The organism is Flavobacterium covae, assembly GCF_001534645.1.
Classification (GTDB): Bacteria; Bacteroidota; Bacteroidia; order Flavobacteriales; family Flavobacteriaceae; genus Flavobacterium; species Flavobacterium covae.
The window spans coordinates 2,876,853-2,934,523 of sequence record NZ_CP013992.1; the positions used below are offsets into that span (position 1 = coordinate 2,876,853).

52 protein-coding genes, 2 tRNA genes and 1 pseudogene (2 of these 55 cut by a window edge) are annotated in these 57,671 nt (G+C 32.4%); 15 read left to right on the plus strand and 40 right to left on the minus strand.

What is annotated here, in order from left to right:
* The 7 genes from AWN65_RS12595 to AWN65_RS12625 form a co-directional block, all read right to left on the minus strand.
* Positions 1 to 141: the 5' end (the start) of a hypothetical protein gene (locus AWN65_RS12595; RefSeq protein WP_060383486.1), read on the minus strand. It extends 402 nt beyond the left edge of the window; only the first 141 of its 543 coding nucleotides appear in the window; it begins with the start codon at positions 139 to 141; the stop codon falls past the left edge of the window.
* A 96-nt stretch (positions 142 to 237) separates the two neighbouring features.
* Positions 238 to 1,989, minus strand: a complete 1,752-nt coding sequence (gene aspS / locus AWN65_RS12600; protein WP_060383487.1) for an aspartate--tRNA ligase — start codon at positions 1,987 to 1,989, stop codon at positions 238 to 240.
* Positions 1,990 to 2,311: 322 nt separating this feature from the next.
* Positions 2,312 to 2,385 (minus strand) — tRNA-Asp (locus AWN65_RS12605).
* Positions 2,386 to 2,471: 86 nt separating this feature from the next.
* Positions 2,472 to 3,398: a DUF58 domain-containing protein gene (locus AWN65_RS12610; RefSeq protein WP_060383488.1), complete on the minus strand. Its 927-nt coding sequence runs from the start codon at positions 3,396 to 3,398 to the stop codon at positions 2,472 to 2,474.
* Positions 3,399 to 3,473: 75 nt separating this feature from the next.
* Complete coding sequence (gene trxA / locus AWN65_RS12615; RefSeq protein ID WP_014166118.1) at positions 3,474 to 3,791, minus strand: thioredoxin; 318 nt, start codon at positions 3,789 to 3,791, stop codon at positions 3,474 to 3,476.
* 287 nt (positions 3,792 to 4,078) lie between these two features.
* Positions 4,079 to 5,014, minus strand: coding sequence for an outer membrane beta-barrel protein (locus tag AWN65_RS12620; RefSeq protein ID WP_235588320.1), 936 nt, complete (start codon positions 5,012 to 5,014; stop codon positions 4,079 to 4,081).
* 246 nt (positions 5,015 to 5,260) lie between these two features.
* Positions 5,261 to 5,950: a DUF6252 family protein gene (locus AWN65_RS12625; protein ID WP_060383489.1), complete on the minus strand. Its 690-nt coding sequence runs from the start codon at positions 5,948 to 5,950 to the stop codon at positions 5,261 to 5,263.
* Positions 5,951 to 6,116: 166 nt separating this feature from the next.
* Here AWN65_RS12625 and AWN65_RS12630 point away from each other — a divergent pair, with 166 nt between their 5' ends.
* The 3 genes from AWN65_RS12630 to AWN65_RS12640 all read left to right on the plus strand — a co-directional run bounded on the left by AWN65_RS12630 (position 6,117) and on the right by AWN65_RS12640 (position 8,045).
* Entirely contained in the window at positions 6,117 to 6,638 is a 522-nt protein-coding gene (locus AWN65_RS12630; protein WP_060383490.1) for a 30S ribosomal protein S16, read from the plus strand.
* A 16-nt stretch (positions 6,639 to 6,654) separates the two neighbouring features.
* Complete coding sequence (gene rimM / locus AWN65_RS12635) at positions 6,655 to 7,182, plus strand: ribosome maturation factor RimM (RefSeq protein ID WP_060383491.1); 528 nt, start codon at positions 6,655 to 6,657, stop codon at positions 7,180 to 7,182.
* 158 nt (positions 7,183 to 7,340) lie between these two features.
* Complete coding sequence (locus AWN65_RS12640) at positions 7,341 to 8,045, plus strand: tRNA1(Val) (adenine(37)-N6)-methyltransferase (protein WP_060383492.1); 705 nt, start codon at positions 7,341 to 7,343, stop codon at positions 8,043 to 8,045.
* Positions 8,046 to 8,295: 250 nt separating this feature from the next.
* On the opposite strand, the gene AWN65_RS15290 is transcribed toward AWN65_RS12640, so the two are convergent.
* The 4 genes from AWN65_RS15290 to AWN65_RS12660 all read right to left on the minus strand — a co-directional run bounded on the left by AWN65_RS15290 (position 8,296) and on the right by AWN65_RS12660 (position 12,893).
* Positions 8,296 to 9,657 (minus strand): transposase, encoded by a 1,362-nt coding sequence (locus AWN65_RS15290; RefSeq protein ID WP_235588321.1) that lies wholly within the window; start codon positions 9,655 to 9,657, stop codon positions 8,296 to 8,298.
* A gap of 212 nt (positions 9,658 to 9,869) precedes the next feature.
* Entirely contained in the window at positions 9,870 to 11,033 is a 1,164-nt protein-coding gene (hppD, locus tag AWN65_RS12650; RefSeq protein WP_060383493.1) for a 4-hydroxyphenylpyruvate dioxygenase, read from the minus strand.
* Positions 11,034 to 11,115: 82 nt separating this feature from the next.
* Positions 11,116 to 12,273, minus strand: coding sequence for a homogentisate 1,2-dioxygenase (locus AWN65_RS12655; RefSeq protein WP_060383494.1), 1,158 nt, complete (start codon positions 12,271 to 12,273; stop codon positions 11,116 to 11,118).
* 194 nt (positions 12,274 to 12,467) lie between these two features.
* Complete coding sequence (locus tag AWN65_RS12660) at positions 12,468 to 12,893, minus strand: Rieske (2Fe-2S) protein (protein ID WP_060383495.1); 426 nt, start codon at positions 12,891 to 12,893, stop codon at positions 12,468 to 12,470.
* A 156-nt stretch (positions 12,894 to 13,049) separates the two neighbouring features.
* Between AWN65_RS12660 and greA the strand changes: the two genes are divergently transcribed.
* The 4 genes from greA to AWN65_RS12680 are packed head-to-tail and all read left to right on the plus strand — an operon-like array spanning position 13,050 to position 15,242.
* On the plus strand, positions 13,050 to 13,526 hold the full coding sequence (gene greA / locus AWN65_RS12665) for a transcription elongation factor GreA (protein WP_060383901.1): 477 nt from the start codon (positions 13,050 to 13,052) through the stop codon (positions 13,524 to 13,526).
* A 16-nt stretch (positions 13,527 to 13,542) separates the two neighbouring features.
* Complete coding sequence (locus tag AWN65_RS12670; protein ID WP_060383496.1) at positions 13,543 to 13,932, plus strand: HIT family protein; 390 nt, start codon at positions 13,543 to 13,545, stop codon at positions 13,930 to 13,932.
* Between the two features lie 26 nt (positions 13,933 to 13,958).
* Complete coding sequence (recA, locus tag AWN65_RS12675) at positions 13,959 to 14,963, plus strand: recombinase RecA (RefSeq protein ID WP_014166107.1); 1,005 nt, start codon at positions 13,959 to 13,961, stop codon at positions 14,961 to 14,963.
* Between the two features lie 60 nt (positions 14,964 to 15,023).
* Positions 15,024 to 15,242, plus strand: coding sequence for a hypothetical protein (locus AWN65_RS12680; protein WP_060383497.1), 219 nt, complete (start codon positions 15,024 to 15,026; stop codon positions 15,240 to 15,242).
* A gap of 15 nt (positions 15,243 to 15,257) precedes the next feature.
* On the opposite strand, the gene bioB is transcribed toward AWN65_RS12680, so the two are convergent.
* The 8 genes from bioB to mce form a co-directional block, all read right to left on the minus strand.
* A complete protein-coding gene (gene bioB, locus AWN65_RS12685; RefSeq protein ID WP_060383498.1) occupies positions 15,258 to 16,340 on the minus strand; it encodes a biotin synthase BioB in 1,083 nt (360 codons plus the stop codon).
* Positions 16,341 to 16,445: 105 nt separating this feature from the next.
* Positions 16,446 to 17,426, minus strand: a complete 981-nt coding sequence (locus AWN65_RS12690; RefSeq protein ID WP_235588322.1) for an outer membrane beta-barrel protein — start codon at positions 17,424 to 17,426, stop codon at positions 16,446 to 16,448.
* Between the two features lie 313 nt (positions 17,427 to 17,739).
* On the minus strand, positions 17,740 to 18,417 hold the full coding sequence (aqpZ, locus tag AWN65_RS12695; protein WP_060383500.1) for an aquaporin Z: 678 nt from the start codon (positions 18,415 to 18,417) through the stop codon (positions 17,740 to 17,742).
* A gap of 242 nt (positions 18,418 to 18,659) precedes the next feature.
* A complete protein-coding gene (locus AWN65_RS12700) occupies positions 18,660 to 19,574 on the minus strand; it encodes a bifunctional riboflavin kinase/FAD synthetase (RefSeq protein WP_060383501.1) in 915 nt (304 codons plus the stop codon).
* 59 nt (positions 19,575 to 19,633) lie between these two features.
* Positions 19,634 to 21,586 carry a M43 family zinc metalloprotease gene (locus AWN65_RS12705; protein WP_060383502.1) on the minus strand — a complete coding sequence of 651 codons (1,953 nt, stop codon included), beginning with the start codon at positions 21,584 to 21,586 and terminating at the stop codon, positions 19,634 to 19,636.
* A gap of 48 nt (positions 21,587 to 21,634) precedes the next feature.
* A complete protein-coding gene (gene dnaE / locus AWN65_RS12710) occupies positions 21,635 to 26,167 on the minus strand; it encodes a DNA polymerase III subunit alpha (RefSeq protein WP_060383503.1) in 4,533 nt (1,510 codons plus the stop codon).
* A gap of 215 nt (positions 26,168 to 26,382) precedes the next feature.
* Positions 26,383 to 26,456: transfer RNA gene (locus AWN65_RS12715), tRNA-Ile, on the minus strand.
* A gap of 84 nt (positions 26,457 to 26,540) precedes the next feature.
* Positions 26,541 to 26,945, minus strand: a complete 405-nt coding sequence (gene mce, locus AWN65_RS12720; protein ID WP_060383504.1) for a methylmalonyl-CoA epimerase — start codon at positions 26,943 to 26,945, stop codon at positions 26,541 to 26,543.
* A gap of 80 nt (positions 26,946 to 27,025) precedes the next feature.
* Here mce and rbfA point away from each other — a divergent pair, with 80 nt between their 5' ends.
* The 3 genes and pseudogenes from rbfA (at position 27,026) to AWN65_RS12735 (ending at position 29,600) form a co-directional block, all read left to right on the plus strand.
* Complete coding sequence (gene rbfA, locus AWN65_RS12725; RefSeq protein ID WP_060383505.1) at positions 27,026 to 27,418, plus strand: 30S ribosome-binding factor RbfA; 393 nt, start codon at positions 27,026 to 27,028, stop codon at positions 27,416 to 27,418.
* Positions 27,419 to 27,423: 5 nt separating this feature from the next.
* Complete coding sequence (locus tag AWN65_RS12730) at positions 27,424 to 28,638, plus strand: ABC transporter permease (protein WP_060383506.1); 1,215 nt, start codon at positions 27,424 to 27,426, stop codon at positions 28,636 to 28,638.
* A gap of 82 nt (positions 28,639 to 28,720) precedes the next feature.
* Positions 28,721 to 29,600: pseudogene (locus AWN65_RS12735) on the plus strand (IS1595 family transposase).
* Positions 29,601 to 29,719: 119 nt separating this feature from the next.
* On the opposite strand, the gene AWN65_RS12740 reads toward AWN65_RS12735, so the two are convergent.
* Positions 29,720 to 30,043, minus strand: a complete 324-nt coding sequence (locus AWN65_RS12740; RefSeq protein WP_060383507.1) for a type II toxin-antitoxin system PemK/MazF family toxin — start codon at positions 30,041 to 30,043, stop codon at positions 29,720 to 29,722.
* Positions 30,043 to 30,279, minus strand: a complete 237-nt coding sequence (locus AWN65_RS12745) for an AbrB/MazE/SpoVT family DNA-binding domain-containing protein (RefSeq protein WP_060383508.1) — start codon at positions 30,277 to 30,279, stop codon at positions 30,043 to 30,045. Before AWN65_RS12745 ends, AWN65_RS12740 begins: the two co-directional genes overlap by 1 nt.
* 87 nt (positions 30,280 to 30,366) lie before the next feature.
* On the opposite strand from AWN65_RS12745, the gene AWN65_RS15360 reads away from it, so the two are divergent.
* Positions 30,367 to 30,498, plus strand: a complete 132-nt coding sequence (locus tag AWN65_RS15360; protein ID WP_256366358.1) for a hypothetical protein — start codon at positions 30,367 to 30,369, stop codon at positions 30,496 to 30,498.
* Positions 30,499 to 30,652: 154 nt separating this feature from the next.
* On the plus strand, positions 30,653 to 30,814 hold the full coding sequence (locus AWN65_RS14935) for a hypothetical protein (protein ID WP_158447618.1): 162 nt from the start codon (positions 30,653 to 30,655) through the stop codon (positions 30,812 to 30,814).
* 589 nt (positions 30,815 to 31,403) lie between these two features.
* Here the strand turns inward: AWN65_RS14935 and AWN65_RS12760 are convergent.
* From AWN65_RS12760 to AWN65_RS12785, 4 genes are all read right to left on the minus strand, one after another.
* A complete protein-coding gene (locus tag AWN65_RS12760) occupies positions 31,404 to 32,369 on the minus strand; it encodes an RHS repeat-associated core domain-containing protein (protein WP_081078446.1) in 966 nt (321 codons plus the stop codon).
* 931 nt (positions 32,370 to 33,300) lie between these two features.
* Complete coding sequence (locus AWN65_RS12775) at positions 33,301 to 34,077, minus strand: tyrosine-type recombinase/integrase (RefSeq protein ID WP_060383514.1); 777 nt, start codon at positions 34,075 to 34,077, stop codon at positions 33,301 to 33,303.
* Positions 34,070 to 35,116 carry a tyrosine-type recombinase/integrase gene (locus AWN65_RS12780; protein ID WP_060383515.1) on the minus strand — a complete coding sequence of 349 codons (1,047 nt, stop codon included), beginning with the start codon at positions 35,114 to 35,116 and terminating at the stop codon, positions 34,070 to 34,072. Before AWN65_RS12780 ends, AWN65_RS12775 begins: the two co-directional genes overlap by 8 nt.
* 60 nt (positions 35,117 to 35,176) lie before the next feature.
* The gene (locus AWN65_RS12785; RefSeq protein WP_060383516.1) at positions 35,177 to 36,760 is read right to left on the minus strand and encodes a hypothetical protein; all 1,584 of its coding nucleotides are present in this window, start codon (positions 36,758 to 36,760) and stop codon (positions 35,177 to 35,179) included.
* A gap of 152 nt (positions 36,761 to 36,912) precedes the next feature.
* Between AWN65_RS12785 and AWN65_RS12790 the strand changes: the two genes are divergently transcribed.
* Positions 36,913 to 37,266: a helix-turn-helix domain-containing protein gene (locus AWN65_RS12790; RefSeq protein ID WP_060383517.1), complete on the plus strand. Its 354-nt coding sequence runs from the start codon at positions 36,913 to 36,915 to the stop codon at positions 37,264 to 37,266.
* A gap of 362 nt (positions 37,267 to 37,628) precedes the next feature.
* On the opposite strand, the gene AWN65_RS12795 is transcribed toward AWN65_RS12790, so the two are convergent.
* From AWN65_RS12795 to AWN65_RS12835, 6 genes are all read right to left on the minus strand, one after another.
* The gene (locus tag AWN65_RS12795) at positions 37,629 to 37,895 is read right to left on the minus strand and encodes a hypothetical protein (protein ID WP_014166054.1); all 267 of its coding nucleotides are present in this window, start codon (positions 37,893 to 37,895) and stop codon (positions 37,629 to 37,631) included.
* Positions 37,896 to 38,268: 373 nt separating this feature from the next.
* Positions 38,269 to 38,778, minus strand: a complete 510-nt coding sequence (locus AWN65_RS12800; protein WP_060383518.1) for a toxin-antitoxin system YwqK family antitoxin — start codon at positions 38,776 to 38,778, stop codon at positions 38,269 to 38,271.
* Entirely contained in the window at positions 38,753 to 39,778 is a 1,026-nt protein-coding gene (locus tag AWN65_RS12805; RefSeq protein WP_081078448.1) for an RHS repeat domain-containing protein, read from the minus strand. Before AWN65_RS12805 ends, AWN65_RS12800 begins: the two co-directional genes overlap by 26 nt.
* A gap of 931 nt (positions 39,779 to 40,709) precedes the next feature.
* On the minus strand, positions 40,710 to 41,486 hold the full coding sequence (locus AWN65_RS12825) for a tyrosine-type recombinase/integrase (RefSeq protein WP_060383514.1): 777 nt from the start codon (positions 41,484 to 41,486) through the stop codon (positions 40,710 to 40,712).
* Positions 41,479 to 42,525: a tyrosine-type recombinase/integrase gene (locus AWN65_RS12830; protein ID WP_060383515.1), complete on the minus strand. Its 1,047-nt coding sequence runs from the start codon at positions 42,523 to 42,525 to the stop codon at positions 41,479 to 41,481. The genes AWN65_RS12825 and AWN65_RS12830 overlap by 8 nt, the downstream gene beginning before the upstream one ends.
* A 60-nt stretch (positions 42,526 to 42,585) precedes the next feature.
* Positions 42,586 to 44,169: a hypothetical protein gene (locus AWN65_RS12835; protein ID WP_060383516.1), complete on the minus strand. Its 1,584-nt coding sequence runs from the start codon at positions 44,167 to 44,169 to the stop codon at positions 42,586 to 42,588.
* 152 nt (positions 44,170 to 44,321) lie between these two features.
* Between AWN65_RS12835 and AWN65_RS12840 the strand changes: the two genes are divergently transcribed.
* Complete coding sequence (locus AWN65_RS12840) at positions 44,322 to 44,675, plus strand: helix-turn-helix domain-containing protein (protein WP_060383517.1); 354 nt, start codon at positions 44,322 to 44,324, stop codon at positions 44,673 to 44,675.
* A 362-nt stretch (positions 44,676 to 45,037) separates the two neighbouring features.
* On the opposite strand, the gene AWN65_RS12845 is transcribed toward AWN65_RS12840, so the two are convergent.
* From AWN65_RS12845 to AWN65_RS12885, 6 genes are all read right to left on the minus strand, one after another.
* The gene (locus tag AWN65_RS12845) at positions 45,038 to 45,304 is read right to left on the minus strand and encodes a hypothetical protein (protein ID WP_014166054.1); all 267 of its coding nucleotides are present in this window, start codon (positions 45,302 to 45,304) and stop codon (positions 45,038 to 45,040) included.
* A gap of 373 nt (positions 45,305 to 45,677) precedes the next feature.
* Positions 45,678 to 46,187, minus strand: a complete 510-nt coding sequence (locus AWN65_RS12850; protein WP_060383518.1) for a toxin-antitoxin system YwqK family antitoxin — start codon at positions 46,185 to 46,187, stop codon at positions 45,678 to 45,680.
* The gene (locus AWN65_RS12855) at positions 46,162 to 47,187 is read right to left on the minus strand and encodes an RHS repeat domain-containing protein (RefSeq protein ID WP_081078448.1); all 1,026 of its coding nucleotides are present in this window, start codon (positions 47,185 to 47,187) and stop codon (positions 46,162 to 46,164) included. The genes AWN65_RS12850 and AWN65_RS12855 overlap by 26 nt, the downstream gene beginning before the upstream one ends.
* Positions 47,188 to 48,118: 931 nt before the next feature.
* Complete coding sequence (locus AWN65_RS12875; RefSeq protein ID WP_060383514.1) at positions 48,119 to 48,895, minus strand: tyrosine-type recombinase/integrase; 777 nt, start codon at positions 48,893 to 48,895, stop codon at positions 48,119 to 48,121.
* The gene (locus AWN65_RS12880) at positions 48,888 to 49,934 is read right to left on the minus strand and encodes a tyrosine-type recombinase/integrase (RefSeq protein ID WP_060383515.1); all 1,047 of its coding nucleotides are present in this window, start codon (positions 49,932 to 49,934) and stop codon (positions 48,888 to 48,890) included. Before AWN65_RS12880 ends, AWN65_RS12875 begins: the two co-directional genes overlap by 8 nt.
* A 60-nt stretch (positions 49,935 to 49,994) precedes the next feature.
* Positions 49,995 to 51,578 (minus strand): hypothetical protein, encoded by a 1,584-nt coding sequence (locus tag AWN65_RS12885; RefSeq protein WP_060383516.1) that lies wholly within the window; start codon positions 51,576 to 51,578, stop codon positions 49,995 to 49,997.
* A gap of 152 nt (positions 51,579 to 51,730) precedes the next feature.
* Here AWN65_RS12885 and AWN65_RS12890 point away from each other — a divergent pair, with 152 nt between their 5' ends.
* Positions 51,731 to 52,084 carry a helix-turn-helix domain-containing protein gene (locus AWN65_RS12890; protein WP_060383517.1) on the plus strand — a complete coding sequence of 118 codons (354 nt, stop codon included), beginning with the start codon at positions 51,731 to 51,733 and terminating at the stop codon, positions 52,082 to 52,084.
* 362 nt (positions 52,085 to 52,446) lie between these two features.
* Here the strand turns inward: AWN65_RS12890 and AWN65_RS12895 are convergent, their stop codons facing one another.
* From AWN65_RS12895 to AWN65_RS12905, 3 genes are all read right to left on the minus strand, one after another.
* Positions 52,447 to 52,713 carry a hypothetical protein gene (locus AWN65_RS12895; RefSeq protein WP_014166054.1) on the minus strand — a complete coding sequence of 89 codons (267 nt, stop codon included), beginning with the start codon at positions 52,711 to 52,713 and terminating at the stop codon, positions 52,447 to 52,449.
* Positions 52,714 to 53,086: 373 nt separating this feature from the next.
* Positions 53,087 to 53,596, minus strand: coding sequence for a toxin-antitoxin system YwqK family antitoxin (locus AWN65_RS12900; protein ID WP_060383518.1), 510 nt, complete (start codon positions 53,594 to 53,596; stop codon positions 53,087 to 53,089).
* Positions 53,571 to 57,671, minus strand: partial view of a DUF6443 domain-containing protein gene (locus tag AWN65_RS12905; protein WP_060383521.1) — the end only. It continues 7,491 nt past the right edge of the window; only the last 4,101 of its 11,592 coding nucleotides appear in the window; the start codon falls outside the window, past its right edge — the gene reads right to left on this strand; the stop codon is at positions 53,571 to 53,573. Before AWN65_RS12905 ends, AWN65_RS12900 begins: the two co-directional genes overlap by 26 nt.

Sequence of the window (57,671 nt, forward strand, 5' to 3'; positions counted from 1 at the left end):
ACTTGAACCATATTTTTTCACTAATTCAATTTCTCGTTTTTTTAGAAATTCAGTGATTTTAGTTATTGTTTTTTTATCTTGAGCAAAAGAATTTGCAGTACATAATAAAACTACCACTAGGGAGGTTATTCTCATTTTCATCTTTTAAAAATTAAAAAAGGGCTGCCCAAAAAGGTCATTATATCATCTCAACCTTTTCAGACACCCTCTTGCATCAAATTTATAAAAATTATATGATTATTCAGTTATCGAAGCAATAAACAGTTCGTTTAATTGTTTCAAATCTAAAACTGAAGGGGCATCAATCATAACATCTCTACCTGAATTATTTTTAGGAAAAGCAATAAAGTCACGAATAATTTCTTGACCTCCTAAAATAGCCACTAAGCGATCCAATCCAAAAGCCAACCCTCCGTGTGGTGGTGCGCCATATTGAAAGGCATTCATTAAGAATCCAAATTGATTTTCTGCTTCTTCTTTTGAAAACCCAAGAAGTTCAAACATTTTTGCTTGCAAATCTTTATCATGAATACGTATTGAACCTCCTCCGATTTCATTTCCGTTTAATACCATATCATAGGCATTCGCTCTAATTTTTCCTGGTTCTATTCCTATTAAATGAACATCCTCTGGTTTTGGTGATGTAAACGGATGGTGCATTGCATGATAACGACCACTTTCTTCATCCCATTCTAACAAAGGAAAATCAACTACCCATAATGGAGCAAACTCATTGGGTTTACGTAATCCCATTTGGCTAGCTAACTCCATACGCAAAGCACTTAATTGTGTACGTGTTTTATTAGCTGGTCCAGATAAAACAAAGATAATATCTCCTGCATTAGCATTAGTTATCTCTGCCCATTTATTTAAGTCTTCTTGATCGTAAAATTTATCTACTGATGATTTGAAAGAACCATCTGTTTCGCATTTACAGTATACCATTCCCGAAGCTCCTACTTGTGGGCGTTTTATCCACTCAATCCAAGCATCAATTTCCTTACGTGTAAAGGAAGCACCACCTGGTACAGCAATACCTACTACTAACTCAGCTGAATTAAAAACACCAAATTCTTTATGTTGCGCCACCGTATTTAACTCTCCAAACTTCATCCCAAAACGAATATCTGGTTTATCATTACCATAGGTTTTCATCGCATAATCATAAGTAATTCTAGGGAATTTATCTACTTCTATTCCTTTTACTTCTTTTAACAAATGACGTGTTAAGCCCTCGAACATATTTAAAATATCTTCTTGTTCAACAAACGCCATTTCACAATCAATTTGAGTAAACTCAGGTTGACGATCAGCACGCAAATCCTCATCACGGAAACATTTTACAATTTGAAAGTATTTATCCATACCTCCTACCATCAACAATTGTTTGAATGTTTGTGGTGATTGTGGCAACGCATAAAATTGCCCAGGATTCATACGTGAAGGCACCACAAAGTCTCTAGCTCCTTCTGGAGTTGACTTTATTAGATAAGGTGTTTCTACTTCACAAAAGCCTTGATTGGAAAGATAATTTCTTACTTCCATAGCCACACGATGACGGAATAATAAACTATTTTTTACTGGATTACGACGAATATCTAGATAACGATATTTCATACGTAATTCTTCTCCTCCGTCTGTCTCGTCCTCAATAGTAAAAGGCGGCAATTGTGCTTGATTTAAAACAATTAATTCTTTTACTAAAATCTCTATATCACCCGTAGCTATATTTGAATTTTTTGACTCGCGTTCTATTACAGTTCCTTTTACTTGAACTACAAATTCACGACCTAAAGTTTTAGCTAATTCCATTACTTTTTTATCAGTACGACTTTCGTCAAAAATCAACTGAGTAATTCCGTAACGATCACGCAAATCAACCCATATCATAAAACCTTTATCACGTGATTTCTGAACCCATCCTGCAAGGGTAACTTCTGTATTGATATGTGACGTATTTAATTCGCCGCAAGTATGACTTCTAAACATTTCTATAAAATTTGAATACAAAAATACTATTTTAAAAGATAATTTGTTTTTTACTTTACTTACAAATTAACATTATTTTGAATTGAGACGAAAAGTTGCGAAGAAATTTAAAAAGTTTTCAAAACGCCACAACGTTTTCTTAACTTCTTAACCAAAGACATTGAAAATAAAAAAAGCTCCCCTAAACGGAAAGCTTTTCATTGGTCTAACTACTAAACCATTCCGATTTTACTCGGAACTAAACAACACAACTAATTTTAAAATCTTTTTTTGGGCAAAAAAGCGCTCCGAAGAGCGCTTCTAATAATTTTCCCAATTTTCGCGGTCTGGACGGGACTCGAACCCGCGACCCCATGCGTGACAGGCATGTATTCTAACCAACTGAACTACCAAACCTTGTGCGTTATTGCGGTGCAAATATACGACTGTTTTTTTGTTTTGCAAGGAAAAAAAATATTTTTTTTTATTTTTTTTAAACAAAATCAAATAAAACCTTGTTTTTCAATGAGATAAGATGTCATTATTTTTTCAAATTTTCCTTCAATTGAAACGGGCACATATTTAATTTTATACAATGAACAAGTATTGGCTATCCTTTCAAAATAAGAAGTCATCATTTCCTGATATCGACTACTTAATCCGTCTCCAAACAAATTTACTTCTTCATTAGTTTCTAAATCCACAAATTTGCGTGGTTGATTATCAAAATGTAAATTAAATTCTGTTTTATAATCTACTACATGAAAAACCACTACTTTATGTTTATTATATTTTAAATGTTGCAATGCTTTAAACAAACGCTCTTCATCTTCTAACTGAAACATATCTGTAAAAAGTATTACCATAGAACGCTTATGCAACTTTTCGGCTATCTGATGTAAGTATATGATAGTGTCTGTTTTTTTATAAGCAGGTTTATCCTTCAAAAGCTTATCTAATTGATTCAACAACATCCTGTGATGACGTTCACTTCCTTTTTCTGGCGCATAATATTCGTAATGATCTGAATAAATACTTAAACCCACGGCATCTCGTTGTCTTTTTAACAAATTCATTAAAACAGCTGATGCCAAAACAGAAAAACCGATCTTATTTTCATAAAACATTTGTTCTTTTTTAAGCAATGGATAATACATGGAAGAAGAATTATCAACAATCAGATGACAACGCAAATTGGTTTCTTCTTCATATCGCTTAGTATATAAACGATCTGTTTTAGCATATAATTTCCAATCAATATGTTTTGTACTTTCTCCCGAATTATATATTTTGTGTTCAGCAAATTCAGCTGAAAAACCATGAAAGGGTGACTTATGCATCCCTGAAATAAAGCCTTCTACAATTTGATTAGCCAAAAGTTCTAGATGTTGAAAGCTAGAAATAGTTTTAATTTGAGATTCTAAATTCATAACTCAAATATACAGAATATGACATAAAAAAAGGCCTAACAAATGTTAGACCTTTTAAGTTTTTCTTATATTTTATTACAATAAGGCATCAATTGCTTTAGCATAAGTATCTTTAGGAGCTACACCTACCTGACGTCCCACTACTTCCCCATTTTGAAAAATCAAAACAGTAGGAATATTGCGAACACCGTACTTTGCAGCAAATTCTTGATTGGCATCGACATCTACCTTACCTATTACTGCTTTTCCTTCATATTCTGTTGCAATTTCATCAATAACGGGACCTACCATACGACAAGGTCCACACCAAGCCGCCCAAAAATCCACTAAAACAGGTTTGTCTGATTGTAATACTACCTCATCAAATGTAGCATCTGTAATTGCTAATGCCATGTTATATCTTTTTAATTGTTAGACAAATTTACTACTTTATTTCAATTACAAATACACTTCAATATTAATAATTAAAATAGCTCTATAACTAAAACAAATAGAGAATAAAGTGGGTATATAAAAAGCAATCTATTAACATCTAATTTAGCACTTTTCCTTTCATCAAAAGGATAGATATATTGTATGTGCTATTTTACTTTAACTGTTATAATTCACTCGAATTTCCTTTTGATCAAAACAAGTTCTCAAACTTTTATCCCTCTTTAAGCATCTAACATATAAGATTACTAGAAATTATAACGCATTCCTAATGACAAACCAATACCACTAATACCTACATACGAACTTAGTTCATCTTTAGGTTTTGAGGAATCAAAGCCAGTTTGATTTGTTTCTAAACTATTAGAAGTTGTATTTAACTGATTAACGTAATTTGTATGAGATTCCGAATAAGATAAATTAGGCAATTGATTTACCCCTTCTACTCTATATTCTGTAGTTTCTTTTGTTTTTCCATGTACAGTAAAATTTCTGTATTCAATTTCAGCATAAGCAGATAATTTTGGAGCTATTTTATATGAAGTTCCAAGAGAAGCCATAAAACCAAGCGTAGGATTAGGCTTTACCACATCTGTTCTTTCTGAATTTCTATATTTAGAGAAAGCTGGATTTGAAGCATAAAGTGGCGATATAGTAGACTTTGTAGTAGATTTTATTGTTAAATCACCAAATACAGGAATGATAACCCCTACTTTAGTATAAGGTTCAAACTTATTTACTTCTCCTAAGTACAACACAACCGAAGGTGATAAATCTAACGCTCTAATTTTACCACTTACAACAGCATCAAAATCACCAATAGATGAAACAGGTGTTTTAATCGACACATGTCTTTCAGCCATAGTTTTAGAAGCACTCATATAGTAATGTACTCCCATTTCAACTCCAAAACGTTCTGAAAAGCGAAATCCTCCAATAAGATTAGTTCTTGAACCCTCACCAAAAGAACCTGTTATAGATTCTTTAGAAACTAAACTTGATGAAACACCAGTACCTCCAACAGTTATTAACATTGTTTCATTTGTTGCAGCCAAACCGCTTACAACAGGAAATTCAGTTCCAACAGTTTGAAGAAAATAAGAACCTCCCGCTTTTAAATAAAACCCTCTTTTTGAATCCTGAGCATTAGTTGCTAATGAAAGAGCTACTGCTCCTAGTAACATAAATTTTTTAATCATTTCTTTAATAATTAGGTTAATTATATATTTTGGAAAACCCAAAACAATCAGTTGTGATATTACAAAAAAAATCACTAACAAATGTTATTTATCAGCAAATATATTCTAAAAAACGATTTATAAAAACAATTCATTAAAAAAACACTAAACAAAAATATATTTTTGTTTTAAAACACTAACTATCAAATACATTACAAATCAAACCAACAGTCCATCTATTTATTTAGCTTTTTATTTTGAAATAGGTATTTTATAAAAAACACCTTCTCTCCCACCTATAACGATTCCTGAATCAGAATTAAATGCTGTAAACACAAAAGTTCCAGAAACAGTTGTACCTGTATTTTCAGTAATAACAACTTGACCTCCGGTATTAGCCGTGCGAGTAATTTTAAGTTGAGCATCATTATTACCTCCATTTACGACAACTAAATCACCTCCCTTATAATCTTTACCTGAATTAGCCAAAGTAACTTCAGAAATCATTCCTTGTGGATCAACATTAACATTCACCTTTAGTCCTGTACCTGATCCACCCGAAACACTTACTATTTTAGCATTAAGATAGCCAGTCCCTCGTTTTATAATTTCCATTTCACTAACGGGTCCTCTAGCCGTTACTGTTGAAAAACTTTCTGAATTTTGATTAATTCCTCTATAAGTAAGAACTCCGCTTCCGTTAATTATTCCTAGTGGGTAAGTCCCCACTTGACTATCATTAAGTTGAATCTTTAAACTATGAGTAGATGAACTCCCTTCTAGAATTAACCCTCCTGAAGCATTTATTTTAGCACTTTTACTATTAGCTTTCCATAAACTATTGCCAATAACAACCTGAAATGCTTCATTATTAAATGTAACATCATTTTGACAAGAAACGCCTAACAATGAGACCAAAAAAAGACATGTAATATTTCTCATTTTCAATTTTATAAAACACAAAAATAACAGATATTGCCCCAATATACATTATTCCTATTTGAAAAAGAAAACAAAATATCATTTAGATCATTAAAAATCAAAATAATCTGTATATTTGCACCCTCAAATAACCGAGGTCGGGAACCTCAATTTAATCCAATTAATTATGCCAGTTAGAATTAGATTACAAAGACATGGTAAAAAAGGAAAACCTTTTTACTGGATTGTAGCGGCGGATTCACGCTCAAAAAGAGATGGTAAATTCTTAGATAAAATAGGAACTTACAATCCAAACACTAACCCTGCAACTATTGACTTAAATGTTGAAAAAGCAGTAACGTGGTTATTCAATGGTGCTCAGCCTACTGACACTGCTAGAGCAATTCTTTCTTACAAAGGTGCTTTATTAAAACACCATTTAGAAGGTGGTGTTCGTAAAGGTGCTTTAACTCCTGAACAAGCGGAAGCTAAATTCACAGCTTGGATAGAAGAAAAAGCAGCTAAAGTAAATGCTAAAAAAGATGGCTTAGCTAAATCTAAAGCTGATGCTAAAGCTGATGCTTTAAAAGCTGAAAAAGAGGCTAACGAAAAACGTATAGCAGCACAAGCTGAGGCAGCTAAAGAAACAGCGGCAGCTGAAGAAGCACCAGTTGTAGAAGAAACTAACAACGAAGAAACAGAAGCTTAATTATAATTGGCGATATATGCGTAAAGATGATTGTTTCTATTTGGGTAAAATCGCTAAAAAATTTAGTTTCAAGGGAGAAGTCTTGATCTATTTAGATACGGATGAACCCGAAATGTATGAAGAATTGGAGTCAGTCTTTGTTGCAAACAACAAAGACTTGGTTCCTTTTTTTATAGAAAAAACACAACTCCACAAAAGTACTTTTTTAAAGGTAAAATTTGAAGATGTAAATTCAGAAGAGGAAGCTGACGAAATAATAGGAAAAGAAGTTTATCTCCCTTTATCCATGCTCCCTCCTTTAGAAGGTAATAAATTTTACTATCATGAGGTAATAGGATATCAAGTTCTAGATCAACGTCTTGGCTACATTGGCAATATAGTAGCTATTAATGATAGTGCTGCTCAGCCTCTTTTTGAAATAGAAAAAGAAGGGATTGAAATTTTGATACCTATGATTGATGAATTCATAGTAACACTAAACCGAAATGAAAAAAGCATCACTTTAAACACCCCAGAGGGTTTGGTTGATCTCTATTTAAAGTAATTTTACTCAAAAGACACCTTATTAAAAGAAAAAAACTTGCTCCTTAATTTACACTTTAGTAATAAGAAAATTAAGTTATTGTATTACAAAATCTGTTTCTAATCGAAATAACAAGACTGCAATTTTTCCAAGCAAGCACTTTTACACTATATTTAGTTATGTTTCAGTTTAAAAAATTCAGCATTCAACAGGATCGCTGTGCTATGAAAGTAGGCACAGATGGCGTTTTATTAGGTGCTTGGACACCTCTTTTCAACAATCCCTATTCTATTTTAGACATAGGAACTGGCACAGGACTAATAGCTCTTATGCTCGCACAAAGATCAAAAGCGGAACAGATAGATGCTATAGAAATTGATGACAACGCTTATGAACAATGCGTTGATAATTTTGAACAATCACCTTGGTATGATCGTCTATATTGTTACCATGCTGGGCTAGATGAATTTGTAGACGAAATAGATGAGGAATACGATTTAATCGTATCAAATCCTCCTTTTTACACTACTGATTATAAAAGCAATAAAGACGCACGCGATCGAGCTCGTTTTGAAGATTCTCTACCATTTGAAGAATTAATTGAAGCTGCTGATTTTTTTCTTTCAGACCAAGGTATATTTGCTCTTATAGTTCCTTTTTCAGAAGAAAATAAAATAAAAAGTTTATGCCAAGAACGCTCATTATATCCTTTACGAATTACAAGGGTAAAGGGAACTCCAAAATCTGAAGTAAAAAGGAGCTTGATAGCTTTCACACGTATTAAACAAGATCCTTTAATAGACGAATTAATAATCGAAAATTCAAGACATAATTACACTGAGGATTATATTCGATTGACTGAAGATTTTTATTTAAAGATGTAATTAATTTAACATTTTAAACAATCTAAAAAACAGAGAAGGTGTCCTAAAATCTGAACTCACTTTCTAATAATCGAATATATAAAGGCACATTCAGAAGTAACCTCACTTTTGTAAAAAAATAAAACAATGACCCATTTTGATTTACAAATTTGGGTCATTTTTGTTTTTTAAAGGATTCAAATGTTTAAAAATAGGTTTTTGGGTCGCAACACGACGCACGTTCCCCTATGATGCTGGTCTTACATTTTTTTTATGCTACTAAAGTTTGCTGTTGTAGATAAATCCGTCTCCCTATTTCTAATGCATTGGCTGTGTGAATGCCAAAGAAAATCCAAAGGATCTCACTTTTTTGGGTTTTGGCTTTGATTTTCTTGAGATGGTAATGTTCCTTCTCCTTGCCAAAACTTCCTTCTAGTCGAGTAGCTCGTTCTTTCTTGATGTGTTGCGCTAAAATTTTGCGTTGTTCTTCATTTTTTCCAGCTTTTCCTTTACGTACAAAATCGGTTTGGATAGTATTGGTAGACGTGAAGGTTCGATTTTTATTGGTAGCATAAATGGCATCGGCTCCAAGTATTTTTACTTTTGTTTTAGTTAAATTCTGAGCGCAAAAAACACTGCTTTGCAGACGAGTTCCTTCGTTGAAAGCTCGATATTGAATGTGTTCGATGAAGTTAATGCCATCGATTTGAATTTTGTTTACTTTGGCTCCAAATTCAACTTGCTTTACTTCTTTCCCGCGAACAATTGGGCGGATATAACTTTTGCTAATACTTACAATCCTGTCTGGAACACTTTTACCAGTTTTAAATATCTGAATTTGTTGTTTGTATACTTGTTTGATAATCAGGCGCTGTTTGCTATATTTTGTAGTGGCTTCAAACGGATTTTGTGCTTCAATACGGCTAAGTTCGCCATTGAGTTTGTATAATAATTTAAGTAAACCTCGGGTAACTTTTGTGCGATGTTTTGATTGTTTTTTTCTCTTTTTTGAATATTGATTGTATCGCTTACACCAATCTAAACATTTAGTTCTTGGTAGTTTTATTTTAAACAAATGACACAAAGCTTCCATTTGCTTATAATTCCACTGTACACACTCCCAAAGCAATTTCTGGTTCGTAGGAAAGCGCACTTCACTCTCGTAACAAGTAGCATCCGTAAGCATTTTATCTAAATCTCCCATATAAGGAATCCAGTTCTTAGCTAGTACTTCTTGAGCTTTGCCAATGGTTAAAGTCTTGGATAGCTCCATTCTGATTTGACTCACGATTTTAAAGTTTTTCAAAGGTTTATCAATCGGAATCAGAATATCACAAAAAAATTGCATAAAGATATTTCCATTGAGAAGTTCAATCAACTTTTTATCCGAACAACCGTAGTAGTTTTTAAGCATCATCAGAGCAATTTTGCCTTTAGGACTAAAATAACAATGAGTCCCTTTTTGAGAATCTTTCAGTTTGAAGGCTTGAGCAAGCTCTGAAAAAGGCATCGAAAGATAAATTTTACCCAAATCTGTTTTTAAAAATTGGGCGTAAAAACCATCAAAATCTTTATTGATAGTAAAAAATGGAATTTGGTATTGAAATTCGCTTAAACGTATTATTTTTGGCATAGCATTTAAAGAAAAACCCCGTTTTTGACTCTTTTTGAGCAATTTCGGGGTTTGTTTCTTCTAAAATAACACTTATTTTGTTGATATGCAAGTGTTTGGGTAATTATGAATGTGCCTATAAAAACCATCTCCGATAGGTATTCTATAATATTTTTAATAATAATAGAGGCTGCCAAAAAAAACTAGACAGCCTCTATTATATTTTATTTTTTTTACAAAGTTCCTCTCAGCATTTGTTCTCTTTCAATAGATTCAAATAAGGCTTTAAAATTACCTGCACCAAATCCTTTTGCCCCCATTCTTTGAATAATTTCAAAAAATAATGTTGGACGATCTTCAACTGGTCTAGTAAATATTTGCAATAAATACCCTTCTTCATCTGCATCAATCATAATTCCTAATTTTTGAAGCTCATTAATATCTTCTTTAAACTTAGTCATGTGATCTTTTAAACGTTCTGGTATTGCATCATAATAAGCTTGTGGCGGTGTGGTTAGAAACTCTACTCCTCTTGCACGCATATCCGCCACTGTTTTAATTATATCATCCGTTGCCACCGCAATATGTTGCACTCCTTCACCTTCATAAAAATCTAAATATTCCTCAATTTGGGAACGTTTTTTACCATTAGCTGGCTCGTTGATAGGAAATTTTATTCGTCCATTTCCATTTGACATAACTTTAGACATTAATGCGGAATACTCAGTCGTAATTTGTTTATCATCAAAAGAAAGGAAATTCACAAATCCCATTACATCCTCAAACCATTTTACTGCCTCATTCATGCGATTCCAACCTGTATTTCCAACCATGTGATCAATATACTTTAAGCCTACAGATTCTGGGTTGTAATCTGATTTCCACTCATTATATCCTGGCATAAATACTCCGTTGTAATTTTTTCTTTCTACAAAAACAAAAACTGTTTCCCCATAAGCGCCATAAATTCCTGCTCTTACAACTTCTCCATTTTCATCTTTTTCAACAATTGGTTCAAAATAAACCTTTGCTCCTCTTTTTGTAGTTTCTTCGAAAGCAGAATGGGCATCTTCTACCCAAAGAGCAATTACTTTAACTCCATCTCCATGTTTTTTCACATGTTCTCCAATAGACGAATCACTATTAAGGGCTGTTGTTAATACTAATCGAATTTTATCTTGTTTTAACACGTAAGATGCACGGTCTTTTACTCCTGTTTCTAAACCTGCATAAGCTAATGACTGAAAACCAAAAGCTGTTTTATAAAAATGAGCTGCTTGTTTTGCGTTTCCAACATATAATTCTACATAATCTGTACCTAAAAGAGGAAGAAAATCTTGTGCTCCATCAAATATTTTTTCTAAACCGTATTCTACGGATTTTAATTCTTGTGTCATATTTTTTTATTAAAAAAAGAAGGGTTGAATTTCATACAATTTATAAAATAATAACGCTTCTATTGAATATTTTTACTTTTTTTTATTCTAACCAGGATTGATAATATTTATCATCTGCAATTTGCATAGCTTCTTCGGTGACTTTCAAAGGTTTAAAAGTATCAACCATCACAGCTAATTCTAAGGTATCTTTTTTACCAATACTTCTTTCTGCCGCTCCTGGATGAGGACCATGAGGAATACCTGCTGGATGCAACGATATATGTCCTGCTTCTATATCATTACGGCTCATAAAATCTCCATCAACATAATATAATACTTCATCAGAATCTATATTACTATGATTATAGGGTGCTGGAATTGATTCTGGATGGTAATCATACAACCTCGGAACGAAGGAACAAATTACAAAGGCATCTGTTTCAAATGTTTGATGTATAGGTGGCGGTAAATGTATACGTCCTGTGATAGGTTCAAAATCATGAATTGAAAAAGCATACGGATAATTATACCCATCATATCCTACTACATCGAATGGATGTGAGGCATAAACTACATCAAAAATTTCGTCCTTTTTTTTAATTTTAATCAAAAAGTCTCCCTTTTCATTATAACTTTCTAATTCTTCTGGTTTACGAATATCACGTTCACAAAAAGGAGAATGCTCTAAAAGTTGTCCAAACCAGTTTCTATATCTCTTAGGAGTATATACAGGTCTTCGGGATTCTACAATAAATAATCTATTATCCTCTGTTTCAAAATCTATTTTATAAATCGTACCTCTAGGAATGACTAAATAATCTCCATATTTAAAATCTAGATTACCTAACATTGTCCTTAACTTACCAGTCCCTTTATGTATAAAGAGAACCTCATCAGAATCAGTATTTTTATAAAAATAGTCTGTAGTAGATTTTCTAGGAGCCGCTAGAACAATATGACAATCAGAATTTGTTAAAACAATTTTTCTACTTTCTAAAAAATCATCTTGAGGGGCTACTTGAAAACCACGTAAACGATAAGACTGTATATTGTTGGCTTTTGCAATTTTAGGTGCCACAGAATACGGTTCTTTTATTTCTTTTACCATTGTTGGTCTGTACTCATGATACATATTGGTTGACATACCATCAAAACCAATAGTCCCAAAAAGTTGTTCATAATATAAATCGCCATTTTCTTTACGGAATTGAATATGACGTTTGTGGGGAATTTTTCCTAATTTGTGATATATAGGCATTGCATAAAATGTATTAATTAGACCATTTTTTTTAACTTTTTTTAAATTACATTAAGACTTTTATATAATCAAAACTAATCTCACATCAAACTCATTCAGGGTTTCTTTTTATAAGAAATTTCAAATGAATTAACAAATCTTCAAATATAGAGTTCATATTATACAAATTTCGAAAAAAAAGTGGTAAAAAAAAATTAATTATAAATTCTAACTATTTCGTTTAAATTTTCCACATTATATCTTTTTAAAGGATATTGTTTCCCTCCATCTCCTGTATACAAACTAAACTCGCTATTATCGCAGGCACACTGTGCTATTATACCTTTAAGATTTAGTTTTGAACAATTGGTAGGATACTGAAGAGGACAACTTGCTTCCCAAGCTACAAAATCGCCTGTCCCACTAGTTCTCATAACAATAACACCTTGAATTCCAGCTCCAGGAATCGTAATCATCAAAGGTTCACCTGGATAATTAAGTTTATTATAGGAAGGAAGCAAAAGATTTAGATCAATTGAAAAGCTGTTATTTGTTAAATAAGGATTTGAATTATTAACTGAATTATTTTTATCACAAGCAAAAACGAAAATGCAAATAATAATTAAAAAATATTTTTTCATGCTTTTTATTTGATTTTTTTCGCAACAAATTTAAATTATTTACATTTGTATAACGTTGAATCAATCAATTAAATTACTAACTGAATAAAAAATAGTATCTTTGCGAGAAATCCCGCTACAATGGGATTTTTTCTATTTATACAATATGATGATGTTATGAGTAAAGTATCTTATTATACAGCAGAAGGATTAAAAAAATTAAAAGAAGAATTAGAATATTTAAAATCTGTAGAACGTCCAAAAGCGTCTGAAGCTATTGCAGAAGCTCGTGATAAGGGAGATTTATCAGAAAATGCCGAATACGATGCAGCCAAGGAAGCACAAGGTCTTTTAGAAATGAAGATTGCTAAGATGGAAGAGTTATATGCTAATGCGCGATTAATAGATGAGTCACAATTAGATCTATCTAAAGTACTGGTTTTATCTAATGTAAAAATTAAAAATCAAGCAAACGGAATGGAATTAATGTACCAGTTAGTTGCCGAAAGCGAAGCTGATTTAAAGAAAAATAAAATTTCTGTTACTTCTCCTATAGGAAAAGGTTTATTAGGAAAATCAGTAGGTGAAATTGCCGAAATTAACGTTCCTAATGGAGTTTTAAAATTTGAGATTTTAGAAATCAGTAGAGATTAATTTAAAAGAAACTCGTATGGCTTCAATTTTTACAAAAATTATAAACGGTGAAATTCCTTGCTACAAAATAGCAGAGGATGCAAATTATTTAGCTTTTTTAGATGTAAACCCAAATGCAAAAGGACATACCCTTTGTATTCCTAAAAAAGAAATCAATAAAATTTTTGAAATGGATGATGAGCTTTATTTAGGTTTAATGTCCTTTTCGAAAAAAGTGGCCATTGCAATTGAAAAAGCAATTCCATGTAAACGGGTAGGAATGACCGTAATTGGATTAGAAGTTCCACATGCTCACGTACATTTAATACCATTAAACATGATGGACGATGCTCGCTTCACAAATAAAGTAAAACTATCAGATGAAGAGTTTAAAATAATTGCTGAAGCTATTGTTAATCAATTATAATTTTAACACCTGTAAATTCAAAAAAAATGAGTTCAGAAAAAGAGGCAAAACTAAAAGCTCTACAACTTACTTTAGATAAATTAGACAAGGCATACGGTAAAGGTACCGTAATGAAAATGGGAGACAAAGCAATAGAAGAAGTAGAAGTTATTTCTTCGGGATCTCTAGGAGTAGATTTAGCATTAGGTGTTGGCGGTTATCCTAAAGGGCGTATTATAGAAATATTTGGACCTGAATCATCGGGAAAAACCACCCTTACATTACACGCAATTGCAGAAGCTCAAAAAGCAGGCGGAATTGCTGCTTTTATAGATGCTGAACACGCATTTGATCGCTTCTATGCAGAAAAACTAGGCATTGACATTGACAACCTTATTATTTCTCAACCTGACAATGGTGAACAAGCTTTGGAAATTGCGGAAAGCTTAATTCGATCTGGAGCTGTAGATATTGTAGTAATAGACTCTGTTGCTGCACTTACTCCAAAAAGCGAAATTGAAGGTGACATGGGAGATTCTAAGATGGGATTACACGCCCGCTTGATGTCACAAGCCCTACGTAAATTAACAGCAACTATTAGCAAAACGAATTGTACTGTATTTTTCATCAACCAGCTTCGCGATAAAATAGGTGTAATGTTTGGAAATCCTGAAACTACGACTGGTGGAAATGCTCTAAAATTTTACGCATCTGTACGCTTAGATATTCGTCGTTCTTCGCAGATCAAAGATGGAGAAAACGTATTGGGTAACCGTACCAAAGTTAAAATAGTTAAAAATAAAGTAGCACCTCCTTTTAAAACGGCAGAATTTGACATTATGTATGGCGAAGGTGTCTCTAAAACTGGCGAAATATTAGATTTAGCTGTTGAATTTGAAGTTATCAAAAAATCAGGATCTTGGTTTAGTTATGGGGAAACAAAACTGGGTCAAGGTCGAGATTCTGTTAAATCTTTAATAAAAGACAATCCTGAATTAGCAGAGGAGCTAGAAATCAAAATCAAGGAGCTAATTAAAAATTTAGAGAATTAATTTATCTTAGTTGCAAAAAAAAATTTGCAACTATTTTTTTTTTACATATATTTACGATATATGAGAAGAAAAAATCAATACAACAATTATCTATTGATTATAATATTAGCAACAAAATCAATTTTTGCTATTGCGCCAGCTCCTCCTCCACCAATAAAGAGAGCACTTCCCCCTGGCACTTTTCCAATAGATGACCATTTACTAATTTTAATTCTTTCAGCAATATTATTATCATTTTATTTTTTAAGAAAGAGTATAAAAAAAGCTCCTAAAGTTTAATTAGGAGCTTTTCTTTTATTTCTTATTTGTAACGGCTAAATTTCGTTCTATTTGGTGTCCAGGTCTAGACCATTTTGGTTTTTCTCCTAAAGATTGATATTCAGAATCACATGCCTCTACTGTTTTAGGCTGCATTAGCTTAATAAAAGGTTTTTGAGGGTTTAACCCTAGTAATTCAAACATTTTCATATCTTCATTTACATCAGGATTAGGGGTAGTCAATAGTTTATCTCCTGCAAAAATTGAGTTTGCCCCTGCAAAAAAACACATTGCTTGACCTTCTCTTGACATTTGAGTTCTACCTGCTGAAAGACGAACTTGTGTTTCAGGCATAACAATTCTGGTTGTAGCTACCATTCTAATCATTTCCCAAATTTCAACAGGTTTTTCATTTTCCATAGGAGTCCCTTCTACCGCTACCAAAGCATTAATTGGAACTGATTCAGGTTGTGGATTAAGAGTAGATAAAGCAACTAGCATTCCTGCTCTATCTTCTATACTTTCCCCCATTCCTATAATTCCACCACTACAAACGGTTACATTTGTTTTGCGTACATTTTCAATTGTTTTGATACGATCTTCAAATCCTCTTGTTGAAATCACTTCTTTATAATAGTCTTCAGAGGTATCTAAATTATGATTATAAGCATACAAGCCTGCTTCTGCTAATCGTTGCGCTTGATTTTCGGTAAGCATACCTAGGGTACAGCAAACTTCCATATCTAATTTATTGATTGTACGAACCATTTCTAATACTTGATCAAATTCTGGCCCATCTTTCACATTTCTCCATGCAGCTCCCATACACACTCTAGAAGAACCTGATTCTTTTGCTCTTAAAGCTTGTGCTTTCACTTGATTAACAGTCATTAAGTCATTTCCTTCAATATCTGTATGATAACGTGCTGCCTGCGGACAATATCCGCAATCCTCTGGACATCCACCCGTTTTTATGGATAAAAGTGTTGAAACTTGCACCGTATTAGGATCGTGGTTTTCTCTATGAATAGTAGCTGCTTGATAAAGCAAGTCCATCAATGGCTGATTGTATATTTCAATAATTTCTTCTTTACTCCAATTATGTCTTGTAATACTCATAAATAGATTATTTAGGGGTCAAAAATACACAATTCGTTTAATATAAAGGGGCAATAAATTAACTTTTACTCGATTATGAATAAATTAATTTAGCGCTGTTTAGAGTTACGTCCTGAATATTAAACTTGTAGTTACAGAATAGTTATTATTATCATTATTAAATATACGATCTTTTGCATTAAAGGCTTTAGCTTCAAATCGGAATTTTAATTTCTCACTAAGTTCATAATCCAGATTAGAAGAAAATCCTAATACTTGAAAACCATTTGGCGTTCCTGTTGGGACTATAATTTGATTTTTATCATTATAATACTCGGCTCTAAAGGCCGTAATCATTTTTTTATTAAGTTGTGTTTTCAGCATTAAAATTGGACCGTACCAAGTTCCATAATTTGTATTATCATATTTATCTGACCCTATATCAAAACCTGCTATTATACCTATTTTGTCAGATGGTTCGTATTGCATATATACGTTATGAAATGTTCTAACCGCATTTATACTATCAGGTTTATCAGTTCCTATAAAATTACTATAATTAAGTAACATTTTTTTATTAGGTTTAAAAGTGACTTGTCCTCCAAAAGATGGTTTTTGAATAAAATCAGGTTTTTTTATTCTTTGCCAACCATTAAGGTATAAAGCAGCTAAATAAATTTTTTCATTTGGAGATTGATAGGACAATCTAACTCCTGCTTCATAATAAGGTGAGCCTTCTGTTATTAAACTTCTTGTTAATGTCCAACAATCACCTCCTACAGCACTTCCAAAACCTATATGTGAAGGCAAAACTCCTACATCTAGCCATAGATTTTGTTTTTTAGATAGTCTTGCACCAACATTTGCTTCGTAAATAAATTGAGCCCAAGTAGGTTCTGCACTTAAATTATAGGTTGCATAATTACCTCCCATTAATCCTAAATTAGCTCTTATGTTTTGATCTTTATAATTTAGTTTTAATAAAAGTAGATTAAAATTAAGTTCGTTATGTCTTTTATGACTGTATACGAAATTATGTTTTTCATGGTTTTGAGGCTTTGAAAAATCGTAACTGTAATACAATTCTCCATAAGCACTAACTGTCATTTTTTTTACAGTATCATTTTGAGAAAAAACCTTTGATATTGGGGAAAAAAGGAAAAGAAAACTATATATTTTTATTAGTTTTGATCTAGTATTTTTTTGTATCATATATAAATCAAAATATATTATTAATATTTAGAAAATTATTTTTTATTAGTCTCTATATATTTCAAAATTAAGAAATCAATTTTACTAATAAAAAATCAGCATTAAACACTTAGTCGTTATTTTTATTTTATAAAAAAACACTAAAAATTAAAAATATCCCAACAATTAAGTTTTATATTTTCTTATAATTTTTAGCGTGTTTTTTATATTAATCCTCCTTAAAGTATTTGTAAACAGAACCTGCTAGAAGAGCAGCAATTACAGGAATTACAACAAAAAGCCAAAGTTGAGAAATAGCCCAATCACCTACAAATATAGCTTGACTGATGCTTCTTGCTGGGTTTACAGAAGTATTGGTAACAGGTATGCTTATCAAATGGATAAGTGTTAACGCTAAACCAATTGCTATTCCTGCAAAGCTTGTATTAGCTCTTGAATCTGTAGCACCTAGAATAATCAATAAGAACATAAAAGTCATAACAAACTCTGTTACTATAGCCGCAACCATGTTATATTTTCCTGGAGAATGTTCTCCATAACCATTAGCCGCAAAATCACCGATTGCCCCTCCATTTCCTGTTACAATTACATAAAGAACACCTGCAGCAAATATGGCTCCTGCAATTTGAGAAATAACATAAGGTAAAATTTCTTTTGAACTAATTCTTCCTCCAGCCCAAAGACCAATTGTAACGGCTGGATTTAAATGAGCTCCAGAAATATGACCAAAAGAATATGCGATAGTTAAAACGGTTAAACCAAAAGCAAAAGAAACGCCTGTTAATCCAACTCCTACATTTCCAAAATTTGCGGCTAACATTGCCGTTCCACACCCTCCTAGTACAAGCCAAAATGTACCAATAAATTCTGCTATATTTTTTTTCATAACACTATATAAATTCCTACTCATCTGGCTTTTCGGTTACGCCTCGTTTTTTTTGGTATCTGATCTCCAATTTTAACAAAAGATATTTTTTATAATATTAAATATTGTAGCTTTAATAAAACAGGCGCAAAAGTAGTCATAATAAAAGATACAATTCAAGTAAAAAATCACGCCTAGTGAAGAATTGTATTTTTAAAGGAATTAAAAGGATTATTTTAACGAAAAAGCAAAATTGTTTAATTTTATTTAAGAAAAATCTGTCTTTTATCTTCTTCTAGTTGTTTTTTAAGAGAGTCTAAAGAATCAAATTTTTGTTCTTCTCTAAGATAATGATGTATAATAATAGTTATAAATTCTCCATAAAACTCAAAATTACAATCAAACAAATGTGTTTCTATAGTAGTATGTTGTCCCTCTATAGTTGGTCTATTTCCTATATTCATCATTCCTTTGTAAGTCTGATTTTTCAAAAACACGTCTACCGCATAAACGCCTTTTTTAGGAACTAATTTTAATGGAGATTCTATTTTAATATTAGCTGTTGGAAAACCTATGGTTCTTCCTATTTGATTTCCTTTGATTACTTCTCCTCTAAGTGTGTATGGATTTCCAAGATATTGATTTGCTAATGAAATAGATCCTTCTTTTATAAATTGTCTTATTTTGGTAGAGCTGATAGTAATTTCATTTAGTTCTTCTGCTGATATTTGTTCTACTTCAAATTTATATTTTTCTCCAAATTGGATTAGATCATGAATATCTGAGGAGCGATTTTTCCCAAATTTATGATCATACCCTATAATAATTTTTTGAATATTTAATTTATCAACCAAAATATTTTTAACGAATTCTTCTCCTGATAGAGTTGATAAGGTTTGATTAAATTCTAAAAAGAGTAAATTATCTACTTGTAGTTTTTCTAATAATTCTATTTTCTCTTCGTTTGTACTCAATAATTGAACGGTGGAATCTGTCCTTAGAAAAGTTCTGGGGTGATTAGAAAAGGTAATTACAACGGTTTCGTTGGATTCATTAGCACTAGATTGAAGTTTTTTGATGATTTTTTGATGTCCTAAGTGTACTCCATCAAAAGTTCCTATAGTTACAATTGTCTTTTTACAGAATTGAACATTTGATAAATCGCTAATTACTTTCACCTTTTGTAATTTTGGTGAGCAAATTTAATGAAATAATAGAGAGAGGAAGTATTCTCTCTCTATTTTTTTATAAAAATTACGGCATCTGAATTAGTTTCGGTTATGACTTGAAATAGATAAAATCCAGATGATAAATGACTAACTATTTCAGGTTTTGTAATATTTTTTTCTACTTTAAATTCTTTTACTAGTTTACCTGTTAGATCAAAAATTTTACCTACCCCTCTTTCTCCTATTTTACTACCAAACAAATAATACAATTCATCTCCTACTGGATTTTGCTCTAATATAATTTGATCACTCAAATATTTTATACTAAATCCTTTTGTACTTGATTCTGGAAATTTACCTTCTCGAATGATAATATTATCTTTGTATCCTATTTGATAATATCCTTCTCCATTATCGCAGCATAATCCATCTCCTTTTTTATCTTTTATACTGAAAGTATAGCATACTTTATCCTCTAGTTTCCATTTTTTTTGAATAAAAATAGGGTCATAATCATTATAAGGACCTCCAGAATCTATTATTTTACCTGTATTATCTAATAATTCCCAAGTAATATCTACTCCTTTGTTGTCTAGTTGCAAATCAAAATTAACTTCATCATAAAAGAATGTTTCTGGTTGAGCTGTATTAATTATTTTTACTTTTGCAAAATTATTTGAACTTCTTGTATCGTTGACTCCGTTTACTTCTACAATTTCTACATTTAGTATATCATTTTCTACACCAATTTCTGGAATAGATATTAGGGCATATTGATTAGGTTTTAATAATCCTTTCCAATTAATATCTTTTGTAGTTTGATTCGTGAATTTATATTTTATTAAGACATTATTAATATCATTAATACCTCTATTTATTATAGATATTTTTCTAGGTTCGTTGGTACATAAATTTGTAAAACCAGTATATTGCTTTTCAATTTTTATTTCTGCATCATTAACCAATAGTAATATTGGGTTTTCTTTATCCGAATTTATAATTGTTTTTCTTCTAGGTGAATTAGCTAATACAACCTTAACTCTATCTTTTTGATTTTGGGTAAATATATTCATACAGCTATCATCTGTATAATCCATATAATTTTGAACCATTTCATTTTCTGTCCCTACACAACTTAGAAGTACGGGACAACCTGAATTTGAGCTATGAGCTTGTGGGGTATCTTCACAAAAATCATCTCCACAATATGAGTCTCCCCATATATGTCGCAATCCTAACCAATGTCCAATTTCATGTGTAGCGGTTCTTCCTTTATCATAGTTAAAACCATTATATATTCCATTTGGATAAATTTCTCTAGAACCAAAATTTAAGTAATTTACAACAATTCCATCTGTGGCTTCTGTTCCTTTTTCATCCAAACCAGGAACATTTGCTTTATTAGGAAACTGGGCTTGTCCTAATAATCCTGATTTTTTAAAATCGACAACCCAGATATTCAAATATAAAGATGAATCCCATATTGTTTCTGGTTTTAAAACTAAGTCTATATCTCCTTCTATATGCTCTACTGTTTCAATCCATTTAGAATGATTATAATAAACGCGGTCAATACCATTTGTTGGATTTCCCAGAGGATCAACTTGTGCTAAAGCAAACTGAATTTCTAAATCAACACCATTAGGATGTGTATTATATCCTGATGTATTTATCTTTTTTCTAAAATCGTTATTTAAAACTTCTATTTGCGAAATTACTTGTTCATCATTAATGTTAGGTGCTTGACCTACATCTTGTCCTGAATGCACAACATGTACAACCACAGGTATTGTTATAACACCATTTGAAACAGATCTACTTTGTCTTTGCTTTTGTATCAATGGATTTAACCATTTTTCAAACTGAGTCAAATTAGCTCTTTCAGGATATTTCTTTTGCAGATATTTTTCATACTCTATAGCAGAACACCTGATTACCTTTTCTTCTTTAACATCTTGTCCTTTAGATATAAATGATATAAGGGAAACAAAAAGAGAAGTTATGATGTAGTTTATTTTCATATTCGGCTAATAATGTGTTTATAAAAATACGAACTTATTAAATGTTAACTATGCAATTTTAAAATTTATTTGCATATTTTCCATTTCTTTCAATAATTCTGAAGAAATCTTTATTTTTATTTTACGACTTGGCATGGATAACATGTTTTTAATAATGATTTCTTCTTTTTCTTCTGGGATTTCTACTTCTATTTCAGGATCTTCCACATCCTCACTTTGGGTATCTTCAACAGGAGCACTTTCAATTTGTAATTGTTTTTTAATTTTTTCTAGTTCCATTACTTCAAAAGTTACCTGATGATCTCCTTTATTTTCAACAAATAAGCTATATAGATTATTTATAAGTTCTTCCTTCATTTCGTATATAGAGAACAGAATAGTCATTTTTTTAGCATAGGTAGGAAGAACATCGGCAAGCATTTTCCCATCCATAAATTGGATTCTAGGATCTGATTTTTTACCTGTTTCCCGATTTGTCCATCCTTCTTTAACGTTTAGCTTAAAATAGACAAATTGGTTTTGAACTAAATAATGGCGAAATTTCAAATACTCTTCATCAAAGATTCTAAATTCATACGTTTCATCATATCCTTCTAGGTTAAACGTAGCCCATCCTTTACCATTTTTAGCGGTTCTATGCTGAACATTACTAACCATACCACCTAAGGAAATATTTTTACCTACTAATTGCTCTAGATAAGATAACTGTTCTAAACGTGTATTACAAAAGTATTTCATTTCATATTTATAATCATCTAGTGGATGTCCTGAAATATAAATTCCTACTACTTCTTTTTCTCGTGCTAATTTTTCCATTGTGTGCCACTCTTCACAAGGAGGAACTGTAGGTTCTGGTATTTGAACTTCGGTAGTATCGCCAAATAAACTTACTTGAGAAGAATTTTCGTTCTCTTGCATCTTAGCTCCATATTTCATGGCTTTTTCTAAAAACCAAATATTATCTCCTTCATGGTGAAAATATTGAGCTCTATGTGTATTTTCAAAACAATCAAATCCTCCTGAAAGGGCAAGATTTTCAAATGCTTTTTTATTTGCTGCTCTTAAATCTATTCGTTTGGCTAAATCAAATATTGATTTATATTTTCCTTCTTTTCTATTTTCTATAATGGTATTTACAGCTCCTTCTCCAACTCCTTTAACTGCTCCCATACCAAAACGGATAGCATAATTTTCGTTTACTGTAAATTTATAAAAAGATTCATTCACATCAGGTCCTAAAACTTCAAGTCCCATTCTTCTACATTCTTCCATAAAAAAAGAAACTTGTTTGATATCATTCATATTATTAGAAAGGACAGCTGCCATATACTCTGCTGGATAATGCGCTTTTAAGTAAGCGGTTTGATAAGCTACCCAAGCATAACAAGTAGAGTGTGATTTATTAAATGCGTAACTTGCAAAGGCTTCCCAATCAGTCCATATTTTATCTAACTTCTGAGCATCATGACCATTGGCCATAGCTTGATCTATGAACTTAGATTTCATTTTATCTAGAACGTCTTTTTGTTTTTTACCCATTGCTTTACGAAGAACGTCAGCATCACCTTTAGAAAAGTTTGCTAATTTTTGAGAAAGGAGCATTACTTGTTCTTGGTACACGGTAATCCCATAGGTTTCTGCTAAATATTCTTCACAAGCATCTAAATCGTAGGTTATTTCTTCGTCTCCATTTTTTCGTCTCACAAAAGAAGGAATATACTCTAATGGTCCTGGACGATACAAGGCATTCATGGCAATTAAGTCTGCAAAAACAGTTGGTTTTAGATCCTTCATGTATTTTTGCATACCTGGGGATTCGTACTGAAATACCCCTACTGTTTCTCCTCGTTGAAAAAGTTCGTAAGTTTTAACATCGTCTATCGGAAAATTATCTGGATCTAAATCTATTCCTAAACGGTATTTTACTAGTTTAACGGTGTCTTTTATTAGAGTTAGGGTCTTCAGACCCAAAAAGTCCATTTTTAACAACCCCGCACTTTCTGCTACTGAGTTATCAAATTGGGTAACATATAAATCAGAATCTTTAGCAGTAGTTACAGGAACGAAATTTGTTATATCATCTGGTGTAATGATAACACCACAGGCGTGTATACCTGTATTACGCATAGATCCTTCAAGTACTTTTGCCTGCTGAATGGTTTCGGCCGCCAAATCACCTTCATTTGCTATGGTAATAAGTTCTTTTATTCGATCAAATTCCTCAGAAGATTTGAGAGCTTTTTTAACATCTCCTTCTTCTTCTTTTAAAAATCGAGCGAGGTTCCATTTGGAAGGCATCATAGCTGGAATTAGTTTGGCTATTTTATCAGCTTCAAATAAGGGTAAATCTAATACTCTTGCGGTATCTCGTATGGCTGATTTAGTTGCCATTTTACCATACGTAATAATTTGGGCTACTTGATTAGCTCCATATTTATCAATTACGTATTGCATTACATCTCCTCGTCCTTCATCATCAAAGTCAATATCTATATCGGGCATTGACACACGATCAGGATTCAGAAAGCGCTCAAAAAGCAAATCATATTTAACAGGATCTATATTGGTAATTCCTAAGCAGTAAGCAACAGCGGAACCCGCAGCGGAGCCACGACCAGGTCCTACTGAAACCCCCATATTTCTAGCAGCTGCAATAAAATCTTGAACAATCAAAAAATAACCTGGATACCCTGTTTTTTCAATTGTTAACAACTCAAAGTCCAAACGTTCTTTAATTTCGGTCGTTTTGACTGGGTTTATTGATTCGTCAGCAATTTCAGGGTATCGTTTTCGAGCTCCTTCATAGGTAAGATGGCGTAAATATTTATTTTCTCCTCTTTTACCTCCGTCTTGATTATCTTCTGCTACTAGGAATTCTTCTGGGATATCAAACTTAGGTAGTAATACGTCGCGATATAGAGAATAGATTTCTATTTTATCTATAACTTCCTGAATATTAATAATTGCTTCGGGCAGATCTGCAAAAAGACGTTTCATTTCTTCTTGCGTTTTGAAATAGTATTCTTGATTAGGGAGTCCGTATCGGTAACCTCTTCCTCGTCCTATGGGTGTAGCTTGTTTTTCTCCGTCTTTTACACATAATAAAATATCGTGAGCATTAGCATCTTCTTTAGCTACATAATAGGTATTGTTAGTTGCTATTAATTTTACTTGATGTTTATGGGCAAACTGTATTAGAGTCTGATTTACACGATTTTCATCTTCTTGGTTGTGGCGCATTATTTCGAGATAAAAATCATCTCCAAATTGTGCTTTCCACCATAAGAGTGATTCTTCTGCTTGGTTTTCACCAATATTTAGTATTTTGCTCGGAATTTCTCCATACAAATTACCTGATAATACTATAATATCTTCTTTATATTGTTCTATTATGTTTCGATCTATACGTGGTACGTAATAAAAACCTTCTGTATAAGCAATAGAAGCCATTTTAGCTAAATTATGGTAGCCTTTTTTATTTTTTGCTAAAAAAACTACTTGATAACCATTATCTTTTACTGATTTATCTTTATGGTTATTGCATACAAAAAATTCTCCTCCAACAATTGGTTTTATTTCAACTTCTGAAACCATTTCTCCTTTTTCAATACTGGCTTCATTTTTTGCTTTAGCTGCCTTATTGTGATTTAGAACAGCACTTACAAACTGAAATGCTCCCATCATATTTCCTACATCTGTCATAGCTACTGCAGACATTTTGTTTTTAGCTGCTGCATTAACAATGGCAGGAATAGAAATTGTAGATTGTAGTACTGAAAATTGGGTATGATTATGCAGATGAGCATATACAGCATCTTCTAGATTTTTAATTGCTTCTTCAGAGACCGTATTTCCTTCTTGTTGTATTTTACTTAATCTTTTTCGAATTTCATCTGAAGCAGATTTTAAATTAATATGTTTTAAACCAATTAATTTAATTTCTTGAGGATTATTTTGGCGAAAACGCATATAATAATCTTCAGGCACATCTAATTCTTCTTGTGTAAAAATTTCTCTTTTAACAAGTTCAAGAAAACAACGTGTAGTAGCTTCTACGTCAGCAGTAGCATTATGAGCTTCTGCGAAGGGTTCTCCAAAAAGAAATTGATGTAATTCTGTAAGTGTTGGCAATTTATATCTACCTCCACGTCCTCCTGGCAACTTAAGTAGTTCCGCTGTTGTTTCAGTACAGGTATCTAGAATAGGCATTTGTGATAAAGTAGAAGCAATTCCTCCTCTATAAAACTCACACCCCATAATATTTACATCAAATCCAACATTTTGACCGACAATATAGGTGGCTTTTGAAAGAGCTATATTAAATTTTTCTAACACTTCTTGTAAACTAACACCTTGTTCCATAGCCAATTCAGTAGAAATACCATGAATTCTTTCTGCATCATAAGGTATATTGAACCCTTCAGGTTTCACAAGGTAATCCTGATGTTCTATAAGTTGTCCCATTTCATCGTGCAACTGCCAAGCTATTTGTATACAACGAGGCCAGTTATCTGTATCAGTAATGGGAGCAGACCAACTACGTGGTAAACCAGTAGTTTCGGTATCAAAAATTAAATACATAGATGTGAAAATTCCAAAATTTTAATAACTTTATTTTCTAATATTTCAGGGTTTTAATCTAAAAAGAGAATTTTCAAAAATACATTTTAGAAAGGAAGAAATCAAATTATTTAAGAAAAGGAGGCTTATTTATAATACCTATAACTTTTCGATTCTTTATAAAAAGTGTTTTAAATAAAAAAGCCTTACATTTCTGTAAGGCTTGATTTTAGTTGTGGTCCCACCTGGGCTCGAACCAGGGACCACCTGATTATGAGTCAGGTGCTCTAACCAACTGAGCTATAGGACCAATTTACTTAGTAAATCTTTATTTGCTCAGAGTTGCTCTCTGTTTGCGGTTGCAATATTAAGACATTTTTTTAATTCTACAAAATTATTTTAAAATTTCTTGACACAATTCAATTAACACTCCATTGGTACTCTTAGGATGCAAGAAAGCAACTAACTTATTATCAGCTCCTTTCTTTGGAATTTCGTTCAATATGACAAAGCCATTTTTTTTTAATCTTTTTATTTCTTCTTCTATATTTTCTACATCAAAAGCTATATGATGAATACCTTCTCCCCTCTTTTCGATGAATTTTGCAATAGGACTTTCTGGATTTGTAGCTTCAAGTAACTCTATTTTATTAGGCCCATTCATAAAAAAAGAAGTTTTAACGCCTTCGCTTTCTACAAATTCTTCTTTATAGGCAGGTTTTCCAAAAAGCAATCCAAAAATCTCATTAGATTCTTCTAAATTTTTCACAGCAATTCCTATGTGTTCAATTTTTCTCATCATTTTTTTGTTTTCACAAATATATCATTTGATAAACTCAAAATAGCAACACTAATTACAAAAAATTGTATGTTTGCAACATGGAGACTAATAGACAAAAAAAAATAGGAATCGTTTTACAAAAAGATTTGGTAGATATTTTACAAGGTGAGGTACGTAAAAACGGCATTTCAAGTCTTGTTATATCTGTTTCAAAAGTGAGTGTGACTACTGACTTATCAATTGCAAAAGTATTTCTTAGTATTTTCCCTCAAGAAAAGGCGAAAGAAATACTAGAAGCTATAAGATCAAACACTCCCCTTATTAAACATGATTTAGCTCAACGCGTAAAATTACAGTTACGCAGAGTTCCTAACCTTCTTTTTTACATTGATGACAGTTTAGATTACATCGAAAAGATAGACCACGCATTATCTGGAAAAGACAACCCTATAGAGAATCCTAATTTATTAGATAAAAGAAAGAAATCTTAACTATATTGTACTTCTCTTTTTACATAGCAAAACGATATCTACGCACTTCAAGTAAGAATAATGCAATAAATATCATTAGCCGTATCGCTTCAGTTGGAATAGTAATTGGCTCTATGTCCTTATTTGTTGTGCTATCTGTTTTCAGCGGATTAAAAGAATTCAGCTTATCTTTTAGTAACGATTTTGATCCCGATTTAAAGATTTTTCCAAAAAAAGGAAAAACAATAACAATCAACCCCATTCAACTTAAGGAATTAAAAAAAGCCAAAGGAATAAAATCCTATAGTAATGTAATTGAAGAAAAGGTACTTTTTATCTATAAAGGAAAGGAACATGTAGCTGAAATTAAAGGTATAGACAATCAATTTAATCAAGTAAACAGAATCCAAAAGGCTATTTATCAAGGACAATGGCTGATCCCTGAAACTCCACAAGTTGTCATTGGAAACGTTATTGCTAACAAATTATCTTTAGGACTTTTTGATTTAAATAATATTCTTGAGATTTACGTTCCTAGACCTGGCAAAGGAGCTATTACAAACCCAGAAACAGCCTTCAACAAATCTAATCTAATACCAGTAGGAATTTACTCTATCAATGACGATCTAGACGCAAAGTATGTTTATACTGATCTTCGATTAACACAAGATCTACTAGAATACAAGACAAATGAAGTATCTGCCATAGAAATAAAAACAGATAGCCTAGCTAACGAAGATCTCATAATTAAAAACTTAACTAAAATATTTAGTAACACCGTAGTCATAAAAAACAGAACACAACTTAATGACAGCCTACACAAGATGCTAAATACTGAAAATACAGCTATTTATCTAATTTTCACCTTAGTAATCATCATGACTCTTTTCACTTTGGCTGGCGCCATCATCATGATGATTCTTGAAAAGAAAAACAATTTAAAAACACTTTTAAACCTAGGGGTTACTATAAAAAACATTCAACTAATCTTTTTACTACAAGGATGTTTAATTACTTTCATAGGAGGAATATTGGGTATTGGGATTGGTCTTATTTTAATTTTTATTCAAGATCAATTTAGCTTAATAACAATAACTGAATCCCTTCCTTACCCTGTTAAAATAGAAAGTACTAATATCATAATTGTTTTTGGAACAATTATGATATTAGGTTTTACAGCATCTCTCATAGCAGGTAGCAAAGTGTCTAAAAACCTACTAAACCACTCAAGCTCAACATAAAACTTTTTAGAGTTAATCATTTAATTTCTGTATTTTTAAGTCTTTAAAATCATGTATTATGGAAGTATTTGAAGGATAAAGTATACTAAACTTTATAAAAAAATTGCCAAATGATGAATCTTGTAAGGCATATTTTAGCACAAATAAAATGGAAAGATGGTTTTATTTGTACGAAGTGTGGTCATACAAAAGGATGCGAAAAATCGGGATATAATTACCAATGTTATAATTGTCAACATGTTGAAAGTGCCACTGCCAATACGTTGTTTCACAAGGTTAAATTTGGTTTACATAAAGCTTTTTGTATTGTGTTTGAAATGACAACTAGTAGTAAAAGTGTATCAAGTATTCAAATGGGCAAACGTTTTGGTATTCGCCAAGGTACTGCTTGGTATTTTATGCAAAAAGTGCGCAAAGCAATGCAAAGTAGTCAGAAATATCCTTTGTCAGAATTGGTTCATGTAGACGAATTTACTGTGGGTGGAAAAGAAGAAGCAAAACAAGGAAGAAGTTATGATTCTAAAAAGAAAAAAGCAGTAATAGCAGTAGAATTAAACCAAAAACATCAGATAAAAAGAGTCTATGTGAAATCTATTGACGACTATTCTTCAAAATCACTAACTCCAATTTTTGAAGAATATATAAGTCAAACGGCAAAGATAGTAACGGATAAATGGAGAGGGTATGAACCTCTAAAAAACTTTACAATAGTTGAACAGCAATTAAGTAATAAGGGAAGAAATTTCAACGAATTACATATTATAATAATGCAATTGAAATCTTGGATTAGAACAATACCAACCCATATTAGCAAATGGTATATTCAAGCTTATTTTGATGAGTTTTGTTTTAGAATAAACCGTTCTCAATTTAAAACAAGTATTTTTCATAAAATTATAGAAAGAATGTTAAATACAAAACCAATTTATCAAAAAAACATAAAACAGATATTAAGTCTATAACTCAGATCGTTTTTATAATCGGTTACACAAGGCAGGTACAAAACAGGCTTTGCGTGTTTTCTATTACATATTACAATTCTGCATTGTCCGTAAAATTGTAAAAATTTTAACTACTAACTTTAATCTACCAAAAATTCTTTTAAAATCTGTTTTGTGATTGTTATTTCTTTTGTAGATAATTTGCTTAATGATTTAATAATTCTCGCCTTATCTATTGTTCTTATTTGGTCTAATACAATCCACCCCGTTATTCCTTTATTATTTAATTCTAAACGAGTTGGATAAGGCTTTGATATGTTTGTAATTGGTGCTATTATTACATTTTGAAGATACTTGTTCATTTCATCAGGTGAAAGCACTACACACGGTCTTATTTTTTTTATTTCACTTCCTATACTTGGATCAAGATTTACAAGGATAATTTCATACTGTTTTATATTCATTATTCAAAAGTTTCTTCTTCAAAAACATCGTCAATCAAAAGGCTGTCGTCTCCGTTCTGGTTCATTTGCATAAATGCTTTATCCCAATTTTTTCTCGTCTGAGTTTTTGGACGGATTACGATTTGTGATTTTTCTAAGATTAACTCCACTTTATCACCAATGTTATACTGCTCCAAAATTGTTTTCGAAAATCTAATTCCTTTAGAGTTTCCGATGTTGATTACTGATAATTCCATTATATTTGATTTAAAACTTATTTGTAATTACAAAGTAATAACAAAATTCATTCCAAAAAAAGCATTTTATCACTTTTATTTTATTGGATGAAAAGAGTTAACCATTTCGTTATAGACTTATTAGAAGATGAAAAAAAACAAGCTTTACTAAAACTTATTGATATGGCTGTCGCCAAGAAAAAACTAAAAGACAACCTGCAAAACCTTTCTAACCTTTAACCCACAAAAAAACACGCCCTAAAGCGTATTTTGTTTTTTACTCTCTGTTGTGGGCACAGAAAACATTTCTGCGCTAACGTTTACCGCATATCCGAGCGATCGGAGTAAGCCTAAAAAGATTGCTGATATACTAGGCATAACTTTAGATTTTCTAATGAATGACAAGCCTCAAGATGACACGGTTTTTGATAGTGATGTAATTTACAGAATGGAAGAATTACAAAAATTACCCGAAGCCGAAAAAGAAAAAATAAACGCTATAATTGACGCTTTCATTAGAGACACTAAAGCCAAACAAACTTTTAGACTTTCATAAAAGAAAAATTTTACCACCATAAACAACAAAAGCAACCTCTAAAGTTGCTTTTGTTGTTTTTATCACTGTTGTGGGCACGATTTACAAAATCGCGCTAACCTTTGCGTTGAGACTCACTTTGTGTTATATCCGAGCGATCGGAATAAAACCATAGTTATCTGGGGCTAACTTTTACCGCATATTCGAGCGGTCGGATTTAGAGGCAAATAAAAAGAAATAAAACTTCTAAAAAAGTTATAAATAAATAGAAAATATTCACATTTAAATTAAAACTTGAAATAAATACAAACGGATTGATTAATTTATTATTAGTTTTTTTTAACAAATTGTCAATTATTTTATTATAAAATTTTAGAAATTTTATAAAAATTAATAGGAAAAAATCAATACAAACAATTACTGGAATTGCTTCTGTTATCTCATTATTTACCCAAAAACTATTTAAGTAAAAGAAAAATAAAAGAATAAAAAAAGACACTATAAAATAAACCGTATCAAATCTTTTGTTTCTCGTATACAAGTGAAGTAAAATAATATTTTTTAATAAAATAAAAAAAACTAATAATGTTAATCTCATATCTTAATTCAATTAATTTTTAAATAAATCAGTGTAAATACCATAATCAAATTTCACATTAACACCTCCTTTAAGTCCTAAAATCCATCCAGCATTTGCGTCCAAATGCATTTCTATAATTTTCTTATTAGTATTCAAAAGGAAGTGACCATTATAACCTGCATGAGCACTCCCTGCACTCCCACCTATACCTGCATTACCATTTCCTTCTAATGCATGTGCACCAATACCCATTCCTTGTTTATATCCATAAATACCTCCATCACCAAAAGTAAAACCATTTTTTGCATTAGCAAAAGCCTTAAATGCACTACCATCTAAACCCCCTTGAACATCAAACCAGTTCTTATAGCCTAAAGAACCATTTATCTTACCTTCAATTCCAGAAATCTCTGCTTTTACATCGTAGGCCACTTCTGAAGAATTATTTGATAAATCCATATTAAATGACTTTAACTCAGTATTAAAATGGTTAGCATCATCATCATTTCCAGCTCTAAAACCAATTTTTGCACCAGAAAATTGAGCCGTATTCTCATCAAATTTATTTTCAAAAGGACCTCCATAAAACCCTTTCCTTTGATATGTACCTTGAACAACAATTTCATCCAAAGGCGTTGTAGGATAAGCTTCTCTTGTATATATTCCGTTAGTATCTGTTTTTTCCCAATAATCCCCTTTTGGCTGTGAATTGGCATCAACTTTTGGATTTGTAGGTTCCAATCCTTCTAACTCAATCATATCGATAAGCCTGTTACCGCTAAACTGATAAGGAGAATAAAATGGGTATTTAGAAGTCAAAGGGTCAACAGCAAAAAATCTTCCCACCCTCGGGTCATGCATTCTAAAAGTATAGTTTAAGGAGTTCCCTCCTCCTTTAAGTTCATCGTCTTTCTCCTGTCCTTGGAATCCATAACGGTAGGCCTGGCTTGAGCCGTGGCGGTTAGGAATGAGCGAACCGAAAGGGTAATACTTTATGCGTTTTTTACTAGGGTAACCACTACCTTTGGTATGTCTTTTCTGACAAAACCAGTAAAAATTTTTTTTCCGCTTGCCTTATCCTTACACTTCTACTTTTTTTTAAGAACGTATGCCTTTTGGGCATTTCAAATATATAAAAATCCGTTTATTTATCCATATTCTTTGGCAGGTATTCAATGACTTTCGAGTGTTTACTTAATGTTTACAGGTGCTTTAGTCTTCTTGTGCTCGATTTTTTGGAAGAAAGCCAAAAAATAAAGCTTTATTTTTAAGAAAAAGCCTCTTTGGCTTTCTTCTAAAAAAATGAGCAAACAACCGAAGGGCGTTAGTATGCGGTGCTACAATAAACACCCCCAAGCACCGCAGGGAACAAAAAAAGCGTTATTTATAAAGTGGTTTAAAAAGCTTTTTTTGTGGACGAGGAGCGATGTGGCGGTGTTGCGGCAATGCATCGAAGCCTGCGACACACAATGCGGACGAGGAGGCACGACGAGGAGCAATGTGGCGCAGTGTGCTGAAAGCATAGCCCTGAAGCGTAACGTAAGTGAAGCAAATCTAATCGGCAGTAGCTTTGCTACACCTTGCAGGGCGTACTGAGGATGCAGAGAGCAACCGCCATATTAACAAGGGGCGACAGATGCAAAGACGGCTTTGCGTTGGACGGAGCGTTGGGAGCGGTCTTGCAGATGTAGTAGCCCCGACGAACGCAGGAAGTGAACGTGTGAAGACGAGGACAAGCGAACAAGTATATAAAACGGCTCTTTTTTCGGAGTGGTTTTATATACTTGTGCGCTTGTGGACTGTGCAATGGAGAGAGGCACGAACGACTGGAACAGCCGAGCGGAACAAAGAGAACGACCGGAGGGAGACCGCTTGATTGCCTTTCTTTTGATTGTAGATTTTCGATTAACGATTTTTGATTTCAGATTTATTTGATGGGATGAAAAGAGTTGACCATTTCGTGTAATTCTTCTAAATTATCTTGCTGATACCTTTCTGTTGAACTAATATATCTGTGTCCTGCAAAATATTGGGTTTTTCGTAAGTTGTTTGTTTTTAAATAGTTGACTATTACACTGTTTCGGATTTGGATGGCGTTTTGATAATTGTAATTGATTAGCTTTAATTCATCGCTTAATTTTTTTAAAACATTGCTGATATTGGTATTTCCGTAACTACTTGTAAATAAATTATCTTCGTGTTTTGGTACGATTTGTGGTCTAATTTCTTTGATATATTCCATCATTTCCATTAGTTGCCAAGGTTTTAATTCTAGTGTTCTACCGTTTGTTTTGTTAGTTTGTGGTATGTGTATTTTGCCTTTGTAAAGTTCTATGTGTTCTTCTTTTAGGTGTTGTAATTCTTTGGTGTGTAAACCTTGATACACTAATAATCCGATAATAATTTTGTTCCTTTTCCTAGTTAGATCATTGTCTTTTGTTTCATAAGAATAGTATAAATCCTCTAACTCGTCAGCTGTCAATAATTGCCCTAATACTGTTTTTACTTTGCCTTTAATAGTGATATTTTCTATTGGATTATCTACTCTGTAATTTTCCTCTTGTAAGTAGTTGAAGTATATTTTTAAGTTTCCAATGTAGCTTTGTAGTGTGTTGGTTTTAATTCCTGTTTTTTTTAATTCTTCGATGTATTTTAAGAATGTTTTGTAATCTATGGTTTCTTTGGTTGTACCAAAATTATTCATCCATATATCGAGGCGATTGATAGCCCTTTGGAATATTGGAAAACTTTTGCTCGCGTAGCCTTGTTTCTCGAAGTAGTGTTTGAAGTTGTTCATCTTGATTGGTTTTTGCTTTGTCTTCTAATAAGTGAGTGTAAATCTGTGTACTTTCTAAAGAACTGTGTCCTAAAAATTTACTGATAGTTTCGATGTTTGCGCCTTTCTCTAATAAGTGTGTTGCGATAGAATGACGTAGTATGTGCGGTGTGAGCCTCCCCAACCCCTCCAAAGGAGGGGCTTTCCTTATGTTGCTTACTTTTTCTAATATTTTTAATCTATTGCACAAGCTTTGTCCTTGTAGTGGTTTACCTCGATAGTTGATTAACAGATTTTCAGTGTTTTTATAATTGTAAAATGCTGGTCTATAATCGTAAATGTATTCTTCTAAAATCTTTAAATTGTATTGGTTTATAGGTACATACCGTTGTTTATAATTCTTTCCTTTTTTTACAAATAGTAGTTCTTTATCGAATAATATGTCTTTGATTTCAAGGTTTATAGCTTCATTTCTTCGTAGTCCACAACTGTATAATAATACTAAAATTACTTTGTCTCGTTTTCTTATCCGTTCTTGTTGATTACTGCTATTGGTGGCTTTAAATAATTGTTTAATTTCTTCTTGGGTTAAAACTTGCAAACTATCTCTTTGGCTGTATTCTTCTCTTTTTAGATGGATTGGTAACGGTTTTGCGTTGTGTTCTTTTAAATAATCGTTGAACTTAAATAAGGTTTGTATGTGTTTGTTTAGATAGGCTTTAGAGAGTCCTCCATCTCTCGATTTATTGTCTCTTGTTTTTAAATAATGGTAGTAATCTTTTATTATTTGTACACTTATTTGGTTGATTTTATTAATGCTTTCGTTTTCTAGGTAATGCAAAAACTCACGTAGGTGATTGGGTAAATTGTACAGCGTAGTATCGGCATATCCCAGTATATCTAACCAGTTTTTAAAGTCTTTGTGTAGTTCTCGGTAACTTTCGTTTTCTAGCACTAAATTTTTCATCTTTCATTTTTTTTATTTTTTGGTGTATGTTGTTTTTTAGGTTATTTTTATTTTTTACTCCTAACTAACTGATTTTGTTTTCTTTGTGCGTTCCGTTTTAGTGGTGGAACTTTGTTGAACTGTGGAACGACTGATTTGGTCGATACATTCTTGTAATGCCTGGCTTATTTGTGCCTCTAACTCCTTGTATTCATTAGGGTTTGTGATTTCGTAGTATTGGGTATTTTCTCCTTTTTTCTTTACTTTTTTTAAGTGATTGTTTTCCAGTAGTTGTTGGTGGTACCGCCATTGAGTAGTTTTGGTTAGTCGTAATTTTCTTCTGATTTCATAGGCTGTAAAAGTGGTTTGGTTTTGCTCTTGCAGATAGATTTTTAGGTTTTCAAGATAATTTCTTGATGCTCCAGTAATCGTGTCGCTTTTTCGTAGTAGCACTTCTTTAATTAATTCGTTGGCTTCTTGTATGTCTTCTACTGTTGTTTCTATATATTCTTTGCCTGTTTCTTTGTCAATGTGGTGGAACTTTTGGTATTGCTTGTAAAAGGTTATTGCTTCTATAAATTGTAAATAATGGGCATTGGTTCTTCTTGGTTTGAACACGCTATTTGGTAAAGTCAGATATTCTGCAAAAGGATTTCTAACCGATACTGTTTTTAATAATCGTTGGCAGTTTTTTAATAGTTCTCTAGCTTGATGCTCATCATCTTGGTTTATCTTGCCCGCGGAGGCTCTCCGCTGATAAGCCATTATTTTCTCGTCTTGGATTTCGCTTTCATCGATGTATAAAAGAAAACTTCTATTACTATTATCCTCGTAAATGCTCTCTTGTGTGGTGCAACCGCTTACACATAATGGACCTTCGACCGTTAAATGTATCGTTTGGCTTTGTCCTTTTTTGTCTTTATGGACTACGGTTTTGGTAAGTTGCTTTTTAGATTGCATTTCACGAAGTGGATAGAGTACGCTTTGCGCCCCGTCTAAATCTTCGATTAATAGTAGCTTATGTCTCAACTCTGTACGATTAAAATAATAAAATGCATTGGCAGATAATACAGTCATTTCGATTTTATCTTCTTCAGGGATTAATAAGGATACCCCACCTTGCAAATGACTTTTTCCTGCTCCCGAACTGCCCAGACTTACTACGTGTAATGGATTGCTGGTTTTTCTACTGGTAAATATGATGTACATCAACAGTCTGTTACATTCCTCGCCTATAACGCCCGATATTCCGATTAGTTCGTTTGTTTTTGCTATTAAATTATCTTGTGCTAAAAATTCCTTTGCTTGTTTGATTTCTTTTTCTGTGAGGACTTTTACTTGTTTTTGGTATTGTTTTCCTTGTTGTTCTACTTCTTGCAGTCTGTAATTTTCGAGTTCATTAGTTAATTGATCTAAATCTCGTCGTACTATGGTTGTGCCTATTTCTAAACGCTCGGCTACTTTTCTAGTTAGTTTTTCTATACTAGTGTCGTTGTATAAATCAATATTCTGTCGTAAAACTTGTTCGCTTTTTAGTTTTTGTATTCCGAGTGTTACTCGCATCGCTTCTAAATTGTTGAACCTTATGCCGCCTAATATGGATATTTTTAGGTGTTTTGTTTCAAAAATGTAGTGGTTGGGGTTTGATGTGTTGAGATTGTTCATAAATTTTTATTTTGTGATTATTTGCACAAATATAAAATATAATCACATATAAACAATAGCAAAATAATTTGTTTGTAACGCATACTCACGCAAAATCTTGTTTTTAAGTGATATTTGTTTATTTTTACCTTACATTTATGAGTTAAACCACTATGAGTAGCTTTGGAGATAGATTAAAAGTGTTGCGAGAAGAAAAAAAACTTTCTAAAGGTAATCTTGCAGATTTGATTAATATACATTACAGTCAAATAGGACGTTACGAGAGAAATGAAGCCAGTCCATCATCTGAAGTACTTAATAAAATTGCTAATATTCTTGAAGTTTCTACCGACTTTTTAATGAACGGTACTATTGAACAAATAGCCGATAATGCTATTAATGATAAAACCTTAATCAATCAATTTAATAGAATAGCTAAATTAGATGATGAGAATAAAAAAATAGTAATTTCATTAATTGATGCTTTCCTTTTTAGACAAGAGATGAAAGAAAAATTAGCCAATTAATACAAATTGCTAACCTTTAACCCACAAAAAAACACGCCTGTAAGCGTGTTTTATTTTTTACTCTGTTGTGCGCACAGAAAACATTTCTGCGCTAACGTTTACCGCATATCCGAGCGATCGGGTTTGTGGTAGTTATAAAGGGGTTTTATTTTGTTTGTGGTAGTATATTAGGGGGATATGGTAGTTTTTTAATATTTAAATGGTAGTATTATGGTAGTAAATGGTAGTTTTTGTACATTTTATTTAGGGTACAAAAAAAGGCTTAATTTGTTGTTAAGCCTTGTATTTATTGGGGTTTTCGGTGGTTTTTATGTTTAGTGTATTTGTATATTTTAATTGTTTGCCCTTAGTAATAAAAACTGCTATATTTTAATTTCATACCCATCTTTATTATAAATTTTATTTATTGCCTTCCCTATTGTTCCATTACCACTTTGATCAAATTTTAAATTACTTAAAATATCATCAATATTCTCTTGAGTAACCTTTCTTGTCTCAGGTTTTAAAGTAGTACCGTCTGAACTATTATGAGAAGGTATACCAAAAAATTCATTTACAGTAGAATTTTTATTATGTCTAAAATCCGGATCTACAATTGATCCTCTTGGTAAAAAGATTTTGGAACGCATAGAAACAATTGCTACAATGCCGACTAAAGAACAAGAACAACTTTTTAACGTGATTGATGCGCTAATTCGTGATTATAAAGCCAAGCAGGCTTACTCCTCATAACAACCCACAAAAAAACACGCCCGTAAGCGTGTTTCTTTTTTATAACATTTTATTTTATCGTAACGCAAAGTGAGGACACTGTGCGCAGCTTACGCATCTTAAAATTATGGCTCAGACTTCGGAGAGCGGGAAACTCCCTATATAAATACTTATAAATTTGCATCTTAATTTTAACATTTCTAACTTGTTTTTTATCATAGAATGCGTAGCAGACGCATCTTAAAATTATGGCTCAGACTTAGGAGAGCTGGAGAGAATTGTTCTTTTTCATCATTTTGTAGTTTTATATTTTTCAATTCTTAATATTTTACCGCTTTTTGAATAATAAAGCCAATTCCCAAATTCACTTCCATTAAAATAACTCCCTTTGTGTTCTATTGAACCATTTTCATAATAGTATGCAAAAATACCATCCAGTTTACCTTTTTTATAATTTATGATATGACTTAGATTTCCTTCATCGGAAAAATAGATAGACAATCCATCTAGCACAAAATTGTCTTCTAAATAAACGACCTCACTTTTTCTAATTAAAACTCCTGATGAGGAGAATGATAATTGTGTATACTTATTATTTCCTATACGAACATTTAATAAACTCAAATTATTACCCCAAAAACTGCCTTCGATTAGATTTTTATCACCTTGATTTAAAGAAAAACTATCTTCTTTTGATTTCAAATTTAATTCAAAATCTTTTTTAGTTTGTGAATAACTAAAAAAACAACTAAGTACTAAATAAAACGTAATTATTTTATTTATTTTCAATGACTTTTCCATCTTTCATTTTTACATTTATTGAATTAGGACTTTCTCCATTAACTGTTGGACTATAGCTACCATCTAAAGTTGCTCCGCTTGGCAATTGACCTACATTAACTTTCATATATGAAGTCTGTCCAATGTATCCAGTAATTATTGCTTGGGGAACTCTTTCAGAAAAAGTCTTAACTAAGTTATTACCAGTCATTGCATCGTTAACTAATGTCTCAATTGATGGATAATCCTTAGCTTCCATATTTAAAGGTGTTGCAGCATTACAGCTAAATAAATTAACTTTTGAATTTAATGAAAATACTGAAGAATTAATATTAGATATATCTGTACTATCAAAAACGGAAGGGTCACTTCTTTTTCCTGTCCAACCAGTATTTTCATAGCCTAAAGGTATTGCACTAGGAACACCGTGCGACATAAACGCCAACCCAGTTATAGGATCTAAACTTCTTTTGTCTGACAATTCTATTTTATCTAGTGACTTAGAATTTATATAGTTAACAACTTCATCTGCTGATTTTACATAAACAGGAGCATCAATTCCGTTCTTTTTTGCCCAAAGCGCAAGAGCCTTTTTTTCACTTGAAGTGTAATCTTTATCTAGTATTAACCAAGAAACTTTTTCTTTAGAACCTGATTTTTGTAGTTCTTTCTTATACTGTCTGATTTGATTTCTGGCAGCTAAAGTAAAATTTTGTCTATTCTTATTATGTAAATCCGCTCCACCAGAAACCACTATTTTTTCATCTCCATCAGGATCTATAGCAATAATTGGATTATTAGAAACGAAAATATATGAAGACTCACTTGGATATTTTCTCTCTTTTTTATCAACAGCAAACCAGCGACCTATGCGAGTATCTAACATACGATTTCCGTAGTCTAAAGAGTTACCCTCTCCTTTAAGTTCATTATCTAACTCTTTGCCGTTAAACCCATAACGATATGATTGTGAGTTTCCATGACGATTTGGAATCAAGCTACCAAAAGGGTAATACTTTATGCGTTTTTTACTAGGGTAACCACTACCTTTGGTATGTCTTTTCTGACAAAACCAGTAAAAATTTTTTTTCCGCTTGCCTTATCCTTACACTTCTACTTTTTTTTAAGAACGTATGCCTTTTGGGCATTTCAAATATATAAAAATCCGTTTATTTATCCATATTCTTTGGCAGGTATTCAATGACTTTCGAGTGTTTACTTAATGTTTACAGGTGCTTTAGTCTTCTTGTGCTCGATTTTTTGGAAGAAAGCCAAAAAATAAAGCTTTATTTTTAAGAAAAAGCCTCTTTGGCTTTCTTCTAAAAAAATGAGCAAACAACCGAAGGGCGTTAGTATGCGGTGCTACAATAAACACCCCCAAGCACCGCAGGGAACAAAAAAAGCGTTATTTATAAAGTGGTTTAAAAAGCTTTTTTTGTGGACGAGGAGCGATGTGGCGGTGTTGCGGCAATGCATCGAAGCCTGCGACACACAATGCGGACGAGGAGGCACGACGAGGAGCAATGTGGCGCAGTGTGCTGAAAGCATAGCCCTGAAGCGTAACGTAAGTGAAGCAAATCTAATCGGCAGTAGCTTTGCTACACCTTGCAGGGCGTACTGAGGATGCAGAGAGCAACCGCCATATTAACAAGGGGCGACAGATGCAAAGACGGCTTTGCGTTGGACGGAGCGTTGGGAGCGGTCTTGCAGATGTAGTAGCCCCGACGAACGCAGGAAGTGAACGTGTGAAGACGAGGACAAGCGAACAAGTATATAAAACGGCTCTTTTTTCGGAGTGGTTTTATATACTTGTGCGCTTGTGGACTGTGCAATGGAGAGAGGCACGAACGACTGGAACAGCCGAGCGGAACAAAGAGAACGACCGGAGGGAGACCGCTTGATTGCCTTTCTTTTGATTGTAGATTTTCGATTAACGATTTTTGATTTCAGATTTATTTGATGGGATGAAAAGAGTTGACCATTTCGTGTAATTCTTCTAAATTATCTTGCTGATACCTTTCTGTTGAACTAATATATCTGTGTCCTGCAAAATATTGGGTTTTTCGTAAGTTGTTTGTTTTTAAATAGTTGACTATTACACTGTTTCGGATTTGGATGGCGTTTTGATAATTGTAATTGATTAGCTTTAATTCATCGCTTAATTTTTTTAAAACATTGCTGATATTGGTATTTCCGTAACTACTTGTAAATAAATTATCTTCGTGTTTTGGTACGATTTGTGGTCTAATTTCTTTGATATATTCCATCATTTCCATTAGTTGCCAAGGTTTTAATTCTAGTGTTCTACCGTTTGTTTTGTTAGTTTGTGGTATGTGTATTTTGCCTTTGTAAAGTTCTATGTGTTCTTCTTTTAGGTGTTGTAATTCTTTGGTGTGTAAACCTTGATACACTAATAATCCGATAATAATTTTGTTCCTTTTCCTAGTTAGATCATTGTCTTTTGTTTCATAAGAATAGTATAAATCCTCTAACTCGTCAGCTGTCAATAATTGCCCTAATACTGTTTTTACTTTGCCTTTAATAGTGATATTTTCTATTGGATTATCTACTCTGTAATTTTCCTCTTGTAAGTAGTTGAAGTATATTTTTAAGTTTCCAATGTAGCTTTGTAGTGTGTTGGTTTTAATTCCTGTTTTTTTTAATTCTTCGATGTATTTTAAGAATGTTTTGTAATCTATGGTTTCTTTGGTTGTACCAAAATTATTCATCCATATATCGAGGCGATTGATAGCCCTTTGGAATATTGGAAAACTTTTGCTCGCGTAGCCTTGTTTCTCGAAGTAGTGTTTGAAGTTGTTCATCTTGATTGGTTTTTGCTTTGTCTTCTAATAAGTGAGTGTAAATCTGTGTACTTTCTAAAGAACTGTGTCCTAAAAATTTACTGATAGTTTCGATGTTTGCGCCTTTCTCTAATAAGTGTGTTGCGATAGAATGACGTAGTATGTGCGGTGTGAGCCTCCCCAACCCCTCCAAAGGAGGGGCTTTCCTTATGTTGCTTACTTTTTCTAATATTTTTAATCTATTGCACAAGCTTTGTCCTTGTAGTGGTTTACCTCGATAGTTGATTAACAGATTTTCAGTGTTTTTATAATTGTAAAATGCTGGTCTATAATCGTAAATGTATTCTTCTAAAATCTTTAAATTGTATTGGTTTATAGGTACATACCGTTGTTTATAATTCTTTCCTTTTTTTACAAATAGTAGTTCTTTATCGAATAATATGTCTTTGATTTCAAGGTTTATAGCTTCATTTCTTCGTAGTCCACAACTGTATAATAATACTAAAATTACTTTGTCTCGTTTTCTTATCCGTTCTTGTTGATTACTGCTATTGGTGGCTTTAAATAATTGTTTAATTTCTTCTTGGGTTAAAACTTGCAAACTATCTCTTTGGCTGTATTCTTCTCTTTTTAGATGGATTGGTAACGGTTTTGCGTTGTGTTCTTTTAAATAATCGTTGAACTTAAATAAGGTTTGTATGTGTTTGTTTAGATAGGCTTTAGAGAGTCCTCCATCTCTCGATTTATTGTCTCTTGTTTTTAAATAATGGTAGTAATCTTTTATTATTTGTACACTTATTTGGTTGATTTTATTAATGCTTTCGTTTTCTAGGTAATGCAAAAACTCACGTAGGTGATTGGGTAAATTGTACAGCGTAGTATCGGCATATCCCAGTATATCTAACCAGTTTTTAAAGTCTTTGTGTAGTTCTCGGTAACTTTCGTTTTCTAGCACTAAATTTTTCATCTTTCATTTTTTTTATTTTTTGGTGTATGTTGTTTTTTAGGTTATTTTTATTTTTTACTCCTAACTAACTGATTTTGTTTTCTTTGTGCGTTCCGTTTTAGTGGTGGAACTTTGTTGAACTGTGGAACGACTGATTTGGTCGATACATTCTTGTAATGCCTGGCTTATTTGTGCCTCTAACTCCTTGTATTCATTAGGGTTTGTGATTTCGTAGTATTGGGTATTTTCTCCTTTTTTCTTTACTTTTTTTAAGTGATTGTTTTCCAGTAGTTGTTGGTGGTACCGCCATTGAGTAGTTTTGGTTAGTCGTAATTTTCTTCTGATTTCATAGGCTGTAAAAGTGGTTTGGTTTTGCTCTTGCAGATAGATTTTTAGGTTTTCAAGATAATTTCTTGATGCTCCAGTAATCGTGTCGCTTTTTCGTAGTAGCACTTCTTTAATTAATTCGTTGGCTTCTTGTATGTCTTCTACTGTTGTTTCTATATATTCTTTGCCTGTTTCTTTGTCAATGTGGTGGAACTTTTGGTATTGCTTGTAAAAGGTTATTGCTTCTATAAATTGTAAATAATGGGCATTGGTTCTTCTTGGTTTGAACACGCTATTTGGTAAAGTCAGATATTCTGCAAAAGGATTTCTAACCGATACTGTTTTTAATAATCGTTGGCAGTTTTTTAATAGTTCTCTAGCTTGATGCTCATCATCTTGGTTTATCTTGCCCGCGGAGGCTCTCCGCTGATAAGCCATTATTTTCTCGTCTTGGATTTCGCTTTCATCGATGTATAAAAGAAAACTTCTATTACTATTATCCTCGTAAATGCTCTCTTGTGTGGTGCAACCGCTTACACATAATGGACCTTCGACCGTTAAATGTATCGTTTGGCTTTGTCCTTTTTTGTCTTTATGGACTACGGTTTTGGTAAGTTGCTTTTTAGATTGCATTTCACGAAGTGGATAGAGTACGCTTTGCGCCCCGTCTAAATCTTCGATTAATAGTAGCTTATGTCTCAACTCTGTACGATTAAAATAATAAAATGCATTGGCAGATAATACAGTCATTTCGATTTTATCTTCTTCAGGGATTAATAAGGATACCCCACCTTGCAAATGACTTTTTCCTGCTCCCGAACTGCCCAGACTTACTACGTGTAATGGATTGCTGGTTTTTCTACTGGTAAATATGATGTACATCAACAGTCTGTTACATTCCTCGCCTATAACGCCCGATATTCCGATTAGTTCGTTTGTTTTTGCTATTAAATTATCTTGTGCTAAAAATTCCTTTGCTTGTTTGATTTCTTTTTCTGTGAGGACTTTTACTTGTTTTTGGTATTGTTTTCCTTGTTGTTCTACTTCTTGCAGTCTGTAATTTTCGAGTTCATTAGTTAATTGATCTAAATCTCGTCGTACTATGGTTGTGCCTATTTCTAAACGCTCGGCTACTTTTCTAGTTAGTTTTTCTATACTAGTGTCGTTGTATAAATCAATATTCTGTCGTAAAACTTGTTCGCTTTTTAGTTTTTGTATTCCGAGTGTTACTCGCATCGCTTCTAAATTGTTGAACCTTATGCCGCCTAATATGGATATTTTTAGGTGTTTTGTTTCAAAAATGTAGTGGTTGGGGTTTGATGTGTTGAGATTGTTCATAAATTTTTATTTTGTGATTATTTGCACAAATATAAAATATAATCACATATAAACAATAGCAAAATAATTTGTTTGTAACGCATACTCACGCAAAATCTTGTTTTTAAGTGATATTTGTTTATTTTTACCTTACATTTATGAGTTAAACCACTATGAGTAGCTTTGGAGATAGATTAAAAGTGTTGCGAGAAGAAAAAAAACTTTCTAAAGGTAATCTTGCAGATTTGATTAATATACATTACAGTCAAATAGGACGTTACGAGAGAAATGAAGCCAGTCCATCATCTGAAGTACTTAATAAAATTGCTAATATTCTTGAAGTTTCTACCGACTTTTTAATGAACGGTACTATTGAACAAATAGCCGATAATGCTATTAATGATAAAACCTTAATCAATCAATTTAATAGAATAGCTAAATTAGATGATGAGAATAAAAAAATAGTAATTTCATTAATTGATGCTTTCCTTTTTAGACAAGAGATGAAAGAAAAATTAGCCAATTAATACAAATTGCTAACCTTTAACCCACAAAAAAACACGCCTGTAAGCGTGTTTTATTTTTTACTCTGTTGTGCGCACAGAAAACATTTCTGCGCTAACGTTTACCGCATATCCGAGCGATCGGGTTTGTGGTAGTTATAAAGGGGTTTTATTTTGTTTGTGGTAGTATATTAGGGGGATATGGTAGTTTTTTAATATTTAAATGGTAGTATTATGGTAGTAAATGGTAGTTTTTGTACATTTTATTTAGGGTACAAAAAAAGGCTTAATTTGTTGTTAAGCCTTGTATTTATTGGGGTTTTCGGTGGTTTTTATGTTTAGTGTATTTGTATATTTTAATTGTTTGCCCTTAGTAATAAAAACTGCTATATTTTAATTTCATACCCATCTTTATTATAAATTTTATTTATTGCCTTCCCTATTGTTCCATTACCACTTTGATCAAATTTTAAATTACTTAAAATATCATCAATATTCTCTTGAGTAACCTTTCTTGTCTCAGGTTTTAAAGTAGTACCGTCTGAACTATTATGAGAAGGTATACCAAAAAATTCATTTACAGTAGAATTTTTATTATGTCTAAAATCCGGATCTACAATTGATCCTCTTGGTAAAAAGATTTTGGAACGCATAGAAACAATTGCTACAATGCCGACTAAAGAACAAGAACAACTTTTTAACGTGATTGATGCGCTAATTCGTGATTATAAAGCCAAGCAGGCTTACTCCTCATAACAACCCACAAAAAAACACGCCCGTAAGCGTGTTTCTTTTTTATAACATTTTATTTTATCGTAACGCAAAGTGAGGACACTGTGCGCAGCTTACGCATCTTAAAATTATGGCTCAGACTTCGGAGAGCGGGAAACTCCCTATATAAATACTTATAAATTTGCATCTTAATTTTAACATTTCTAACTTGTTTTTTATCATAGAATGCGTAGCAGACGCATCTTAAAATTATGGCTCAGACTTAGGAGAGCTGGAGAGAATTGTTCTTTTTCATCATTTTGTAGTTTTATATTTTTCAATTCTTAATATTTTACCGCTTTTTGAATAATAAAGCCAATTCCCAAATTCACTTCCATTAAAATAACTCCCTTTGTGTTCTATTGAACCATTTTCATAATAGTATGCAAAAATACCATCCAGTTTACCTTTTTTATAATTTATGATATGACTTAGATTTCCTTCATCGGAAAAATAGATAGACAATCCATCTAGCACAAAATTGTCTTCTAAATAAACGACCTCACTTTTTCTAATTAAAACTCCTGATGAGGAGAATGATAATTGTGTATACTTATTATTTCCTATACGAACATTTAATAAACTCAAATTATTACCCCAAAAACTGCCTTCGATTAGATTTTTATCACCTTGATTTAAAGAAAAACTATCTTCTTTTGATTTCAAATTTAATTCAAAATCTTTTTTAGTTTGTGAATAACTAAAAAAACAACTAAGTACTAAATAAAACGTAATTATTTTATTTATTTTCAATGACTTTTCCATCTTTCATTTTTACATTTATTGAATTAGGACTTTCTCCATTAACTGTTGGACTATAGCTACCATCTAAAGTTGCTCCGCTTGGCAATTGACCTACATTAACTTTCATATATGAAGTCTGTCCAATGTATCCAGTAATTATTGCTTGGGGAACTCTTTCAGAAAAAGTCTTAACTAAGTTATTACCAGTCATTGCATCGTTAACTAATGTCTCAATTGATGGATAATCCTTAGCTTCCATATTTAAAGGTGTTGCAGCATTACAGCTAAATAAATTAACTTTTGAATTTAATGAAAATACTGAAGAATTAATATTAGATATATCTGTACTATCAAAAACGGAAGGGTCACTTCTTTTTCCTGTCCAACCAGTATTTTCATAGCCTAAAGGTATTGCACTAGGAACACCGTGCGACATAAACGCCAACCCAGTTATAGGATCTAAACTTCTTTTGTCTGACAATTCTATTTTATCTAGTGACTTAGAATTTATATAGTTAACAACTTCATCTGCTGATTTTACATAAACAGGAGCATCAATTCCGTTCTTTTTTGCCCAAAGCGCAAGAGCCTTTTTTTCACTTGAAGTGTAATCTTTATCTAGTATTAACCAAGAAACTTTTTCTTTAGAACCTGATTTTTGTAGTTCTTTCTTATACTGTCTGATTTGATTTCTGGCAGCTAAAGTAAAATTTTGTCTATTCTTATTATGTAAATCCGCTCCACCAGAAACCACTATTTTTTCATCTCCATCAGGATCTATAGCAATAATTGGATTATTAGAAACGAAAATATATGAAGACTCACTTGGATATTTTCTCTCTTTTTTATCAACAGCAAACCAGCGACCTATGCGAGTATCTAACATACGATTTCCGTAGTCTAAAGAGTTACCCTCTCCTTTAAGTTCATTATCTAACTCTTTGCCGTTAAACCCATAACGATATGATTGTGAGTTTCCATGACGATTTGGAATCAAGCTACCAAAAGGGTAATACTTTATGCGTTTTTTACTAGGGTAACCACTACCTTTGGTATGTCTTTTCTGACAAAACCAGTAAAAATTTTTTTTCCGCTTGCCTTATCCTTACACTTCTACTTTTTTTTAAGAACGTATGCCTTTTGGGCATTTCAAATATATAAAAATCCGTTTATTTATCCATATTCTTTGGCAGGTATTCAATGACTTTCGAGTGTTTACTTAATGTTTACAGGTGCTTTAGTCTTCTTGTGCTCGATTTTTTGGAAGAAAGCCAAAAAATAAAGCTTTATTTTTAAGAAAAAGCCTCTTTGGCTTTCTTCTAAAAAAATGAGCAAACAACCGAAGGGCGTTAGTATGCGGTGCTACAATAAACACCCCCAAGCACCGCAGGGAACAAAAAAAGCGTTATTTATAAAGTGGTTTAAAAAGCTTTTTTTGTGGACGAGGAGCGATGTGGCGGTGTTGCGGCAATGCATCGAAGCCTGCGACACACAATGCGGACGAGGAGGCACGACGAGGAGCAATGTGGCGCAGTGTGCTGAAAGCATAGCCCTGAAGCGTAACGTAAGTGAAGCAAATCTAATCGGCAGTAGCTTTGCTACACCTTGCAGGGCGTACTGAGGATGCAGAGAGCAACCGCCATATTAACAAGGGGCGACAGATGCAAAGACGGCTTTGCGTTGGACGGAGCGTTGGGAGCGGTCTTGCAGATGTAGTAGCCCCGACGAACGCAGGAAGTGAACGTGTGAAGACGAGGACAAGCGAACAAGTATATAAAACGGCTCTTTTTTCGGAGTGGTTTTATATACTTGTGCGCTTGTGGACTGTGCAATGGAGAGAGGCACGAACGACTGGAACAGCCGAGCGGAACAAAGAGAACGACCGGAGGGAGACCGCTTGATTGCCTTTCTTTTGATTGTAGATTTTCGATTAACGATTTTTGATTTCAGATTTATTTGATGGGATGAAAAGAGTTGACCATTTCGTGTAATTCTTCTAAATTATCTTGCTGATACCTTTCTGTTGAACTAATATATCTGTGTCCTGCAAAATATTGGGTTTTTCGTAAGTTGTTTGTTTTTAAATAGTTGACTATTACACTGTTTCGGATTTGGATGGCGTTTTGATAATTGTAATTGATTAGCTTTAATTCATCGCTTAATTTTTTTAAAACATTGCTGATATTGGTATTTCCGTAACTACTTGTAAATAAATTATCTTCGTGTTTTGGTACGATTTGTGGTCTAATTTCTTTGATATATTCCATCATTTCCATTAGTTGCCAAGGTTTTAATTCTAGTGTTCTACCGTTTGTTTTGTTAGTTTGTGGTATGTGTATTTTGCCTTTGTAAAGTTCTATGTGTTCTTCTTTTAGGTGTTGTAATTCTTTGGTGTGTAAACCTTGATACACTAATAATCCGATAATAATTTTGTTCCTTTTCCTAGTTAGATCATTGTCTTTTGTTTCATAAGAATAGTATAAATCCTCTAACTCGTCAGCTGTCAATAATTGCCCTAATACTGTTTTTACTTTGCCTTTAATAGTGATATTTTCTATTGGATTATCTACTCTGTAATTTTCCTCTTGTAAGTAGTTGAAGTATATTTTTAAGTTTCCAATGTAGCTTTGTAGTGTGTTGGTTTTAATTCCTGTTTTTTTTAATTCTTCGATGTATTTTAAGAATGTTTTGTAATCTATGGTTTCTTTGGTTGTACCAAAATTATTCATCCATATATCGAGGCGATTGATAGCCCTTTGGAATATTGGAAAACTTTTGCTCGCGTAGCCTTGTTTCTCGAAGTAGTGTTTGAAGTTGTTCATCTTGATTGGTTTTTGCTTTGTCTTCTAATAAGTGAGTGTAAATCTGTGTACTTTCTAAAGAACTGTGTCCTAAAAATTTACTGATAGTTTCGATGTTTGCGCCTTTCTCTAATAAGTGTGTTGCGATAGAATGACGTAGTATGTGCGGTGTGAGCCTCCCCAACCCCTCCAAAGGAGGGGCTTTCCTTATGTTGCTTACTTTTTCTAATATTTTTAATCTATTGCACAAGCTTTGTCCTTGTAGTGGTTTACCTCGATAGTTGATTAACAGATTTTCAGTGTTTTTATAATTGTAAAATGCTGGTCTATAATCGTAAATGTATTCTTCTAAAATCTTTAAATTGTATTGGTTTATAGGTACATACCGTTGTTTATAATTCTTTCCTTTTTTTACAAATAGTAGTTCTTTATCGAATAATATGTCTTTGATTTCAAGGTTTATAGCTTCATTTCTTCGTAGTCCACAACTGTATAATAATACTAAAATTACTTTGTCTCGTTTTCTTATCCGTTCTTGTTGATTACTGCTATTGGTGGCTTTAAATAATTGTTTAATTTCTTCTTGGGTTAAAACTTGCAAACTATCTCTTTGGCTGTATTCTTCTCTTTTTAGATGGATTGGTAACGGTTTTGCGTTGTGTTCTTTTAAATAATCGTTGAACTTAAATAAGGTTTGTATGTGTTTGTTTAGATAGGCTTTAGAGAGTCCTCCATCTCTCGATTTATTGTCTCTTGTTTTTAAATAATGGTAGTAATCTTTTATTATTTGTACACTTATTTGGTTGATTTTATTAATGCTTTCGTTTTCTAGGTAATGCAAAAACTCACGTAGGTGATTGGGTAAATTGTACAGCGTAGTATCGGCATATCCCAGTATATCTAACCAGTTTTTAAAGTCTTTGTGTAGTTCTCGGTAACTTTCGTTTTCTAGCACTAAATTTTTCATCTTTCATTTTTTTTATTTTTTGGTGTATGTTGTTTTTTAGGTTATTTTTATTTTTTACTCCTAACTAACTGATTTTGTTTTCTTTGTGCGTTCCGTTTTAGTGGTGGAACTTTGTTGAACTGTGGAACGACTGATTTGGTCGATACATTCTTGTAATGCCTGGCTTATTTGTGCCTCTAACTCCTTGTATTCATTAGGGTTTGTGATTTCGTAGTATTGGGTATTTTCTCCTTTTTTCTTTACTTTTTTTAAGTGATTGTTTTCCAGTAGTTGTTGGTGGTACCGCCATTGAGTAGTTTTGGTTAGTCGTAATTTTCTTCTGATTTCATAGGCTGTAAAAGTGGTTTGGTTTTGCTCTTGCAGATAGATTTTTAGGTTTTCAAGATAATTTCTTGATGCTCCAGTAATCGTGTCGCTTTTTCGTAGTAGCACTTCTTTAATTAATTCGTTGGCTTCTTGTATGTCTTCTACTGTTGTTTCTATATATTCTTTGCCTGTTTCTTTGTCAATGTGGTGGAACTTTTGGTATTGCTTGTAAAAGGTTATTGCTTCTATAAATTGTAAATAATGGGCATTGGTTCTTCTTGGTTTGAACACGCTATTTGGTAAAGTCAGATATTCTGCAAAAGGATTTCTAACCGATACTGTTTTTAATAATCGTTGGCAGTTTTTTAATAGTTCTCTAGCTTGATGCTCATCATCTTGGTTTATCTTGCCCGCGGAGGCTCTCCGCTGATAAGCCATTATTTTCTCGTCTTGGATTTCGCTTTCATCGATGTATAAAAGAAAACTTCTATTACTATTATCCTCGTAAATGCTCTCTTGTGTGGTGCAACCGCTTACACATAATGGACCTTCGACCGTTAAATGTATCGTTTGGCTTTGTCCTTTTTTGTCTTTATGGACTACGGTTTTGGTAAGTTGCTTTTTAGATTGCATTTCACGAAGTGGATAGAGTACGCTTTGCGCCCCGTCTAAATCTTCGATTAATAGTAGCTTATGTCTCAACTCTGTACGATTAAAATAATAAAATGCATTGGCAGATAATACAGTCATTTCGATTTTATCTTCTTCAGGGATTAATAAGGATACCCCACCTTGCAAATGACTTTTTCCTGCTCCCGAACTGCCCAGACTTACTACGTGTAATGGATTGCTGGTTTTTCTACTGGTAAATATGATGTACATCAACAGTCTGTTACATTCCTCGCCTATAACGCCCGATATTCCGATTAGTTCGTTTGTTTTTGCTATTAAATTATCTTGTGCTAAAAATTCCTTTGCTTGTTTGATTTCTTTTTCTGTGAGGACTTTTACTTGTTTTTGGTATTGTTTTCCTTGTTGTTCTACTTCTTGCAGTCTGTAATTTTCGAGTTCATTAGTTAATTGATCTAAATCTCGTCGTACTATGGTTGTGCCTATTTCTAAACGCTCGGCTACTTTTCTAGTTAGTTTTTCTATACTAGTGTCGTTGTATAAATCAATATTCTGTCGTAAAACTTGTTCGCTTTTTAGTTTTTGTATTCCGAGTGTTACTCGCATCGCTTCTAAATTGTTGAACCTTATGCCGCCTAATATGGATATTTTTAGGTGTTTTGTTTCAAAAATGTAGTGGTTGGGGTTTGATGTGTTGAGATTGTTCATAAATTTTTATTTTGTGATTATTTGCACAAATATAAAATATAATCACATATAAACAATAGCAAAATAATTTGTTTGTAACGCATACTCACGCAAAATCTTGTTTTTAAGTGATATTTGTTTATTTTTACCTTACATTTATGAGTTAAACCACTATGAGTAGCTTTGGAGATAGATTAAAAGTGTTGCGAGAAGAAAAAAAACTTTCTAAAGGTAATCTTGCAGATTTGATTAATATACATTACAGTCAAATAGGACGTTACGAGAGAAATGAAGCCAGTCCATCATCTGAAGTACTTAATAAAATTGCTAATATTCTTGAAGTTTCTACCGACTTTTTAATGAACGGTACTATTGAACAAATAGCCGATAATGCTATTAATGATAAAACCTTAATCAATCAATTTAATAGAATAGCTAAATTAGATGATGAGAATAAAAAAATAGTAATTTCATTAATTGATGCTTTCCTTTTTAGACAAGAGATGAAAGAAAAATTAGCCAATTAATACAAATTGCTAACCTTTAACCCACAAAAAAACACGCCTGTAAGCGTGTTTTATTTTTTACTCTGTTGTGCGCACAGAAAACATTTCTGCGCTAACGTTTACCGCATATCCGAGCGATCGGGTTTGTGGTAGTTATAAAGGGGTTTTATTTTGTTTGTGGTAGTATATTAGGGGGATATGGTAGTTTTTTAATATTTAAATGGTAGTATTATGGTAGTAAATGGTAGTTTTTGTACATTTTATTTAGGGTACAAAAAAAGGCTTAATTTGTTGTTAAGCCTTGTATTTATTGGGGTTTTCGGTGGTTTTTATGTTTAGTGTATTTGTATATTTTAATTGTTTGCCCTTAGTAATAAAAACTGCTATATTTTAATTTCATACCCATCTTTATTATAAATTTTATTTATTGCCTTCCCTATTGTTCCATTACCACTTTGATCAAATTTTAAATTACTTAAAATATCATCAATATTCTCTTGAGTAACCTTTCTTGTCTCAGGTTTTAAAGTAGTACCGTCTGAACTATTATGAGAAGGTATACCAAAAAATTCATTTACAGTAGAATTTTTATTATGTCTAAAATCCGGATCTACAATTGATCCTCTTGGTAAAAAGATTTTGGAACGCATAGAAACAATTGCTACAATGCCGACTAAAGAACAAGAACAACTTTTTAACGTGATTGATGCGCTAATTCGTGATTATAAAGCCAAGCAGGCTTACTCCTCATAACAACCCACAAAAAAACACGCCCGTAAGCGTGTTTCTTTTTTATAACATTTTATTTTATCGTAACGCAAAGTGAGGACACTGTGCGCAGCTTACGCATCTTAAAATTATGGCTCAGACTTCGGAGAGCGGGAAACTCCCTATATAAATACTTATAAATTTGCATCTTAATTTTAACATTTCTAACTTGTTTTTTATCATAGAATGCGTAGCAGACGCATCTTAAAATTATGGCTCAGACTTAGGAGAGCTGGAGAGAATTGTTCTTTTTCATCATTTTGTAGTTTTATATTTTTCAATTCTTAATATTTTACCGCTTTTTGAATAATAAAGCCAATTCCCAAATTCACTTCCATTAAAATAACTCCCTTTGTGTTCTATTGAACCATTTTCATAATAGTATGCAAAAATACCATCCAGTTTACCTTTTTTATAATTTATGATATGACTTAGATTTCCTTCATCGGAAAAATAGATAGACAATCCATCTAGCACAAAATTGTCTTCTAAATAAACGACCTCACTTTTTCTAATTAAAACTCCTGATGAGGAGAATGATAATTGTGTATACTTATTATTTCCTATACGAACATTTAATAAACTCAAATTATTACCCCAAAAACTGCCTTCGATTAGATTTTTATCACCTTGATTTAAAGAAAAACTATCTTCTTTTGATTTCAAATTTAATTCAAAATCTTTTTTAGTTTGTGAATAACTAAAAAAACAACTAAGTACTAAATAAAACGTAATTATTTTATTTATTTTCAATGACTTTTCCATCTTTCATTTTTACATTTATTGAATTAGGACTTTCTCCATTAACTGTTGGACTATAGCTACCATCTAAAGTTGCTCCGCTTGGCAATTGACCTACATTAACTTTCATATATGAAGTCTGTCCAATGTATCCAGTAATTATTGCTTGGGGAACTCTTTCAGAAAAAGTCTTAACTAAGTTATTACCAGTCATTGCATCGTTAACTAATGTCTCAATTGATGGATAATCCTTAGCTTCCATATTTAAAGGTGTTGCAGCATTACAGCTAAATAAATTAACTTTTGAATTTAATGAAAATACTGAAGAATTAATATTAGATATATCTGTACTATCAAAAACGGAAGGGTCACTTCTTTTTCCTGTCCAACCAGTATTTTCATAGCCTAAAGGTATTGCACTAGGAACACCGTGCGACATAAACGCCAACCCAGTTATAGGATCTAAACTTCTTTTGTCTGACAATTCTATTTTATCTAGTGACTTAGAATTTATATAGTTAACAACTTCATCTGCTGATTTTACATAAACAGGAGCATCAATTCCGTTCTTTTTTGCCCAAAGCGCAAGAGCCTTTTTTTCACTTGAAGTGTAATCTTTATCTAGTATTAACCAAGAAACTTTTTCTTTAGAACCTGATTTTTGTAGTTCTTTCTTATACTGTCTGATTTGATTTCTGGCAGCTAAAGTAAAATTTTGTCTATTCTTATTATGTAAATCCGCTCCACCAGAAACCACTATTTTTTCATCTCCATCAGGATCTATAGCAATAATTGGATTATTAGAAACGAAAATATATGAAGACTCACTTGGATATTTTCTCTCTTTTTTATCAACAGCAAACCAGCGACCTATGCGAGTATCTAACATACGATTTCCGTAGTCTAAAGAGTTACCCTCTCCTTTAAGTTCATTATCTAACTCTTTGCCGTTAAACCCATAACGATATGATTGTGAGTTTCCATGACGATTTGGAATCAAGCTACCAAAAGGGTAATAGTCATTATAACTAAGAACGTCTGGCATAAAGGTAAAATTATTTCCTGAATTTCCAATAAATAATTTACGATCTGTAATAACTGAAAGTACATTTCCTAAATGATTTGATAATTCATAATTTTTATCGCCTACTAAACGATATGCTTCATTTGCTGGTCTTTCTATTTCTGATATAGATTTTCCTTGATCAATACCTTCGCAAATATCGCCTATCCCGTCTTGGTCTGCATCTAACTGATTTCCATTAGCGTCTGTTTGACCTTCTGATTTACCGTTTTTAGTATCAATACAATTATCACATCCATCTCCAAATCCGTCTTCATCTCTATCTGATTGGTATTGATTTGTTAACGATAGATAAGTTGGATTAGCATCACGTATAGCAAGTGCTTGTTGATCTTTAGGATCTATAGTTACATAATCAATCCTAGGATTGTATTTATTTTTACAGTTGTCACAGTCGTCTCCTACACCATCACCATCGGTATCTAACTGGTAATCTGGATTGGTTGGATTAGGAGTAGGATTATTTTTCTGACAATTATCACATACATCACCGTATCCGTCTCCATCGCTATCTTTCTGGTCGGGATTAAAAGTAAAACGACAGTTGTCTAAACGTTGTTTTCCGTCTTCTTTGAAATCAAGTACTCCATCTTGGTCTGTATCTAATGCTTGAGGTCCACAATAAGTGTCCGAATAATCTTTGGATGTTAAATTGGTTATTGTTAAAGGTTTTACAATATTATCTTTATCTAACATATCGGTAGAAACAGATGTCGGGGTTTCGTCAAAACTAAACTGGTGTTTGATTTCATCTATTGAATAGGTGAAATCGCAAATTTCAGCATGGGCAGAACCTAACGACCAATCTTGGTAGTTATTATTAGGATCATAAAAGGCTAAGTAATTAGCTCCTAAAGCATTATTAGGTAGTGTTGGAAAATTAATTAGGTGTTGCTCATGTGGTTCTATGTTACCATATCCAAATGACCAATTTAATCCTGAATCAACTTTATTTGCTTTATATATGTTTCCGTTTACATTTATTTTAACATCAAATTGATTATTACCATTTTTATTAATGTTTACTTTTAAATTCCATTGGTTTTCTGGTATTTCTGTTGGTATGGTATAATCTATTGTTTGTACATAAGCATCAAACTTGTTTCTTTTACCTCCAGAGCGCGTTGAATATACACCGTAATCTCTTTTGTGTAATACTAATTTCACAACTGGTTTATAGACAAATACATCTGGGTTGGTTGACTTACGTATTTTTTCTATAAACATAAATGCGGAGCTTCTATAATAAGGTCCTGCATCGATCCAATCTCTTTTTGATAGATGATTATGTAACGATAGTAAAAGGCCTTTTTCTGGTGTATTTTGACTGATTTTTATATTGGTTTTTAAAACAATTGAGTCATTTATTACCCCTGCATCTGGAAAGAAGTTTAATCCATATTCAGAAGGACTTTGCCAAGTTTTACTGTCTTTTATTGTTTTTAATTCAATTCCTTTTATTTTGGAGGTTACCAATCCGAAAGGTGCTGTTTTTTCTAAATTACTCCATTCTTTTTTAGCTAATTTGTTTTTTATTGTTTGATTAGTGCTGCTTAGGTCTAGATCTGCGTTTTGAACTCCCAAGCGACTACTTCCGTAGATATCGTGTTCTACCAAACGAAAAGTTCCTGACTTTGTATCTACTGGTGTGTTTATGGGTTTTATTTCTGCTAAAAATTTAGCATTTGTTTCGGTACTAAATCCATTAGACAATACAATTTCATTTGAGGCTTGTAGGGTTAGGTTTCCGGTACTTTTTACGGTTGATATACTATTGCTACTACTTGAAACATAGATCCCTTTGCTGGCTTTCTTTATTTCCGTACCGGATACGATATAATCGTTTAGGTATAAATTAGGAACCACAGGTTCTGTAACTATTGTATTTTTTTCGTTGGCTTCGTATACGGCCATTACATTTCCTTGTGCATCTCTTTGATAGTAGGTGGTATTGTTTTTTTCATTTGGTCTACTAATCGTTTTTGCTATCCTGTTGCCTAAACCATCGTAATCAAAAGTAATGATGGTACCGTTATCTTTGGATACTTTTTTTACTTTTCCATCTACACGCCAATCAATGGTAATGCCTTCTTTTTCATCACGGATTAACTGCCCGATAGCGTCGTATTTATAATTATCGGGGTTTTGATCGTCTAGATCTAGTGTTGTATCGTTTGGATTATTAGGATCATTTGTAAATGTTTTGTTTGGTACTGTATCGTCTATGTATGCTAATTTATTAGTACCTGGAATATAATGGTATGAAAAATCATCCATTAAATTATAATCTTTTTGAGTGATATTATTATCTGTTTTCTTAACGGGAGCAGTTCGTTTTAATGTAAATAGGTTTCCATTAGAATCGTATTGATATTGACTACTTAAAGATTCGTGTGTTTGATTTAGGGAATTGATTCCTATGGAGTTCATTGTTTTAATTCGGTTGAGCTGATCATAGGTGTATTTATTAAACTGCGAATTTAATTTTACTTGGTTTTCATCAAGTAAGGAAGTTACCATTTCTTTAATATTACCGTTGTATAAATTCTTATTTGTTTGAAGATTCATACCTTGTGATAAAGAAAAAGTATTGGTGTCTAAAACAGATTTTGTGTTTTGCCTTGAAAGATAATCACCGCTATAATAGTTTAATGCAAATGCTATGACATCTTGACCAACTGCATTTGTACCATTTAAGGATCCATCATGACCAATATCATGGCCTATTTGCTCAGAATTTACAGCTTTGAGCCAACCTTGAAGTGTATAGATATAATCTAGACCTTGCACTGTTTTATCGCCTATTATGGTACGAGCAAGGGGACCATGCTGGTAGTATTCATATTTAGCATCTTTTTCCCATATTATATCATCTGTACTGGTTTGTACTTCCACAATACGATTATCTGCATCATAGGCATATTTGTGTATGAATTGATCTTTTTGTCCTGGTTGGTAAATAACTTTATTTACTTTTCCACTGATTAGATCATAGTCATAAACTACTTTTTTAGC

Bases quoted from the DNA above. Each gene is read 5' to 3' on its own strand.
- aspS (WP_060383487.1), bottom strand. From the start codon at position 1,989: ATGTTTAGAAGTCATACTTGCGGCGAATTAAATACGTCACATATCAAT.
- AWN65_RS12610 (WP_060383488.1), bottom strand. From the start codon at position 3,398: ATGAATTTAGAATCTCAAATTAAAACTATTTCTAGCTTTCAACATCTA.
- trxA (WP_014166118.1), bottom strand. From the start codon at position 3,791: ATGGCATTAGCAATTACAGATGCTACATTTGATGAGGTAGTATTACAA.
- AWN65_RS12620 (WP_235588320.1), bottom strand. From the start codon at position 5,014: ATGTTACTAGGAGCAGTAGCTCTTTCATTAGCAACTAATGCTCAGGAT.
- AWN65_RS12625 (WP_060383489.1), bottom strand. From the start codon at position 5,950: ATGAGAAATATTACATGTCTTTTTTTGGTCTCATTGTTAGGCGTTTCT.
- AWN65_RS12630 (WP_060383490.1), top strand. From the start codon at position 6,117: ATGCCAGTTAGAATTAGATTACAAAGACATGGTAAAAAAGGAAAACCT.
- rimM (WP_060383491.1), top strand. From the start codon at position 6,655: ATGCGTAAAGATGATTGTTTCTATTTGGGTAAAATCGCTAAAAAATTT.
- AWN65_RS12640 (WP_060383492.1), top strand. From the start codon at position 7,341: ATGTTTCAGTTTAAAAAATTCAGCATTCAACAGGATCGCTGTGCTATG.
- AWN65_RS15290 (WP_235588321.1), bottom strand. From the start codon at position 9,657: ATGCCAAAAATAATACGTTTAAGCGAATTTCAATACCAAATTCCATTT.
- hppD (WP_060383493.1), bottom strand. From the start codon at position 11,033: ATGACACAAGAATTAAAATCCGTAGAATACGGTTTAGAAAAAATATTT.
- AWN65_RS12655 (WP_060383494.1), bottom strand. From the start codon at position 12,273: ATGCCTATATATCACAAATTAGGAAAAATTCCCCACAAACGTCATATT.
- AWN65_RS12660 (WP_060383495.1), bottom strand. From the start codon at position 12,893: ATGAAAAAATATTTTTTAATTATTATTTGCATTTTCGTTTTTGCTTGT.
- greA (WP_060383901.1), top strand. From the start codon at position 13,050: ATGAGTAAAGTATCTTATTATACAGCAGAAGGATTAAAAAAATTAAAA.
- AWN65_RS12670 (WP_060383496.1), top strand. From the start codon at position 13,543: ATGGCTTCAATTTTTACAAAAATTATAAACGGTGAAATTCCTTGCTAC.
- recA (WP_014166107.1), top strand. From the start codon at position 13,959: ATGAGTTCAGAAAAAGAGGCAAAACTAAAAGCTCTACAACTTACTTTA.
- AWN65_RS12680 (WP_060383497.1), top strand. From the start codon at position 15,024: ATGAGAAGAAAAAATCAATACAACAATTATCTATTGATTATAATATTA.
- bioB (WP_060383498.1), bottom strand. From the start codon at position 16,340: ATGAGTATTACAAGACATAATTGGAGTAAAGAAGAAATTATTGAAATA.
- AWN65_RS12690 (WP_235588322.1), bottom strand. From the start codon at position 17,426: ATGACAGTTAGTGCTTATGGAGAATTGTATTACAGTTACGATTTTTCA.
- aqpZ (WP_060383500.1), bottom strand. From the start codon at position 18,417: ATGAAAAAAAATATAGCAGAATTTATTGGTACATTTTGGCTTGTACTA.
- AWN65_RS12705 (WP_060383502.1), bottom strand. From the start codon at position 21,586: ATGAAAATAAACTACATCATAACTTCTCTTTTTGTTTCCCTTATATCA.
- dnaE (WP_060383503.1), bottom strand. From the start codon at position 26,167: ATGTATTTAATTTTTGATACCGAAACTACTGGTTTACCACGTAGTTGG.
- mce (WP_060383504.1), bottom strand. From the start codon at position 26,945: ATGAGAAAAATTGAACACATAGGAATTGCTGTGAAAAATTTAGAAGAA.
- rbfA (WP_060383505.1), top strand. From the start codon at position 27,026: ATGGAGACTAATAGACAAAAAAAAATAGGAATCGTTTTACAAAAAGAT.
- AWN65_RS12740 (WP_060383507.1), bottom strand. From the start codon at position 30,043: ATGAATATAAAACAGTATGAAATTATCCTTGTAAATCTTGATCCAAGT.
- AWN65_RS12745 (WP_060383508.1), bottom strand. From the start codon at position 30,279: ATGGAATTATCAGTAATCAACATCGGAAACTCTAAAGGAATTAGATTT.
- AWN65_RS15360 (WP_256366358.1), top strand. From the start codon at position 30,367: ATGAAAAGAGTTAACCATTTCGTTATAGACTTATTAGAAGATGAAAAA.
- AWN65_RS14935 (WP_158447618.1), top strand. From the start codon at position 30,653: ATGAATGACAAGCCTCAAGATGACACGGTTTTTGATAGTGATGTAATT.
- AWN65_RS12775 (WP_060383514.1), bottom strand. From the start codon at position 34,077: ATGAATAATTTTGGTACAACCAAAGAAACCATAGATTACAAAACATTC.
- AWN65_RS12780 (WP_060383515.1), bottom strand. From the start codon at position 35,116: ATGAAAAATTTAGTGCTAGAAAACGAAAGTTACCGAGAACTACACAAA.
- AWN65_RS12785 (WP_060383516.1), bottom strand. From the start codon at position 36,760: ATGAACAATCTCAACACATCAAACCCCAACCACTACATTTTTGAAACA.
- AWN65_RS12790 (WP_060383517.1), top strand. From the start codon at position 36,913: ATGAGTAGCTTTGGAGATAGATTAAAAGTGTTGCGAGAAGAAAAAAAA.
- AWN65_RS12795 (WP_014166054.1), bottom strand. From the start codon at position 37,895: ATGCGTTCCAAAATCTTTTTACCAAGAGGATCAATTGTAGATCCGGAT.
- AWN65_RS12800 (WP_060383518.1), bottom strand. From the start codon at position 38,778: ATGGAAAAGTCATTGAAAATAAATAAAATAATTACGTTTTATTTAGTA.
- AWN65_RS12825 (WP_060383514.1), bottom strand. From the start codon at position 41,486: ATGAATAATTTTGGTACAACCAAAGAAACCATAGATTACAAAACATTC.
- AWN65_RS12830 (WP_060383515.1), bottom strand. From the start codon at position 42,525: ATGAAAAATTTAGTGCTAGAAAACGAAAGTTACCGAGAACTACACAAA.
- AWN65_RS12835 (WP_060383516.1), bottom strand. From the start codon at position 44,169: ATGAACAATCTCAACACATCAAACCCCAACCACTACATTTTTGAAACA.
- AWN65_RS12840 (WP_060383517.1), top strand. From the start codon at position 44,322: ATGAGTAGCTTTGGAGATAGATTAAAAGTGTTGCGAGAAGAAAAAAAA.
- AWN65_RS12845 (WP_014166054.1), bottom strand. From the start codon at position 45,304: ATGCGTTCCAAAATCTTTTTACCAAGAGGATCAATTGTAGATCCGGAT.
- AWN65_RS12850 (WP_060383518.1), bottom strand. From the start codon at position 46,187: ATGGAAAAGTCATTGAAAATAAATAAAATAATTACGTTTTATTTAGTA.
- AWN65_RS12875 (WP_060383514.1), bottom strand. From the start codon at position 48,895: ATGAATAATTTTGGTACAACCAAAGAAACCATAGATTACAAAACATTC.
- AWN65_RS12880 (WP_060383515.1), bottom strand. From the start codon at position 49,934: ATGAAAAATTTAGTGCTAGAAAACGAAAGTTACCGAGAACTACACAAA.
- AWN65_RS12885 (WP_060383516.1), bottom strand. From the start codon at position 51,578: ATGAACAATCTCAACACATCAAACCCCAACCACTACATTTTTGAAACA.
- AWN65_RS12890 (WP_060383517.1), top strand. From the start codon at position 51,731: ATGAGTAGCTTTGGAGATAGATTAAAAGTGTTGCGAGAAGAAAAAAAA.
- AWN65_RS12895 (WP_014166054.1), bottom strand. From the start codon at position 52,713: ATGCGTTCCAAAATCTTTTTACCAAGAGGATCAATTGTAGATCCGGAT.
- AWN65_RS12900 (WP_060383518.1), bottom strand. From the start codon at position 53,596: ATGGAAAAGTCATTGAAAATAAATAAAATAATTACGTTTTATTTAGTA.